The 57,671-nt window shown below is 59.6% G+C and carries 51 protein-coding genes (1 of these 51 cut by a window edge); 16 read left to right on the top strand and 35 right to left on the bottom strand.

Features of this window, described 5'->3' with window-relative positions; all coding sequences use genetic code 11:
• Together ubiD and ACSSNI_RS07095 are read left to right on the top strand one after the other, a co-directional pair.
• Positions 1–1,144, top strand: partial view of a 4-hydroxy-3-polyprenylbenzoate decarboxylase gene (ubiD, locus tag ACSSNI_RS07100; RefSeq protein WP_200636316.1) — the 3' portion only. The gene continues 323 nt to the left of window position 1, outside the view; 1,144 of the gene's 1,467 nt are visible here — the last part of the coding sequence; its start codon lies off the left edge, out of view; the stop codon is at positions 1,142–1,144.
• Between the two features lie 34 nt (positions 1,145–1,178).
• Positions 1,179–2,156 carry a CDP-6-deoxy-delta-3,4-glucoseen reductase gene (locus ACSSNI_RS07095; protein ID WP_200636318.1) on the top strand — a complete coding sequence of 326 codons (978 nt, stop codon included), beginning with the start codon at positions 1,179–1,181 and terminating at the stop codon, positions 2,154–2,156.
• A gap of 70 nt (positions 2,157–2,226) precedes the next feature.
• Here the strand turns inward: ACSSNI_RS07095 and ACSSNI_RS07090 are convergent, their stop codons facing one another.
• From ACSSNI_RS07090 to ACSSNI_RS07080, 3 genes are all read right to left on the bottom strand, one after another.
• On the bottom strand, positions 2,227–2,886 hold the full coding sequence (locus ACSSNI_RS07090) for an SPOR domain-containing protein (RefSeq protein ID WP_200636319.1): 660 nt from the start codon (positions 2,884–2,886) through the stop codon (positions 2,227–2,229).
• Positions 2,887–4,629: an arginine--tRNA ligase gene (argS, locus tag ACSSNI_RS07085; RefSeq protein WP_200636320.1), complete on the bottom strand. Its 1,743-nt coding sequence runs from the start codon at positions 4,627–4,629 to the stop codon at positions 2,887–2,889.
• A gap of 117 nt (positions 4,630–4,746) precedes the next feature.
• Complete coding sequence (locus tag ACSSNI_RS07080; RefSeq protein ID WP_200636321.1) at positions 4,747–6,969, bottom strand: primosomal protein N'; 2,223 nt, start codon at positions 6,967–6,969, stop codon at positions 4,747–4,749.
• A gap of 215 nt (positions 6,970–7,184) precedes the next feature.
• Here ACSSNI_RS07080 and rpmE point away from each other — a divergent pair, with 215 nt between their 5' ends.
• The 3 genes from rpmE to ACSSNI_RS07065 all read left to right on the top strand — a co-directional run bounded on the left by rpmE (position 7,185) and on the right by ACSSNI_RS07065 (position 9,610).
• Positions 7,185–7,397: a 50S ribosomal protein L31 gene (gene rpmE / locus ACSSNI_RS07075; RefSeq protein WP_102837310.1), complete on the top strand. Its 213-nt coding sequence runs from the start codon at positions 7,185–7,187 to the stop codon at positions 7,395–7,397.
• Positions 7,398–7,423: 26 nt separating this feature from the next.
• Complete coding sequence (locus ACSSNI_RS07070; RefSeq protein WP_200636322.1) at positions 7,424–8,215, top strand: thermonuclease family protein; 792 nt, start codon at positions 7,424–7,426, stop codon at positions 8,213–8,215.
• 126 nt (positions 8,216–8,341) lie between these two features.
• The gene (locus tag ACSSNI_RS07065; RefSeq protein WP_148923864.1) at positions 8,342–9,610 is read left to right on the top strand and encodes a malic enzyme-like NAD(P)-binding protein; all 1,269 of its coding nucleotides are present in this window, start codon (positions 8,342–8,344) and stop codon (positions 9,608–9,610) included.
• 124 nt (positions 9,611–9,734) lie between these two features.
• On the opposite strand, the gene ACSSNI_RS07060 is transcribed toward ACSSNI_RS07065, so the two are convergent.
• Complete coding sequence (locus ACSSNI_RS07060; RefSeq protein WP_200636323.1) at positions 9,735–12,188, bottom strand: penicillin-binding protein 1A; 2,454 nt, start codon at positions 12,186–12,188, stop codon at positions 9,735–9,737.
• Positions 12,189–12,372: 184 nt separating this feature from the next.
• Here ACSSNI_RS07060 and ACSSNI_RS07055 point away from each other — a divergent pair, with 184 nt between their 5' ends.
• From ACSSNI_RS07055 to hemE, 11 genes are all read left to right on the top strand, one after another.
• Positions 12,373–13,437 carry a pilus assembly protein PilM gene (locus ACSSNI_RS07055; RefSeq protein WP_200636324.1) on the top strand — a complete coding sequence of 355 codons (1,065 nt, stop codon included), beginning with the start codon at positions 12,373–12,375 and terminating at the stop codon, positions 13,435–13,437.
• A complete protein-coding gene (pilN, locus tag ACSSNI_RS07050) occupies positions 13,437–14,009 on the top strand; it encodes a type 4a pilus biogenesis protein PilN (protein WP_200636326.1) in 573 nt (190 codons plus the stop codon). Before ACSSNI_RS07055 ends, pilN begins: the two co-directional genes overlap by 1 nt.
• A complete protein-coding gene (pilO, locus tag ACSSNI_RS07045) occupies positions 14,006–14,629 on the top strand; it encodes a type 4a pilus biogenesis protein PilO (RefSeq protein WP_102837316.1) in 624 nt (207 codons plus the stop codon). The genes pilN and pilO overlap by 4 nt, the downstream gene beginning before the upstream one ends.
• Entirely contained in the window at positions 14,626–15,153 is a 528-nt protein-coding gene (gene pilP, locus ACSSNI_RS07040) for a type 4a pilus biogenesis lipoprotein PilP (RefSeq protein ID WP_200636328.1), read from the top strand. The genes pilO and pilP overlap by 4 nt, the downstream gene beginning before the upstream one ends.
• A 51-nt stretch (positions 15,154–15,204) precedes the next feature.
• Positions 15,205–17,295, top strand: a complete 2,091-nt coding sequence (pilQ, locus tag ACSSNI_RS07035; protein WP_200636330.1) for a type IV pilus secretin PilQ — start codon at positions 15,205–15,207, stop codon at positions 17,293–17,295.
• Positions 17,296–17,302: 7 nt separating this feature from the next.
• Positions 17,303–17,848: a shikimate kinase AroK gene (gene aroK, locus ACSSNI_RS07030; protein ID WP_200636332.1), complete on the top strand. Its 546-nt coding sequence runs from the start codon at positions 17,303–17,305 to the stop codon at positions 17,846–17,848.
• A 23-nt stretch (positions 17,849–17,871) separates the two neighbouring features.
• Positions 17,872–18,963, top strand: coding sequence for a 3-dehydroquinate synthase (gene aroB / locus ACSSNI_RS07025; protein ID WP_200636334.1), 1,092 nt, complete (start codon positions 17,872–17,874; stop codon positions 18,961–18,963).
• A 20-nt stretch (positions 18,964–18,983) separates the two neighbouring features.
• Positions 18,984–20,465, top strand: coding sequence for an SPOR domain-containing protein (locus tag ACSSNI_RS07020; protein WP_200636336.1), 1,482 nt, complete (start codon positions 18,984–18,986; stop codon positions 20,463–20,465).
• Between the two features lie 171 nt (positions 20,466–20,636).
• Positions 20,637–25,085: a glutamate synthase large subunit gene (gene gltB / locus ACSSNI_RS07015; RefSeq protein WP_200636338.1), complete on the top strand. Its 4,449-nt coding sequence runs from the start codon at positions 20,637–20,639 to the stop codon at positions 25,083–25,085.
• A 111-nt stretch (positions 25,086–25,196) separates the two neighbouring features.
• Positions 25,197–26,615: an FAD-dependent oxidoreductase gene (locus tag ACSSNI_RS07010; protein WP_102837323.1), complete on the top strand. Its 1,419-nt coding sequence runs from the start codon at positions 25,197–25,199 to the stop codon at positions 26,613–26,615.
• A gap of 199 nt (positions 26,616–26,814) precedes the next feature.
• A complete protein-coding gene (hemE, locus tag ACSSNI_RS07005) occupies positions 26,815–27,879 on the top strand; it encodes a uroporphyrinogen decarboxylase (RefSeq protein ID WP_200636340.1) in 1,065 nt (354 codons plus the stop codon).
• 43 nt (positions 27,880–27,922) lie between these two features.
• On the opposite strand, the gene ACSSNI_RS07000 is transcribed toward hemE, so the two are convergent.
• From ACSSNI_RS07000 to ACSSNI_RS06850, 31 genes are all read right to left on the bottom strand, one after another.
• Entirely contained in the window at positions 27,923–28,216 is a 294-nt protein-coding gene (locus tag ACSSNI_RS07000) for a hypothetical protein (RefSeq protein WP_200636342.1), read from the bottom strand.
• Between the two features lie 141 nt (positions 28,217–28,357).
• Positions 28,358–28,798, bottom strand: coding sequence for an excinuclease (locus ACSSNI_RS06995; RefSeq protein WP_200636344.1), 441 nt, complete (start codon positions 28,796–28,798; stop codon positions 28,358–28,360).
• 35 nt (positions 28,799–28,833) lie between these two features.
• Entirely contained in the window at positions 28,834–30,060 is a 1,227-nt protein-coding gene (locus ACSSNI_RS06990; RefSeq protein ID WP_200636346.1) for a beta-ketoacyl-ACP synthase, read from the bottom strand.
• Complete coding sequence (fabG, locus tag ACSSNI_RS06985; protein ID WP_200636348.1) at positions 30,060–30,788, bottom strand: 3-oxoacyl-ACP reductase FabG; 729 nt, start codon at positions 30,786–30,788, stop codon at positions 30,060–30,062. The genes ACSSNI_RS06990 and fabG overlap by 1 nt, the downstream gene beginning before the upstream one ends.
• Positions 30,785–31,237, bottom strand: coding sequence for a hotdog family protein (locus ACSSNI_RS06980; protein WP_200636350.1), 453 nt, complete (start codon positions 31,235–31,237; stop codon positions 30,785–30,787). The genes fabG and ACSSNI_RS06980 overlap by 4 nt, the downstream gene beginning before the upstream one ends.
• Complete coding sequence (locus ACSSNI_RS06975; protein ID WP_200636352.1) at positions 31,234–32,424, bottom strand: beta-ketoacyl-[acyl-carrier-protein] synthase family protein; 1,191 nt, start codon at positions 32,422–32,424, stop codon at positions 31,234–31,236. Before ACSSNI_RS06975 ends, ACSSNI_RS06980 begins: the two co-directional genes overlap by 4 nt.
• Complete coding sequence (locus ACSSNI_RS06970) at positions 32,421–32,948, bottom strand: DUF3261 domain-containing protein (RefSeq protein ID WP_200636354.1); 528 nt, start codon at positions 32,946–32,948, stop codon at positions 32,421–32,423. Before ACSSNI_RS06970 ends, ACSSNI_RS06975 begins: the two co-directional genes overlap by 4 nt.
• A complete protein-coding gene (locus tag ACSSNI_RS06965) occupies positions 32,945–34,198 on the bottom strand; it encodes an NAD(P)/FAD-dependent oxidoreductase (RefSeq protein WP_200636356.1) in 1,254 nt (417 codons plus the stop codon). Before ACSSNI_RS06965 ends, ACSSNI_RS06970 begins: the two co-directional genes overlap by 4 nt.
• Positions 34,199–34,346: 148 nt before the next feature.
• Positions 34,347–36,686, bottom strand: coding sequence for an MMPL family transporter (locus tag ACSSNI_RS06960; protein ID WP_200636358.1), 2,340 nt, complete (start codon positions 36,684–36,686; stop codon positions 34,347–34,349).
• Entirely contained in the window at positions 36,670–37,287 is a 618-nt protein-coding gene (locus ACSSNI_RS06955; RefSeq protein WP_200636360.1) for an outer membrane lipoprotein carrier protein LolA, read from the bottom strand. Before ACSSNI_RS06955 ends, ACSSNI_RS06960 begins: the two co-directional genes overlap by 17 nt.
• A complete protein-coding gene (locus ACSSNI_RS06950) occupies positions 37,287–37,712 on the bottom strand; it encodes an acyl-CoA thioesterase (RefSeq protein ID WP_200636361.1) in 426 nt (141 codons plus the stop codon). The genes ACSSNI_RS06955 and ACSSNI_RS06950 overlap by 1 nt, the downstream gene beginning before the upstream one ends.
• A complete protein-coding gene (locus ACSSNI_RS06945; protein ID WP_200636362.1) occupies positions 37,705–39,243 on the bottom strand; it encodes an HAL/PAL/TAL family ammonia-lyase in 1,539 nt (512 codons plus the stop codon). The genes ACSSNI_RS06950 and ACSSNI_RS06945 overlap by 8 nt, the downstream gene beginning before the upstream one ends.
• Positions 39,230–40,171, bottom strand: coding sequence for an LpxL/LpxP family acyltransferase (locus ACSSNI_RS06940; RefSeq protein ID WP_200636363.1), 942 nt, complete (start codon positions 40,169–40,171; stop codon positions 39,230–39,232). Before ACSSNI_RS06940 ends, ACSSNI_RS06945 begins: the two co-directional genes overlap by 14 nt.
• Positions 40,168–40,989, bottom strand: a complete 822-nt coding sequence (locus tag ACSSNI_RS06935) for a glycosyltransferase family 2 protein (protein WP_418952655.1) — start codon at positions 40,987–40,989, stop codon at positions 40,168–40,170. The genes ACSSNI_RS06940 and ACSSNI_RS06935 overlap by 4 nt, the downstream gene beginning before the upstream one ends.
• Positions 40,986–42,671, bottom strand: a complete 1,686-nt coding sequence (locus tag ACSSNI_RS06930; protein WP_200636364.1) for an acyl-CoA synthetase family protein — start codon at positions 42,669–42,671, stop codon at positions 40,986–40,988. Before ACSSNI_RS06930 ends, ACSSNI_RS06935 begins: the two co-directional genes overlap by 4 nt.
• The gene (locus ACSSNI_RS06925; protein WP_234484318.1) at positions 42,668–43,204 is read right to left on the bottom strand and encodes a COG4648 family protein; all 537 of its coding nucleotides are present in this window, start codon (positions 43,202–43,204) and stop codon (positions 42,668–42,670) included. Before ACSSNI_RS06925 ends, ACSSNI_RS06930 begins: the two co-directional genes overlap by 4 nt.
• A gap of 125 nt (positions 43,205–43,329) precedes the next feature.
• Positions 43,330–43,587 (bottom strand): acyl carrier protein, encoded by a 258-nt coding sequence (locus ACSSNI_RS06920; protein WP_200636366.1) that lies wholly within the window; start codon positions 43,585–43,587, stop codon positions 43,330–43,332.
• A 1-nt stretch (position 43,588) separates the two neighbouring features.
• Positions 43,589–43,861, bottom strand: a complete 273-nt coding sequence (locus ACSSNI_RS06915; RefSeq protein WP_200636368.1) for a phosphopantetheine-binding protein — start codon at positions 43,859–43,861, stop codon at positions 43,589–43,591.
• Positions 43,842–44,651, bottom strand: coding sequence for a lysophospholipid acyltransferase family protein (locus ACSSNI_RS06910; RefSeq protein WP_200636370.1), 810 nt, complete (start codon positions 44,649–44,651; stop codon positions 43,842–43,844). The genes ACSSNI_RS06915 and ACSSNI_RS06910 overlap by 20 nt, the downstream gene beginning before the upstream one ends.
• The gene (locus ACSSNI_RS06905; protein ID WP_200636372.1) at positions 44,627–45,346 is read right to left on the bottom strand and encodes a beta-ketoacyl synthase chain length factor; all 720 of its coding nucleotides are present in this window, start codon (positions 45,344–45,346) and stop codon (positions 44,627–44,629) included. Before ACSSNI_RS06905 ends, ACSSNI_RS06910 begins: the two co-directional genes overlap by 25 nt.
• Before the next feature lie 286 nt (positions 45,347–45,632).
• Positions 45,633–46,070, bottom strand: coding sequence for a thioredoxin TrxC (trxC, locus tag ACSSNI_RS06900; RefSeq protein WP_200636374.1), 438 nt, complete (start codon positions 46,068–46,070; stop codon positions 45,633–45,635).
• An 86-nt stretch (positions 46,071–46,156) separates the two neighbouring features.
• Entirely contained in the window at positions 46,157–47,434 is a 1,278-nt protein-coding gene (locus ACSSNI_RS06895) for a bifunctional O-acetylhomoserine aminocarboxypropyltransferase/cysteine synthase (protein ID WP_200636376.1), read from the bottom strand.
• Between the two features lie 89 nt (positions 47,435–47,523).
• The gene (locus ACSSNI_RS06890) at positions 47,524–49,314 is read right to left on the bottom strand and encodes an SLC13 family permease (protein ID WP_200636377.1); all 1,791 of its coding nucleotides are present in this window, start codon (positions 49,312–49,314) and stop codon (positions 47,524–47,526) included.
• Between the two features lie 579 nt (positions 49,315–49,893).
• On the bottom strand, positions 49,894–52,818 hold the full coding sequence (locus ACSSNI_RS06885; RefSeq protein ID WP_200636378.1) for a P-loop domain-containing protein: 2,925 nt from the start codon (positions 52,816–52,818) through the stop codon (positions 49,894–49,896).
• A gap of 76 nt (positions 52,819–52,894) precedes the next feature.
• Positions 52,895–53,665 (bottom strand): nuclease-related domain-containing protein, encoded by a 771-nt coding sequence (locus tag ACSSNI_RS06880; protein WP_200636379.1) that lies wholly within the window; start codon positions 53,663–53,665, stop codon positions 52,895–52,897.
• Between the two features lie 73 nt (positions 53,666–53,738).
• A complete protein-coding gene (locus ACSSNI_RS06875) occupies positions 53,739–54,122 on the bottom strand; it encodes a DUF7079 family protein (RefSeq protein ID WP_234484320.1) in 384 nt (127 codons plus the stop codon).
• Between the two features lie 31 nt (positions 54,123–54,153).
• A complete protein-coding gene (locus ACSSNI_RS06870; protein ID WP_200636380.1) occupies positions 54,154–54,804 on the bottom strand; it encodes a CHAP domain-containing protein in 651 nt (216 codons plus the stop codon).
• A 42-nt stretch (positions 54,805–54,846) separates the two neighbouring features.
• Positions 54,847–55,353, bottom strand: coding sequence for a hypothetical protein (locus ACSSNI_RS06865; RefSeq protein WP_200636381.1), 507 nt, complete (start codon positions 55,351–55,353; stop codon positions 54,847–54,849).
• 86 nt (positions 55,354–55,439) lie between these two features.
• Entirely contained in the window at positions 55,440–56,369 is a 930-nt protein-coding gene (locus tag ACSSNI_RS06860; RefSeq protein ID WP_200636382.1) for a hypothetical protein, read from the bottom strand.
• 113 nt (positions 56,370–56,482) lie between these two features.
• Entirely contained in the window at positions 56,483–57,010 is a 528-nt protein-coding gene (locus tag ACSSNI_RS06855; RefSeq protein ID WP_234484321.1) for a PAAR domain-containing protein, read from the bottom strand.
• A gap of 317 nt (positions 57,011–57,327) precedes the next feature.
• A complete protein-coding gene (locus ACSSNI_RS06850; RefSeq protein WP_200636386.1) occupies positions 57,328–57,483 on the bottom strand; it encodes a helix-turn-helix domain-containing protein in 156 nt (51 codons plus the stop codon).
• Between the last annotated feature and the right edge of the window lie 188 nt (positions 57,484–57,671).

Here is a 57,671-nt window from a genome sequence, read left to right as displayed (position 1 = left end):
GCCGATCTACAAGAAGGTCATCAGCATGGCGCCCAAGGTCCTCAAGGACGCGCCCTGTCAGGAAGTGATCATCGAAGGTGATGATGTCGATCTGTCCCGGTTGCCGGTGCAGACCTGCTGGCCGGGGGATGCTGGGCCGCTGATCACCTGGGGCCTGACGATTACCAAAGGCCCCAACAAAGAGCGACAGAACCTGGGTATCTATCGCCAACAGGTGATCGGTCGCAATAAGGTCATCATGCGCTGGCTCAGTCATCGAGGCGGCGCGCTGGATTTTCGTGAGTGGTGCGAGAAATATCCCGACCGACCCTATCCGGTGGCGGTGGCGCTCGGCGCCGATCCGGCCACGATTCTCGGCGCCGTCACGCCGGTTCCGGATTCGCTGTCCGAATACGCCTTTGCTGGCCTGCTACGCGGCAGCCGTACCGAGCTGGTCAAATGCCGGGGCAGCGACCTGCAAGTGCCGGCCGGGGCTGAAATCGTTCTGGAAGGGTATATCCAGCCTGGCGAAATGGCGGATGAGGGGCCGTACGGTGATCACACCGGCTACTACAACGAAGTCGACCGCTTCCCGGTGTTCACCGTCGAGCGTATCACCCAGCGCCACGATGCGATCTACCACAGCACCTATACCGGAAGGCCGCCGGACGAGCCGGCAATTCTCGGCGTTGCGCTCAATGAGGTGTTCGTTCCGATCCTGCAGAAGCAGTTCCCGGAAATCACTGATTTCTACCTGCCACCGGAAGGCTGTTCCTACCGCATGGCGGTGGTGACCATGAAAAAGCAGTACCCCGGCCATGCCAAGCGTGTGATGCTGGGCGTGTGGAGCTTCCTGCGGCAGTTCATGTACACCAAGTTCGTTATTGTCACCGACGATGACATCAATGCCCGGGACTGGAATGATGTGATCTGGGCGATCACCACGCGCATGGATCCCAAGCGCGATACGGTGCTGATTGAAAACACACCGATCGATTATCTCGACTTCGCCTCGCCAGTGTCCGGCCTTGGCAGCAAAATGGGCCTTGATGCCACCCACAAGTGGCCCGGCGAGACTACTCGTGAATGGGGACGCGCCATCGTGCAGGATGAGGCGGTGAAGCGTAGGGTCGACGAACTCTGGGCCGACCTGGGCATCGACTGATGACCAGTCGCGCATTTACTCAGGTTTTTTATTGATGAAAGTAACTCTGCAACCCTCCGGAGCAGTGCTGGACGTCGAGCGAGGTGAGTTGATCCTCGACGCTGCGCGGCGGCTGGGCTACGACTGTCCGCAGGCATGTCGTAATGGTAATTGCCTGATCTGCGCTGCCCTGCTGGTAGACGGCCGGGTGCGTCAGCGTGGTGAAAGCCATGATCATGGCGAAGTGTTCGCCTGCCTGGCGGAGCCCGAAGAAGATTGCGTCCTGCTGTGGGATGGCGTGCTCGCACCGGGGGAGCTTCCGGTGCGCACACTCAGTTGCCAGCTCGTCAGCTGCGAAGATGTGGGCGGCGACGTGTTTCGCCTGCTGCTGCGCGCACCGGCTGGAAAATTGCCACGCTATCACGCTGGGCAATACGTACTGCTGGAGCGGGAAGACGGGGAGTACAGCGCCTTTTCGCTAGCGTCCGCACCGGGCCGCGGACGTGAGCTTGAGCTCCATGTGCTGGCGCGCGAATCATCAGCCATCGACCTGCTGGAGCTGATCAGACGCACCGGGACGGCCCGCGTGCAGATGCCGTTTGGTGATACCCACCTCGCCGAATTGCCGGAGGGGCCGCTGGTGTTAATTGCAGCAGGCACAGGAATGGCCCAGATGCACAGTCTGATCGAGCATTGCCGCGCCGAGGGCTTCGCCTATCCGGTACACCTGTACTGGGGCGTGCGGCGTCCGGAAGATTTCTATCAGTTGCCGCATTGGCAGGAATGGAAGCAGATGCCCAATCTGTCACTGCACCAGATCGTCAGCGACCTCGGTGACTGGTCGGGACGGCGCGGCATGCTGCATGAAGCGGTCTGCGAGGACTTCACCGATCTCGAGCCAGTTCACGTTTATGCCAGCGGCTCTCCCGCCATGGTCTATGGCACGCTGGATGCGTTGGTGGAGGCGGGAATGGATGCCAAACAGATGCGTGCAGACGTATTCGCCTATGCGCCTCGGGACCGCAAAAGCTGAGCGCTGGGCGGGTCCCGCAGGTCGATAGAGAAGCAGCGCTGTCTCCAGCGCTGTGCTCGAAGGCCTTGGTTCAGCGCGTCTGACGCTGTTGCAGCAGCAGGTTCTTGTAGCCGCTTGCTGATAGCGTCTTCTGGGCCTGATCGAGTCTTGCCCGGTCGGCAAATGGCCCGACCAGCACGCGATACCAGTCCTCGTCACGCACGGTCACGTTCTCAACCCGCACATCCTGGCCGAGCAGAATGATCTGCGCCCTGACCTTTTCCGCTTCAGGCTTCTTGCGGAACGAACCGGCCTGCAAGAAGAACTGAGTCACCGGTGCCTTGGCCACGGTAGGCGGGGGCGGAGGGACCTGGCCGTTCAGAGCGGCTTCGGCGCGCGCGGCGTCAATCTTGGCCGCTTCCTCTTGTGTGACCGGCTTGGGCAGCTCAGGCTTTGGCGCCTCGGGCGGCAAGATCACTTCCGACTCAGGCAGCAGCGTATAGAAGTCGTACTTCGGTTTCGCAGGCTGGCCTGTGGCGGGAGATGAACGCTTCGGCTGCTCCTTGGATTTGGCTGTGTCCTTGGTGCGCTTGATTTCATCGCCGCCAGGTTCGAGGTTCATCAGGAACACGATGAAGCCGCCGATCACCAGGCCACATACGAGCCAGATCCAGCCGGGTACCGGCTTTTTGGCAGGTGCCTGGTAGCGGCTCGCGCCACGTTTCGGGGCGGGTTTCTTCCTGGCTGCCACTTACATCCGCTCCAGCGTTTCCAGGCCAAGCAGGGCAAGACCCTGTTTCAGCGTTTTGCCGGTCAGGGCGGCCAGGCGCAGGCGACTCTGTTTGACCGTCTCGCTCTCAGCGGTGAGTATCGGGCAATGTTCGTAGAAGCTGGAGAACAGCCCTGCCAGATCGTATAGATAGCTGCACAGCAGGTGGGGAACACCCTTCTCGCCGACACCGTTGAGCACCTCGGCGAACTGAGCCAGCTTTGCGCCTAGCGCTTGCTCTTGTTCGGCTTCCAGGTTGATCTCGCCGCCGACTCCATCCATGCCGGTACCCAGCTTGCGAAACACGCTGGCGACCCGGGTGTAGGCGTATAGCAGGTAGGGGGCAGTGTTGCCTTCGAAGCTGAGCATCTGCTCGAAGTTGAAGCTGTAATCGCTGGTGCGGTGCTTGGACAGGTCCGCATATTTCACTGCCCCGATGCCGACAGCGCGGGCGATCTGCCGCAGCTCCCCTTCGTCAAGATCCGGGTTTTTGCCTTTAACTAGGCTGTAGGCACGCTGCTCGGCTTCATCAAGCAGGTCGACCAGCTTCACGGTGCCGCCATCACGGGTTTTGAAGGGTCGGCCATCTGCACCGTTCATGGTGCCGAAGCCCATATGCTCGAGTTGCATGTCGCTGCGGATGAAGTCAGCGCGTCTGGCCACCTCGAAGGTCATCTGGAAATGCAGCGCCTGGCGCTGATCGACAAAATACAGCGCGCGATCGGCCTTGAGCTGCTGACTGCGGTAGCGCATGGAAGCCAGGTCAGTAGTCGCGTACAGGTAGCCACCACCGGCTTTCTGCACAATCACCGGGAGCGGGTTGCCTTCGGCGTTCTTGAATTCATCGAGAAAAACGCACTGGGCGCCGTTGCTTTCGCTCAACAGACCTTTGGCCTTGAGCGACGAGACTATATCGGCCAGTTCGGCGTTGTAGGCGCTTTCGCCTTTGACGTCTTCCGGGGTGAGGCGGACGTTGAGGCGGTCATAGACTTGTTGCGCATGGCTGAGTGAAAGCTCGTTGAATTGCTTCCACAGTCGCAGGCACTCGGCGTCACCGGCCTGAAGCTCCACGACGAGCTTGCGCGCACGTTCGGCAAACTCGGGCGACTCGTCGAACCGTTGCTTTGCCGCTCGGTAGAAGCCTTCCAGGTCCGCCAGCTCGGGTGAGTCGAAACCCTTGGGCTGCTCCATCACATAAGCCAGCAGCATGCCGAACTGCGTGCCCCAATCGCCTACGTGGTTCTGCCGGATTACTTCATCACCGAGGAATTCAAGTACGCGCGCCACGGCGTCGCCAATGATGGTCGAGCGCAGGTGGCCGACGTGCATTTCCTTCGCCAGGTTCGGTGAGGACAGGTCAACCACTACGCGTTGTCTGGAGCCCGTTTTGCTTACTCCGAGCAGTGGATCGGCAAGGGCGGCATCAAGGCGTTGAGCCAGCGCGGCGCTGTTCTGGAAGAAGTTGAGAAAGCCAGGGCCGGCGATTTCCACTTTGCTGACGCTCGGGTCTGCCGGCAGTGCATCAATCAGCTTCTGGGCCAGGTCGCGGGGCTTCATCCCGGCGGGCTTGGCCAGCATCATCGCGACATTACTGGCGAAGTCCCCGTGGGACTTGTCACGGGTGTTCTCCACCTGGATGGTTGGGTTCGACCCCTCCGGCAGCACGCCTTCAGCGGTGAGACGGGCCAGGGCTTGCTGGATCAGATGGCGGATGCTGTCTTTCATGATGTGCTCGGTCGGCCGTAGGCTTTGGTCGAAAACTGGGCATTATCGGTGCCACGAGGGCGAACCTTCAAGGCTTAAGGCGCTTAGTTGCGCTGGAGCCTCTGTGGCCGGTCTACATCAGAACAGGTCGATCGGGTCGACATCCAGTGACCAGCGAACGCTGCGGCTACCCGGCAACGTTTCCACCTGCGGCAACCAGGCGTTCATGAGGTTATGCAAAGGCCCGCGAGCGTTGGCTTGTAGCAGCAGCTGTGCGCGGAAACGTCCAGCGCGTCGCTCCATCGGAGCGGGTACTGGTCCCAGTAACTCGACACCTGTCAGGTCGATTTGCGCCATCAGCTGTTCGGCCTGGCTGCAGGCCTCGTCGAGGAAGTCTTCGGCCTGGCCGGGTTTCGTCGCCTCGGCGCGCAATAGTGCCAGATGGCTGAAAGGCGGCAAGCCGGCCGCGCGTCGCTCGCTCAACGCCTGCTCAGCAAAGGCGAAATAGCCCTGTTCCGCCAGCTGGACCAGCAACGGGTGATCAGCCAGATGCGTCTGGATGATCACCTTGCCGGGCTCTTCAGCTCGCCCTGCGCGGCCGGCTACCTGGACGATCAATTGCGCCATGCGTTCACTCGCACGGAAGTCTGCCGAGAACAACCCACCATCGGCATCAAGAATGGCGACCAGGGTCACTCGGGGGAAGTGATGACCCTTTGCAAGCATCTGAGTGCCCACCAGCAGGCATGGCTCGCCGCGGTTGATGGTGGTCAGCAAATGCTCCATCGAGCCCTTGCGGGACGTGCTGTCACGATCGATGCGCAGCACCGGGTAGTCAGGAAAGAGCGTTGTGAGCCGCTCTTCCGCGCGTTCGGTGCCCGCGCCTACAGGTCTCAGGTCGAGCTTGGCGCAGTCCGGGCAGCTGTGCGGGGGGCGTTCGGCATGCCCGCAGTGGTGACAGCGCAGTTCATTGTGGCGTTGATGCAGGGTCATTCTGGCGTCACAGCGCGGACACTGGCCGATCCACCCGCAGTCGTGGCACAGCAGGGAGGGGGCGAAGCCGCGCCTGTTGAGGAACACCAATACCTGCTGCCCGGCAGCCAGTGTCTGCGCCATAGCCTGTTGCAGCGGGCCGGAAATGCCGGAATCGAGGGGGCGGCTCTTAATGTCCAGGCGAAGGAAGCGGGGCGGCTGTGCGCCGCCGGCGCGCTCGGTCAGCTTTAACAGTCCGTAGCGTCCGCTGTGGGCGTTGTGCAAGCTTTCCAGCGACGGCGTTGCCGACCCTAGCAGGATCGGAACGTTTTCCTGGCGCGCTCTGACCACGGCCAGGTCACGTGCGTGATAGCGCAGCCCCTCCTGCTGTTTATAGGAAGCATCGTGCTCCTCATCGAGGATGATGAGCCCGGGGTTTTTCATCGGGGTGAACAGGGCCGAGCGGGTGCCTATGATGATGTCTGCCTCGCCGTCCCGCGCCGCGAGCCAGGCATCCAGGCGTTCGCGGTCGTTGACGTTGGAGTGGAGCAAGGCGATGCGGGCATTGAAACGCTGCTCGAAGCGAGCCAGGGTCTGTGGTCCGAGGTTGATTTCCGGGATCAACACCAGCGCCTGCTTGCCCGCCTCCAGCACCTGGTGGATGAGCTGCAGGTAGACCTCGGTCTTGCCACTCCCGGTGACGCCGGCGAGCAGGTACGTCTGAAAGCCATCGAGGCCGGCGCGAATGGCTTCGAAAGCGGCGCGTTGCTGCTGGTTCAGCGGTAGTTCCGGCTGCAGCAGCCAGCTGCCCTGATGTCGCTGGGCCTGGTGACGGCGCCGGGTTTCGACGCGTAGCAGGCCTTTTTGCAGCAACAGGTCAAGGCTGTCCTTGCTCAGCTGAAGCTGAGAAAGCAGGGTGTGTGCAACGCCGTGCGGATGCTGCGCGATGGTCTTGAGTGCGTCACGTTGGCGCGGCGCCCGGCTCAGTCTGGGATCTTCGGGCCGCGCGTCATTGGCCGCATGCCAGAAGCGCTCCTGCCTCGCCTCGGCAGGCTCGCCCTGGCGTAGCAGAACCGGTAGCGCCCAGCTGAAGGTGTCGCCGAGGCTGTGTTGGTAATACTGTGCGGTCCATAGGCACAGCTTGAACAGCGGCGATGGCAGAGGTGATCGCGCATCAAGCAGTTCCAATGCCGGTTTGAGCTTTGCCTCAGGGACTTCGCTGTGGCTGACGACCTCGACGAGTATCCCGATGATTTCGCGTCGCCCAAATGGCACTCGCAAGCGCATCCCAGGCTGCAGCCCAGCGTCGGAAACGCCAGCCGGGGGGAGGTAATCAAAGAGTCTGCGCAATGGCGATGGCAGTGCGAGGCGGAGTATGGGTCGAGGCACGCGATAGTCCTTGGCGGCGAATGCCGATGTTAAACGATCCGGCGGGGTAGCAGGTTTGCCTATGCTTCGGGCTGTTTGGTTGCATGCGAGAGGTTGGAGGTGTCTGTCCGATCGGCTGCCCTTGCATCACTTTGTTGCTCTGTTATTATTCGCGCCCTTCCGTGCGGTACTCGACATAGGGTCGGGTGGCGGCACAAGTCCTAGAGGATTTACCCATGAAAGCCGATATCCATCCTAATTACGTAGAAATCGACGCCACTTGCAGCTGTGGCAACGTCATCAAGACTCGCTCTACGCTGGCCAAAGACCTGAGCATCGACGTTTGCTCCGAGTGCCACCCGTTCTACACTGGCAAGCAGAAAGTGCTGGATACCGGCGGCCGTATCGACCGCTTCAAGCAGCGTTTTGGTGTGTTCGGCGCCAAGTAATAAGCTGTCGTCGCTACGGGAATCCAATGAGATTCTTCGAGCTGAAAAAGGCGCCCCTAGTGGGCGCCTTTTTCGTTTCTGTCTTCTTCAGTTTGCAAGCAGCGGCGCTTTGCTCGGTGAGCGAGCCGCTCTCTCGCATGAAGGTGGCGACGGTCATAGATGGAGATACGCTGCGGCTGGCCGACGGGCGCAGCGTGCGGCTCATTGGGTTGAACGCAACCGAAATGGGCCGCAACGGGCGCCACGCCGAGCCGTTTGCAGAGGCTGCCAGGAGCCGGCTGCAATCGTTGGTGAGCGCCAATGACGGTTACGTGGCTATGCGCCCTGGCCAGCAGTCCAAAGACCATTACGGCCGCGTTCTTGCCCATGTCTTCGACAGGCATGGCGAAAACCTGGAAGCACTAATGCTTGCCGAGGGATTGGGTTTCTTTGTCGCTATCGCACCGAATGTTTCTTTGGCCGAGTGCCATCGAAAGGCAGAACGACAGGCGCGGTCGGCTGGAAAAGGCATCTGGCGGCAGCCTCCGGTGATCGCAGCGGACCGCGTGCGCAGCGGTGGCTTTGCGATTGTCCGGGCCCGTGTTGAACGCATGGAGACCAACCGGGGAGGCGTCTGGTTGGAACTGGGTGGTTCGCTTGTGGTGCAGATCCCTCCTCACGCCGTAGCCGCCTTCGATGATGCGCTCAGCGGCTTGGCTGGGAAGGATGTCGAGGTCAGGGGGTGGGTCATTGATCGAAAACGTCGTGGTGATCGGTCGCGGCGGGCGCGTTGGTTGTTGAAGCTGAGCCACCCGTCGATGCTCGTGCCTTTGTCCTGAAACGGTCGCCAAAAGTCGTATCGCCAGGCCTTGACAGTCAGATTTCCCGTTCCCTTGTGACGGCGCTTGATCTTGGCGTATCCTCGACCACCTGTCTGTCCCAGTAAAAATAAGCGGAAATGCCCCATGACTGACCTGAAAACTGCCGCTCTCGACTACCATTCCCAGCCCCGTCCGGGAAAGTTGAGCGTAGAGCTGACCAAGCCCACGTCCACTGCTCGCGACCTTTCGCTGGCCTACAGTCCAGGCGTGGCAGAGCCGGTTCGGGAGATCGCCCGAGACCCTGAGTTGGCTTATCGTTACACCGGCAAAGGCAATCTGGTCGCAGTGATCTCCGACGGCACCGCCATTCTTGGTCTCGGAAACCTGGGGCCATTGGCGTCCAAACCGGTCATGGAAGGCAAGGGCGTACTGTTCAAGCGATTTGCCGGAGTCGACGTATTCGATATCGAAGTCGATGCGGAAAGTCCACAGGCCTTTATCGATACGGTTAAGCGCATCTCCATTACCTTTGGCGGGATCAATCTGGAAGATATCAAGGCGCCTGAGTGCTTCGAAATCGAGCGGACCTTGATCGAGCAGTGCGACATTCCAGTGTTCCATGATGACCAGCACGGTACGGCTATCGTCACAGCAGCGGGCATGCTCAATGCACTTGAAATTGCCGGCAAGACGTTGGAGCAGGCGAAGATCGTCTGCCTTGGTGCTGGTGCCGCTGCAACTTCCTGCATGAAGTTGCTGGTGAGCATGGGCGCTAAGATCGAGAACATTTTCATGATCGATCGCAAGGGAGTCATCCATGCTGGTCGTGATGATCTCAACCAGTACAAGGCGGTGTTCGCACATGAGACAGACAAGCGCACCCTGGATGATGCTCTAGACGGTGCTGATGTTTTCGTAGGTCTATCGGGTGCCAATCTGCTGAGTGCTGAAGGTCTCAAGCGCATGGCGGCGAACCCGGTGGTATTTGCCTGCTCCAACCCTGATCCGGAGATCAGCCCCGAGCTGGCGCACGCGACCCGCTCCGATGTGATCATGGCGACTGGCCGTTCCGATTACCCGAACCAGGTCAATAATGTACTGGGCTTTCCGTTCATCTTCCGCGGAGCGCTGGACGTCCGGGCCAAGCGTATCAACGAGGAGATGAAGATAGCGGCTGCGCTGGCGTTGCGTGACCTCGCCAAGCTACCGGTGCCAGCTGAAGTGGCGGCTGCCTATGGCGTTGACAGTCTGGAGTTCGGCCGTGAGTACATTATTCCGAAGCCCATGGATCGGCGCCTGATCACACTGGTTTCCGACGCGGTGGCCAAGGCTGCCATCGAAAGCGGTGTGGCGACCCTGCCGTATCCATCGCACTACCCGCTAAAGTCAGTCGACGACGTATTTGGTGGGTGATTAGGTTGCCTGTAGCGCCGCGTTAAGGCGGACAGTAAAAAACCGGCCATTGGCCGGTTTTTTGTTATTGATTACCGTAGAAAAATTTACGGAACTCCGCTGCGCTCTAACGTAGCCGCGGCCTTTAGAAAAGATCCATTGGTGCTGTTTCGCTGGCCGGTAGAGGGCTGCCAGGGATTGTCGCTCCAGGAATCAATTCGTCGTCCATGTTCGGAGGCGAATCTTCACTTCGGAAGATTTCGAAATAGGCATCTTGCGTTCCAGGGGCCGCTGCGCGACCGCTCTCTGGATCAATGCGCAGGGTCAGAATACCTTCGGGTTCGGCGGGGGCGTGCTCTGGCTCGCCCTCCAGTACCGTGCTCATATATTTCATCCAGATGGGCAGTGCCACCGTACCTCCGTACTCGTGGCGGCCTAGGCTCTGTGGCTGATCGAACCCGGTCCAGACGGTGGTGACAATATCGGCGTTATAACCAGAGAACCAGCTGTCTTTCGACTCGTTGGTGGTTCCGGTCTTGCCCGCAATATCGCCACGGCCCATCGCCAGGGCTCGTCTGCCTGTGCCTCGCTTAATGACGTCTTGCAGCATGCTGGTCATGATGTAAGCGGTGCGATCATCGATGATTTGTTCAGCATGCCTAGGCGGTTGGCGAGCTGGCTCAGAACTGTTGTCGTCAATGAACGAGTCTGTCTGCGCGTAGGCGACGGCGGTCTGCTCATTATCGTCTGCCGAAGATTGTTGAGCGATGTCACGCTCAGGCACGCGCACTGGGTCCGCGCTGAATATCACCTTCCCGTCTCGGTCCTCGATTCGCTCAATCAGGTAGGGCTCTATCTTGTAGCCGCCGTTGGCAAATGCCGTCCAGCCGGTAGCGATTTCCATCGGTGTCAAGGTTGCCGTGCCAAGTGCTAGCGACAGGTTCGCTGGAAGGTCTTCGGGCTTAAAGCCAAAGCGTTTGATGTAATCGATGGTTTGCGGAATACCCAGGGTTTGCAACAGGCGAATCGAAACCAGGTTACGTGATTTGTACAGTGCTTCTCGAAGGCGGATCGGGCCGAGGAAAGTGTTGTTGTCATTCTTGGGACGCCAAACGCGATCCAGCCCTTCTTCGACGAATACGATAGGTGCGTCGTTGACAAGCGTCGCGGGGGTAAAACCTGCATCCAGCGCTGCGCTATAGACGAAGGGTTTGAAGCTTGAGCCAGGCTGGCGCTTGGCCTGGATGGCGCGGTTGTAATTGCTTTGACCAAAGGAAAAGCCGCCGGTCAACGCTTCAATGGACCCGTCTAGTGGATCGAGAGATACGAGTGCACCCTGTGCCTGCGGTATCTGACTGAAAAGCGCTTCGCCATCGACAAAGCGAATCCGGATGACATCTCCCGGTTTGACCACCTCCGAAGGTTTCTTTGGTCGGGGGCCAAGGCTGTTGGTATTAATGAACGGTCGAGCCCACTTCATGCTTTCCCAGCTGACGCTGTGCTCGCTGCCGTCCCGAAGGATGGCTTGGACGGAGTCGTTCGACACGCGACTAACGACCGCCGGCTGCAACCCAGACTGGCTGCGATAGTCACCGAGCTGTTTCAGCCAGTCCGCTTGATTCATACCCGTTAGATGAGCTTCCGGGCCACGATAGCCATGGCGCTGGTCATACTCGATCAGCCCCTGAATGAGGGCTTGGTTGGCTGCGATCTGACGCTCGCTGCTTGGGGTGGTATAGACGCGGAACCCATCAGTGTAGGCTGTGCTACCGAAGCGACCGACCATTTCGGCACGGGCCATTTCGGCGATATAAGGTGCGTCAAGCTCGGGCGAGTAGCCGTGATAGGAAGCATCGACGGGCTCTGCCAATGCTTGCTGATAGCGGGCCTCGTCTAGTTTTCCTAGCCGGTACATCCGGCCAAGAATCCAGTCACGTCGTTCCTTGGCCCGCTCCTTGTTCGCAAGCGGATTGAATGCCGAAGGAGCCTTGGGCAGGCCGGCAATCATGGCCAGTTGCCCTAGGCTTAGCTCTCCGATTGACTTGCCATAGTAAACCTGCGCTGCCGCTTCTATTCCGTAGGAGCGATTACCCAGGTAGATCTTGTTGACGTAGAGCTCAAGGATCTCATCCTTGCTGAGCTCTCGCTCGATCTGCAGAGCGAGCAGGATTTCGTTGATCTTGCGTGAAAAGCTGCGCTCGCTGGTAAGGAAGTAATTCTTCGCTACCTGCATGGTGATGGTGCTGCCACCGGTCTGAATGTGCCCGGTTTTCAATAATTGCGTGGCAGCGCGCATCAAGCTGGAAACATCAACGCCATAATGATTCGCGAAATTATCGTCTTCTGCTGAGAGCAGCGCGGCGATGAAATCCTTGGGGATCTGATCGAAGTTGATAGGAGAGCGTCGCATTTCGCCGTATTCGGCGATCAGCTTGTCATCCTGGCTATAGACACGCAGCGGAATCTGGAGCTGTATGCTGCGTAGCGAGTCGACTGACGGCAGATTGGGGCTGAGGTAGAGAAACGCGCCGCTTAGACTAAGCAACAGTCCGCAGAAAATAGCCAAGCACGACCATAGGAAAAACTTCAGAAAACGCATCGGGGTTCATTGAATCCAGGATGGGGAATGAGGTGTATGCCGCAGACGGTGCTGAAAGGAAAAACCGGTCACATTATAAGCGGTTTTTCTGTAGAGGAGCCATTTGCGCTTCTGTCAAGGCTGTTATCTAATGCTGACAAACATAATTAATCCGTAAGTAGCGGATAGAGATAGGAAATCGGCCGTGATAGGGCTCTTCACTAAGAAAGCGAACACGCTGCTTGGAATCGACATCAGTTCGACATCCGTCAAGCTGCTGGAATTAAGCCGCTCAGGTTCCCGGTACCGGGTCGAGTCCTATGCGGTCGAGCCACTTCCGCCTAACGCTGTGGTTGAAAAGAATATTGCTGAACTGGAGGGCGTGGGGCAGGCGCTTTCCCGGCTATTGGTAAAGGCGAAAACCGGGGTCAAGTCTGCTGCGGTGGCGGTCTCCGGTTCAGCAGTCATCACCAAAAGCATCGAGATGGAAGCCGGGCTCAGTGATGACGACCTTGAAAATCAGCTGAAAATCGAAGCAGACCAGTACATTCCCTACCCTTTAGAAGAGGTCGCCATCGACTTCGAAGTGCAGGGCCCTGCATCGCGTTCGCCCGGCCGGGTTGAAGTGCTGCTAGCAGCGTGCCGCAAGGAAAACGTGGAAATACGTGAGGCTGCGCTCGCTTTGGCCGGGCTGACGGCTAAGGTCGTGGACGTAGAAGCGTACGCGTTGGAGCGCTCTTATGGTTTGCTGGCGCCCCAATTAGGCGCCGGACACGATGAGCTGACCGTCGCGCTGGTCGACATCGGTGCGACCATGACTACCCTGAGCGTTCTGCACAATGGCCGGACTATCTATACGCGTGAGCAGCTGTTCGGTGGTCGTCAGCTCACGGAGGAGATTCAACGACGCTACGGCCTGTCAATGGAAGAGGCTGGTCTGGCTAAGAAGCAGGGTGGTCTTCCAGACGACTATGACAGTGAAGTGTTGCAGCCGTTCAAGGAGGCAGTCGTTCAACAGGTTTCGCGTTCTCTTCAATTTTTCTTCGCTGCTGGGCAGTTCCACGATGTTGACTACATTCTGTTGGCTGGTGGTACGGCATCCGTTCCGGGATTGGATCGTCTGATTCAACAGAAAATCGGAACCCAGACTTTAGTTGCCAACCCGTTCGCCGATATGGCCTTGAGCAGCAAGGTCAACGCAGGTGCCCTCGCCAGTGATGCGCCATCCATGATGATCGCCTGTGGATTGGCCTTGAGGAGTTTCGACTGATGGCCCGGATTAACCTTTTACCTTGGCGCGAGCAGCAGCGTGAAGAGCGTAAACAGCGATTCCTGGCGTCGCTGGGCGGGGTGGCTGTAGTTGCAGTGGGGTTATTGTTTCTTGCTGATCAGTACTTCACCCATGCGATCGAGCAACAGAATGCGCGGAATGATTTCGTTCGCAAGGAAATTGCCGTTCTGGATACGCGGATCGCCGAGATCAAGGAATTGAGAGAGCGTCGGCAGCAACTGCTCGAGCGTATGAAGATCATTCAGGATCTTCAGGGTAACCGCCCGATCATCGGCCGAGTATTCGACCAGCTGGTTCGCACGCTTCCCGATGGCGTCTATTTCACCGGGCTGAAGATGACCGGGAAAAACATCGCGATCGTTGGCGCGGCTGAATCAAACAACCGAGTCTCTAATCTGATGCGTAATTTGGATGGCTCCGATTGGCTGGACGCGCCGAACCTGAACGAAGTGAAGGCTGTCACCGCTGGGGCGGTTGATCAGGAAAATGTGTTTCAGCTAACGGTGCAACAGACACAACCGGCCGCTGCTGTTGAAGGAGATAAGCCATGAGTCTGGCTAGCTCGATGGAGAGTCTCCGTAGCGTAGATTTGTCCGATCTGGACATGAACAACCTTGGGTCTTGGCCGGCAGCGGTAAAGGTGATCGCGGCGATATTGCTGATGGCCCTGATGCTCGGGGGTGGTTACTACTTCTACCTCAGCGATTTGCAAGCAAATCTGGATCAGCAAATAGCCGAGGAGGACAGGCTCAAGCAGCAGTTCTCCACTAAGGCATTTCAGGCGGCGAACCTTGAAGCGTACAAGGCGCAAATGGTTGAGATGGAGGCATCCTTCGGTGCATTGCTGCGGCAGTTGCCGAGTGATACCGAGGTGCCGGGTTTGCTTGAGGACATCACCCGCACTGGCTTGGGCAGCGGGCTCGAATTCGAAGAGATCAAGCTGCAGCCGGAAGTTACTCAGCAGTTTTATATTGAGCTGCCGATACAGATCAAGGTAGTAGGCAGTTATCACGATCTTGCGACTTTTGTCAGTGGCGTAGCTAGCTTGCCGCGCATCGTTACCCTGCATGACTTCGAAATTAAGCCGAACAGTAAGGATTCGTCATCCAAGCTGCACATGAGCATCCTGGCCAAGACCTATCGCTATAACGACAAGGGGCTGCAGAAATGAGAGGAGTCCGACTTGTAGCGATAACCCTTGGCACGCTGGTGCTGACCGGGTGCGGTGTGAGCGGAGATTTCGACGATCTGCGCAGTTACATGGATGAAGTGCGAGCCAAACCGAAAGGTTCGATCGAGCCGCTGCCGGCGTTTCTCCCATACGAGGCCTTTACCTACAGTGCAGCGTCGTTGCGTCACCCCTTCCAGCCGCCAATGAAGATTGATCTGACTCAGCGGCAGAAAGGAACAAAAGACATTCGGCCCGACGAAACCCGCGTTAAGCAATTTCTTGAAGAATTCAATATTGAAAACTTCGTCATGGTCGGGACGCTGGCCAAGGGCGAAGGCAACTACGCCTTGATCAAAGGTGGTGATGGGGTTCACCGAGTCAAGGTCGGTGACTATCTGGGGCGCAACCATGGCCGTATCGTTGAGATCAGCGAAGCCGAGGTGGATGTGCTTGAAATCGTTCCGGACGGAGAGGGTGGGTGGCTTGAGCGCCCGCGTAGCCTGACCTTGAAAGAGCGTTCTTGAGTCATGGCAAAAATGGAAAACCTATACCGGTCTGCACAACGGAAGCCTTTTATGAATACCACTCTCACTCGTCTCGGTTTGTCGTTGCTGGCAGCGTTCATTTCACCTGCATTGCTGGCGGCAAATTTGAACTCACTTGACGTCGCATCGTTGCCCGGTGATCGCGTTGAGCTGAAGCTGGCTTTCGACGAGCCGGTTCCAACCCCGCGTGGCTACACCCTTGATCAGCCTGCACGTATTGCTCTTGATCTGCCCGGCGTGTCCAGCAAGCTCGGATCGAAAAACCATGAGCTTGGCGTTGGTAATGCGCGGAGCGTGACGGTGGTCGAGGCCCAGGGGCGCACGCGGCTCATTGTGAACCTCACCTCTCTGGTCCCTTACTCGACCCGCGTCGACGGTAACAATCTGTTCGTGGTGCTAGGCGAGAACGCTGCGCGCTCCGGGGCTGCAACGCCTTCTCCTGTGGTCTCAACGAAGCCGGTAGCGCCGGCCGTCGCCATGGCTGCGGATAAATCGATCAGCAACATCGATTTTCGCCGTGGGGAAGACGGGGCAGGCAACGTAGTGATCACCTTGTCTGACCCTTCGGTCAGTCCAAGTATTGAAGAGCAAGGCGGTAAAATCCGCGTTTCCTTTGCCAAAACGCAGTTGCCTGAATCGCTGCGTGTGCGGCTGGACGTCCAGGATTTTGCCACGCCAGTCAAATTTGTTGATTCCAGCAGCAAGGGTGATGGTGCCAGTATCGCCATCGAGCCGAGCGGCCGATACGACTACTTGGCTTACCAGACTGACGACAAGCTCACCATTAGCGTCAAGCCGCTCAGCGAGGCAGATGCCGAGCAGCGCAAGGCTGAGCATTTCACCTATTCCGGCGAGAAACTGTCGCTGAACTTCCAGGACATTGACGTTCGCTCTGTTCTCCAGTTGATCGCAGATTTCACCGACCTGAACTTGGTGGCCAGTGACACCGTGCAGGGCAACATCACATTGCGTTTGCAGAACGTGCCCTGGGATCAGGCGTTGGATCTAGTGCTGAAAACCAAAGGTCTCGATAAGCGCCAAGTGGGCAATGTTCTGCTGGTGGCTCCGGCAGACGAGATCGCCGCGCGCGAGCGTCAGGAGTTGGAATCTCAGCGCCAGATTGCCGAGCTTGCGCCTCTGCGTCGGGAAGTCGTACAGGTTAACTACGCCAAGGCTGCGGACATTGCACGTTTATTCCAGTCCGTTACCGACAAGGGTGGCGAGAGTGAGGATCGTGGCTCGATTGCTGTTGATGACCGTACTAACAACATCATCGCCTACCAGACTCAGGAGCGTCTTGACGAACTCCGCCGGATTGTCGCTCAGCTTGATATTCCGGTCCGCCAAGTCATGATTGAAGCTCGGATCGTTGAAGCCAATGTGGACTACGATAAGAGCCTGGGGGTTAAATGGGGCGGTAACGTAAACCTCAACGGCAATTGGAACGCTTACGGCCGAGGTGCAGGCTTGACGCTGGAGGAGGGCGGTGACGAGGGGGATACGGTGAAAAGCCCGTTCAATCTTCCGTTTGTAGATCTGGGCGCGACAGGCGCTACATCGGGTATAGGTCTCGGATTCGTAAGTAACAACGCCATCCTCGACCTGCAGCTATCGGCGATGGAAAAGACCGGCAACGGTGAGGTGGTTTCCCAGCCGAAGGTCGTCACCGCGGATAAAGAAACTGCCAAAATTCTAAAAGGTTCTGAGGTTCCGTATCAGGAAGCAAGCTCCAGTGGCGCCACCAGCACCTCGTTCAAAGAGGCAGCGCTGTCCTTGGAGGTCACGCCGCAGATTACTCCTGACAACCGCATAATCATGGAAGTCAAGGTCACCAAGGACGAGCCGGATTTCTCTCAAGCCGCTAGCACCGGCGGTATTCCGTCCATTCGCAAGAATGAGGTCAATGCCAAGGTATTGGTTACTGACGGAGAGACGATCGTCATTGGCGGTGTGTTCTCCAATACTCAGAGTAAGTCGGTTGATAAGGTTCCGTTTCTTGGGGATCTGCCTTTCGTAGGTCGTGTGTTTCGTCGTGACCTCGTACAGGACAGAAAGTCCGAGCTATTGGTATTCATAACTCCGCGGATCATGAATAATCAGGCAATTCAAGCCAGCCGTTAAATACTTGATGCCGAACATCATTCTCGTGGGTCCGATGGGCGCTGGTAAAAGCACCATCGGACGCCTGCTTGCCAAGGAGCTTCGCCTCCCCTTTCGGGATTCCGACAAGGAGATCGAGCAGCGCACCGGTGCCAGCATTCCGCTGATATTCGATGTCGAGGGCGAGCAGGGTTTTCGTGAGCGGGAGCACGCGGCCATCCTGGACCTATGCCAGATGCGTGGCGTCGTGCTTGCGACAGGCGGCGGTGCGGTGCTTAGGGAAGACAATCGCGAGGTTTTGCGGACTGGGGGGCAAGTGATCTATCTATGCACCTCGGTCGATCAGCAGCTTGATCGCACCTCCCGAGATCGCAATCGACCATTGCTGCAAGCGCCGAATCCCCGCGAAGTGCTTACCGGATTGATGGCTGTGCGGGACCCGTTGTATCGCGAAATCGCTGACATCATCATTCAGACGGACGAGCGTCCACCACGCCTCGTCGTACAGGAAATTCTCAGTCAGCTTCAGTCTCCCGGGCCTCGTGAAAGCTTGGGGCGATCTGCGCTATCCTAGCTCCCTTTAATTGTGGGGCCCCTATGCAGACTCTTCAGGTCGATCTCGGCGAGCGTAGCTATCCGATTCTGATTGGCGAGCAGCTCATTGATCGCGGTGAGCTGTTGGCCTGCCATATCCGTGGCAAGCAGGTTGCGATCGTCACCAACGACACCGTTGCACCGCTTTACCTGGAGCGCCTTTCGCGCAGTCTTGCCGGGTTCCACGTGACACCGATCGTGCTTCCTGACGGTGAGGCGCACAAGAACTGGCAGACCTTGCAGTTGATCTTCGATGCGCTGCTGAAGGCGAGGCATGATCGCAATACCACCATCATTGCACTCGGGGGTGGCGTGATAGGTGATATGGCTGGCTTTGCCGCTGCCAGCTATCAGCGAGGCGTCGATTTCATTCAAGTGCCGACAACGCTCTTGTCTCAGGTCGATTCGTCCGTTGGCGGCAAGACGGGCATCAACCATCCGCTCGGCAAGAACATGATCGGTGCGTTCTACCAGCCGCAGGCGGTGTTGATCGACACATCGACTCTCGCGACTCTGCCGTCGCGCGAGTTGTCCGCAGGCCTGGCCGAGGTGATCAAATACGGTTTGATCTGTGACGAGCCGTTCCTAAGCTGGCTCGAGGACAATGTCGACAGACTCCGTTCATTGGATCAGGAGGCGCTTACTGAAGCGATACGGCGCTCCTGTGATGCAAAGGCCAAGGTGGTGGGTGCGGATGAGCGCGAGGCTGGTATTCGCGCCACGCTGAATCTTGGTCATACGTTCGGTCATGCCATCGAGACCCATCAGGGCTATGGCGCGTGGCTGCATGGTGAGGCGGTGTCGGCGGGCACTGTTATGGCTCTTGAGATGTCGAATCGGCTCGGCTGGATAAGCACGGCGGAGCGAGGCAGGGCTGTGCAGTTACTGTCGCGTGCCGGTCTGCCAGTAGTGCCCCCAGCTGACATGAGGGCTGAAGATTTTCTCAAGCACATGGCGGTCGACAAGAAAGTGCTGAATGGCCAGTTGCGATTGGTGCTGCTCAAGCGCCTGGGGGAGGCTGTGGTGACGAGCGACTTCCCCAAGGAAGTGCTTGAGGCCACATTGAGTGTCAACTACGACGCGCTTACGCAATAGTCCGAACTTAAGAGATTTCCATGTCCAGTTTGTCTGCCGACGATTCGTACCTGAACCATTACGGCTTCAGTCATGATCCCTTTGCTGCACGCGTACCCGGCTTCAAGTTCTTCCCTGCTCAGCGCAAGCCGGTGCTTGGGCAGTTGCATCACCTTGCCCGCTACAGCCAGCTGCTGCTGGTGGTGACCGGACCCGAAGGAAGTGGCAAAACGCTGGTGCGTCAGGCTCTCGTAGCCAGCAGCAATAAGCAGGCTGTCCACAGTGTGGTCATCTCGCCACTGGAAACGCTCGATTCGAATGTTCTTTTGCAGCAGATCGCTCAAACGGTCGGCTGTCAGCGCGCCGACTTCGACTCGATCATGGCGCAGATCATTCAATTGGCGTTGACCGGCCAGGAGGTGTATCTGCTGGTTGACGATGCCGAGCGACTAACCGGGGCAGCCGTTGAGACGTTGCTGCGATTGGCTCAAGGCAGTCCGGAAGGGCGGCCGCATGTCTTTCTCTTCGGCGAACATGCACTGGTAGCGCGTCTGGAGGCATTGGTAGACGGCGAAGAGCGCTTCCATGTGATTGCGCTTCAGCCGTACGAGCAAGATGAGACGCGGGAATATCTGGCGCTGCGCCTGGAAGGGGCTGGGTCTGGGCTGGACTGTTTGAGTGAGGAACAGGTTGAGCGAATCCATGTCGATTCCGGTGGTTGGCCTGGTGCCATAAACCAGACAGCCAGAGATGAACTTCTTGAAACGATGCAGCAATCCAAAGGGCGTCGGAAGTCGGCTGGGTGGAACCTGCCGCTACCCATGAAGCATTTGCTGGCTCTGGTTGCGGTTGTTCTCATTGTCTTGGTCACCTTGCTCATGCGTGACGCGGATGAGCCATCAACAGCGCCCGCTACCACCGCTTTACCGCTGGGGACGGCCCCCGTGACCGAGGCGCTTGATGAGGGCGTCGATGCTGTGCCGGAGATCGCGCCGGCTCAGCCGGTTATCCGGGAGCCGCTTGCTGCTGCCGGTAGCGGAGAAGCGGCTGATTCATCTACTCAGGCTATCGAGGAGCCGTTACCTGTTGAGGAGCCCGTTGTCGACGATATTAAGGCTCCTGCAGAGATCGCTGCCCCAGTCGCAGTGCAGCCACCAGCGGCTCAACCCAATCGGGTAACAGAGGTGCCGCGGGAGCCTGTGCGTCAGATTGCCGCGGATGAGCCTGCTGCAGCCGGGAATTGGTACGCCAGCCAGTCGAAAACCAACTATCTAGTCCAGGTACTGGGTACGCGGACCCAGGCGAACGCTGAGGCATTGGTGAAAAGACAGGGCGAGGGCTTCCGTTATTTCGTCAAGCAACATCAGGGTAAGCCTCTGTACGTTGTGACCTACGGGAGTTTCGCCACCCGTAATGCTGCCTTGGAGGCTATCAAAAAGCTGCCCGCCTCGCTGCAGGCAGGCAAGCCTTGGGCGAGGAGCTTTGCTAGCGTGCAGCAGGAGATTTCGCAGTCTCGTCAGTGACCGCCCCAAAACGGTGCGCAATGCCCCATTTTGGGGCTTGAAAAAATAAAATTGTGCCTCTCTACCGGGCTTTGTAAACTGCTCCCCCTTTTGCCCACGTGTATGACGGGGCGATTCTGTGCGCCGTCAATAAGGGGTTGATTTACAACGTATTTAGCTGGTGGAGTGCCTATGAGAGCAGGTCTGTTTCGTCCTGAAGAGTTCAAGGATAACTGCGGCTTCGGTCTGATCGCCCACATGCAGGGCGAGGCAAGCCATCACCTGCTTCAGACCGCAATTCAATCCCTCACCTGCATGACTCACCGAGGCGGCATCAACGCCGACGGTAAAACCGGCGATGGTTGCGGGCTGTTAATGCAGAAGCCTGACGCCTTCCTGCGCGCCATGGCCAAGCAGCATTTCGATGCCGATCTGCCTTCGCTCTACGCTGTCGGTATGATTTTCCTCAGCCAGGACGCGTGCAAGGCTGAGACGGCGCGCGCGAGCCTCAACGAGCAAATTGCAGCCCAGGGACTGACCCTGGTTGGCTGGCGTGAGGTTCCGGTCGATACCACTGTTCTGGGGCGTCTTGCCTTGGAGCGCCTGCCGCGAATCGAGCAGGTGTTCGTTTCGGCGGAAGGCTTGTCCGAACGTGATTTCGGCATCAAGTTGTTCTTCGCTCGCCGCCGGGCCGAAGTGGCGCTGGCAAGCGACAAGGAATTCTATGTCTGCAGCCTCTCCGACAAGGACATCATCTACAAAGGTTTGATGATGCCGGCCGATTTGGCGCAGTTCTATCCCGATCTCGGCGACGAGCGCCTGGCCACCGCCATTTGCGTGTTCCATCAGCGTTTCTCCACCAACACGATGCCGCAATGGCCGCTGGCTCAGCCGTTCCGCTTCCTGGCGCATAACGGCGAGATCAACACTATCACCGGTAACCGCAACTGGGCGCAGGCGCGCCGGTTGAAGTTCGCCAATGAGCTGCTTCCGGACCTGGAAGGCCTCGATCCGCTGGTCAACCGTACGGGCTCCGACTCCTCGAGCATGGACAACATGTTGGAGCTGTTGGTCACCGGCGGTATGGATTTGTTCCGCGGCTTGCGCATGATCATCCCGCCGGCTTGGCAGAACGTCGAGACCATGGATCCCGATCTGCGCGCCTTCTATGAGTTCAACTCCATGCACATGGAGCCTTGGGACGGTCCGGCGGGCGTTGTGCTCACCGACGGCCGCCATGCGATCTGTCTGCTGGACCGCAATGGCCTGCGCCCGGCGCGCTGGGTGACGACGAAAAATGGCTACATCACCCTCGCTTCCGAAGTTGGCGTCTGGGATTACAAGCCGGAAGACGTGATCGCCAAGGGCCGCGTCGGCCCGGGGCAGATCCTGGCTGTGGACACCGAAACCGGACAGGTACTGCATACAGACGACATCGATAGCCGCCTGAAATCTCAGCATCCGTATAAAACCTGGTTACGCCAGAACGCGTTGCGTATCCAGTCGACCCTGGACGATAACGATCATGGCTCGGCGTTTTATGATGCCGACCAGCTCAAGCAGTACATGAAGATGTTCCAGGTCACCTTCGAGGAGCGTGATCAGGTGCTGCGTCCGCTCGCGGAGCAGGGGCAGGAAGCCGTCGGCTCCATGGGTGATGACACCCCCATGGCCGTGCTGTCGCGTCGGGTTCGCTCGCCATTCGACTATTTCCGCCAGCAGTTTGCGCAGGTCACCAACCCGCCGATAGACCCGCTGCGCGAATCTATCGTGATGTCGCTGGAAACCTGCCTCGGCGCAGAGCGTAACGTCTTTGAAGAAACCGCCGATCATGCCAATCGGGCGATTCTCACCACGCCTGTGATCTCTCCGGCGAAGTGGCGGACAATCATGGAACTCGACCGTCCCGGTTTCGAGCGCCATCTGATCGACCTCAACTACGACGAATCCCTCGGTCTGGAAGCAGCGGTGCGCAATATCGCTGACCAAGCCGAAGAAGCTGTGCGCAGCGGCAAGGTCATGCTGATTCTCAGCGACCGCAACATCCAGCCAGGCAAGCTGCCAGTGCATGCATCGCTGGCCGTGGGAGCTGTGCATCACCGCCTGATCGAAACCGGTCTGCGCTGCGACTGCAACATTCTGGTGGAAACCGCGACTGCGCGCGATCCGCATCACTTCGCCGTTCTGATCGGTTTCGGTGCGACCGCCGTCTATCCGTTCCTTGCGTTCGAAGTGCTTGGCGACCTGATCCGTACTGGCGAAGTACTTGGCGACCTCTACGAGGTGTTCAAGCACTACCGCAAGGGGATCTCCAAGGGCCTGCTGAAAATCATCTCGAAGATGGGCATCTCAACCATCACCTCATACCGTGGCGCTCAGCTGTTCGAAGCCGTGGGTCTGGCTGACGAGATTGTCGACGTGAGTTTCCGTGGAGTCGCCAGCCGCATCAAAGGTGCGCGCTTCGTCGATCTGGAAGCTGAACAAAAAGCATTGGCGACCGAGGCCTGGAGTGCACGCAAGCCGATCCAGCAAGGCGGTTTGCTGAAGTTCGTCTACGGCGGCGAATACCACGCCTACAACCCCGACGTCGTCGCGGCGCTGCAAGTTGCCGTGCAGGAAGGCGATTACAGCCGCTTCAAGGAATACACCGCACTGGTTGATCAGCGTCCAGCGGCGATGCTGCGTGACCTGCTCAAGCTCAAAGTGTCGGAGCAGCCGCTTGCGCTTGAAGAAGTCGAGCCGCTGGAGCAGATTCTCAAACGCTTCGATTCGGCCGGCATCTCGCTCGGCGCGCTGTCGCCGGAAGCGCATGAAGCGATCGCTGCGGCCATGAACCGCATAGGCGCACGTTCCAACTCCGGTGAGGGTGGCGAAGATCCATCGCGTTATCGCACCGAGCGCAGCTCGAAGATCAAGCAGGTGGCCACTGGCCGTTTCGGTGTTACCCCTGAGTACCTGGTCAACGCCGAAGTGCTGCAGATCAAGGTCGCCCAAGGTGCCAAGCCTGGTGAGGGTGGTCAGCTGCCGGGCGGCAAGGTCAACGGTCTGATCGCCAAGCTGCGTTACGCCGTGCCGGGCGTCACGCTGATTTCGCCACCGCCGCACCACGACATCTATTCGATCGAAGATCTGGCCCAGCTGATCTTTGACCTCAAGCAGGTCAATCCCAAGGCGCTGGTATCGGTCAAGCTGGTTGCAGAGCCTGGTGTCGGTACCATCGCCGCTGGTGTCGCCAAGGCCTACGCCGACCTGATCACCATCTCCGGCTATGACGGCGGCACTGGCGCCTCGCCGCTGACTTCCATCCGTTACGCCGGATCGCCCTGGGAACTCGGCCTGGCTGAAACCCACCAGACCCTGCGCGGTAATGACCTGCGGGGCAAGGTCCGGGTACAGACGGACGGCGGACTGAAGACCGGTCTCGACGTAGTCAAGGCTGCGATCCTCGGTGCAGAAAGCTTCGGCTTCGGCACGGCGCCAATGATCGCGCTGGGCTGCAAATACCTGCGCATCTGCCACCTCAACAACTGCGCTACCGGCATTGCCACGCAGAATGATCAGCTGCGCAAGGACCACTTCATTGGCACGGTCGACATGGTGGTCAACTTCTTCACCTTCGTTGCCGAGGAAACCCGTGAGTGGCTGGCCCGCCTCGGCGTGCGCAGCCTGCAGGAGCTGATCGGGCGTACCGATCTACTGGAACTGCTACCGGGCGAAACTGCCAAGCAGAACCATCTCGACCTGTCGCCTCTGCTCGGCAGCGACCATATTCCGGCCGACAAGCCGCAATTCTGCGAGGTTGAGAAAAACCCGCCTTTCGATCAGGGGCTACTGGCCGAGGAAATGGTCAAGTTGGCTCGTGCGGCCATCGATGCCAAGAGCGGCGGTGAGTTCGAGCTGGATATCTGCAACTGCGATCGTTCCATTGGTGCACGTGTCTCCGGCGAGATCGCCCAGGTGCATGGCAACCAGGGCATGAAAGATGCGCCAATCACCTTCCGCTTCAAGGGCACCGCGGGGCAGAGCTTCGGCGTCTGGAACGCGGGCGGCCTGCATCTGTATCTGGAAGGCGATGCCAACGACTACGTCGGTAAAGGTATGACCGGCGGCAAACTGGTGGTTACCCAGCCGAAGGCCAGCGGGTACGAGTCCCAGGATTCGGCGATCATCGGCAACACCTGCCTGTATGGCGCTACGGGCGGCAAGCTGTTCGCGGGTGGCACCGCCGGCGAGCGATTTGCAGTGCGTAACTCCGGCGCGCACGCGGTCGTGGAAGGCACGGGCGATCATTGCTGCGAATACATGACGGGCGGCTTTGTCTGCGTCCTTGGCAAGACAGGCTACAACTTCGGCTCCGGCATGACCGGCGGTTTTGCCTACGTCCTCGACATGGACAACAGTTTCGTCGACCGGGTCAACAACGAGCTGGTCAACCTGCAGCGCATCACCGGTGAGGCCATGGAAGCCCACCGTAGCCATCTCCAGAACGTGCTACGCGAATATGTCGCCGAAACCGGCAGCGCATGGGGCGCGAAACTTCTGGAAAACCTCGACGACTACCTGCGTCGCTTCTGGCTGGTCAAGCCAAAGGCGGCCAACCTGGCGTCACTGCTGTCGAGCACTCGGGCCAACCCCCAATAAAAAGCAGGTTCAAGCGGCAAGCCTCGGCCATGTGCCTGGGGCTTGCCCCGCTCCGTGATTGTCACGCAGTCAGCAGCCTTGGGCTTGCGGCTGCCGTTAAGAGGTTTTGAAATGACTGAACGTCTGAATAACGACTTCCAGTTCATCGAAGTCGGGCGCAAGGATCCGAAGAAAAAGCTGCTGCGCCAGCGCAAGAAAGAGTTCGTCGAGATCTATGAACCCTTCAAGCCGCAGCAGGCTTGCGAGCAGGCACACCGCTGTCTTGGTTGCGGCAACCCTTACTGCGAGTGGAAGTGCCCGGTTCACAACTACATTCCCAACTGGCTCAAGCTGGTTTCCGAGGGCAACATCCTCGCTGCGGCCGAACTGGCGCACCAGACCAACACCCTGCCGGAAGTCTGTGGCCGCGTCTGCCCGCAGGATCGCCTGTGCGAGGGCGCTTGTACGCTTAACGACGGCTTCGGCGCAGTCACCATCGGTTCGGTGGAAAAGTACATTGCTGATACCGCCTTCGCCATGGGTTGGCGCCCGGACATGTCCAAGGTCAAGCCGACTGGCAAGAAGGTCGCCATCATCGGCGCGGGACCGGCTGGCCTGGGTTGCGCCGACGTACTGGTGCGCAGCGGCGTTACACCAGTGGTGTTCGACAAGAATCCGGAAATCGGCGGACTGCTAACCTTTGGTATCCCAGAGTTCAAGCTGGAAAAATCCGTTCTCAGCCGACGCCGTGAAATCTTCACCGGAATGGGTATCGAATTCCGCCTGAACACCGAAGTCGGCAAGGACGTGACCATCGACCAGCTGCTCGCCGAGTACGACGCCGTGTTCATGGGCATGGGTACCTACACCTATATGAAGGGTGGCTTCCCTGGCGAAGACCTGCCGGGCGTGCACGATGCGCTGGATTTCCTGATCGCGAACGTTAACCGTAACCTCGGCTTTGAAAAGGCGCCGGAAGACTTCGTCGACATGAAGGGCAAGAAGGTTGTGGTGCTCGGCGGCGGCGACACGGCGATGGACTGCAACCGCACCTCCATCCGCCAGGGCGCCAAGAGCGTGACCTGTGCCTACCGGCGTGACGCAGCGAACATGCCGGGCTCGCGCAAAGAGGTGAAGAACGCCAAGGAAGAGGGCGTCAAGTTCCTCTTCAACCGGCAACCCATCGCCATAGTTGGCGAGGGCAAGGTCGAAGGCGTCAAGGTGGTCGAGACCCGTCTCGGTGCGCCGGACGCGCGCGGACGTCGTAGCCCAGAGCCAATTCCCGGTTCCGAAGAAGTATTGCCGGCAGATGCCGTGGTTATCGCCTTTGGTTTCCGCCCGAGTCCAGCTGACTGGTTTGAAGGCAAAAGCATTCAAACCGACAACCAGGGCCGTGTAGTGGCACCGGAGATGGGCCAGTTCAAGCATCAGACCAGCAACCCGAAGATTTTCGCGGGCGGCGATATGGTGCGTGGTTCCGATCTGGTCGTTACGGCGATCTTCGAAGGCCGTCAGGCTGCTGAAGGCATCCTCGACTACCTGGAAGTCTGATTCACTGGGTGGATAGGCGCTGCCGAAGCACCGAGCTGGTTGGTCGGTGAGCGTGGCATCCACTCTGGGCTTTACTTTGAAGCATGCCTCCAAACGGGCCTGACCTGAATCAAGCCCACGGATAAAAGGCACGGCGCTCGCCGTGCCTTTTGTTTTGCGCTTTGCGACAATGCCGCCACTCTTTTGCTGGAACCCAGACATGACTGCCTTGAAGAACGACCGCTTTCTCCGCGCCTTGCTCAAGCAACCTGTCGACGTCACCCCGGTGTGGATGATGCGTCAGGCCGGCCGCTACCTGCCGGAATACCGGGCCAGCCGCAGCAAGGCGGGCGATTTCATGAGCCTGTGCATGAATCCCGAACTGGCCTGTGAAGTCACCCTTCAGCCGCTTGAACGTTACCCACTGGACGCGGCGATCCTGTTCTCCGACATCCTCACTGTGCCGGACGCCATGGGGCTGGGCTTGTACTTCGAGACCGGTGAAGGCCCACGTTTCAAGAAGGTCGTCAGCAACATGGCCGACATTGAGGCGCTGCCGATTACGGATCCGGAGAAAGATCTGGGTTACGTGATGGACGCGGTGCGCACCATTCGTCGCGAGCTCAACGGCCGCGTTCCGTTGATAGGCTTTTCCGGCAGCCCTTGGACGTTGGCGACCTACATGGTCGAAGGCGGCTCCTCGAAGGACTTCCGCAAATCCAAGGCGATGCTCTACGAAAATCCGCAGGCCATGCATGCGCTGCTGGACAAGCTCGCGCAGTCGGTGACGAGCTACCTAAACGGACAGATCCTCGCGGGCGCCCAGGCGGTGCAGATTTTCGATTCCTGGGGTGGCAGCCTTTCCGCCGCGGCCTATCAGGAATTCTCCCTGGCCTACATGCAGAAGATTGTCGATGGGCTGATTCGCGAACATGACGGTCGCCGTGTACCGGTCATTCTGTTCACCAAGGGCGGTGGGCTGTGGCTGGAGTCCATGGCGGCGACCGGTGCCGAAGCACTGGGGCTGGACTGGACCTGCGACATCGGCGTCGCGCGTGCACGCGTTGGCGACAAGGTCGCGCTACAGGGCAACATGGACCCGAGCGTGCTGTTTGCAAAGCCTGAGGCGATCCGGGCCGAGGTCGGCCGTATTCTAGGCAGCTTCGGGCAAGGCGAAGGTCACGTGTTCAACCTGGGCCACGGCATTACCCCTGAGGTCGATCCGGCCCACGCCGGTGCGTTTATCGAGGCTGTTCACGAACTCTCGGCGCAGTACCACCGCTGATTTATTACGATGAAAAAAAGAGCCGCTGTTAGCGGCTCTTTTTTTAAGGCTGCTGGTAGTGGCCTGGGGTGGTCCCTGGTTCATGCTCGTGAACCAGTTTGGTCACCCGGATATCGGTGATACCGATGACCTCGGCTTGTTCCAGAATCTTGCCCTCGTCAGCCCCCGCCTCTGGCATCACCAAGCTGTTTTCGGCATCGCCGTTGTGCAGTTCGATCAGATGCCGAGCGGCACTGGCTTGCGACATGCGCTCATTTTCCGAATCGACGAGATGGTTACGCGGCTCGTTCTGAAAGAGGTAGTTGAGTTCGAATGTGTGCGTTGGTTTGTCAAACATGGGCAACTCCTTGAGGTAACAGGGTCTGCAAATGTTGACTCTCGGGTCCAGTTATTCGTTCGGCAATGACGACAGCCGGATCGTCATCCTTGGGGTAAATGCACCGCCCGGTACCCCTGGAAGGGCCCGAGCGCTGTAGCGTTACTTGACCTTGGCCAGGCTTCCCTTGATTGCTACCCCCGCCATGATTGCGCCGGCATGGCACTCATATTTCTGGCTGTCTTTGTATTCGACGTGCTTGTAGTTGCTGGCGATGTCCACCACGGCATTGGCACCAGCGGCCTTGGCGGCCTGTTGCATGCTGATCAGCGCCGACTGCAGCGCCCAGCTGCAGGCACCTTCGTCGGTTTTGTTGAAGGCGTTGGTTTTCTTGCTGGTGGTCACGCCACTGCGGATGACCTGCGCGCCCTTCGGCGTCTTGCCCGCCAGGTAGAACTGCACGCTGCCATCGAGTTTGCCGGAGGCGGTTGCCTCGGCCACGACCTGCTCGAATGGCAGGTAGTGCGTAGTGTCTCGGGCCTGGCTGATTCCGGGTAATGCACAGAGCACCAGTGCTGCGCCGATCCATGTGTTTTTCTTCATTGCATTCTCCTTGCGGTGTTTTGGGGATGGAAGGTTCAAGCCCAGCGGCGAAATATCAACGACGTGTTGATGCCGCCGAAGGCGAAATTGTTGTTCATCACATATTCGTGCTGCATGGTGCGCGGTGCACCGATGAGGTAGTCCAGTTCACCGCAGCGCGGATCAATGCTGTCCAGATTCAGGGTGTGAATGTAATGGTCGCGGTTCATCATTTCGATACTGAACCAGGACTCCAGCGCGCCGCAGGCACCTAGCGTATGGCCGAGAAAGCTCTTCTGCGAGCTGATTGGCATGCGGCTGCCGAACAGCGATTGAGTCGCCAGGGTTTCAGCAATGTCGCCCTGTTCGGTGGCGGTGCCGTGGCCATTGACGTAGCCGATGGCGTCGGGCTGCAGGCAGGCGTCTTCGAGGGCCAGCTGCATCGCGCGGCGCATGGTCTGCTGCTCCGGCTTGGTGGCGTGCTGACCGTCGGCGTTGCTGCCAAAGCCGACCAGCTCGGCATGGATGGTGGCGCCGCGGGCCAAGGCATGCTCGAGCTCTTCCAGTACCAGCATGCCGGCGCCTTCGCCGATCACCAGGCCATCGCGGCCGGCGTCGTAGGGACGCGGAGACGTATGCGGCGCGTCGTTCTTCAGGCTGGTGGCATATAGCGCGTCGAAGACCATGGCTTCGGTGGCACAGAGCTCTTCGGCGCCGCCCGCAAGCATCATCGGCAGACGGCCGAACTTGATCGCCTCATAGGCGTAGCCAATGCCTTGGCTGCCGCTGGTGCAGGCACTGGACGTGGGAATGACCCGCCCAGTCAGGCCGAAGAAGATGCTGATATTCGCCGCTGTGGTGTGCGGCATCATGCGGATGTAGGAGTTGGCGTTGAGCCCGTCGGCCACCGAGTTGAGCAGCATGTTGCCGAAGGCCTTGATCTCTTCGGTACTGCCGGTGGATGAACCGCAGGCGACACCCATGCGCCCGTCGCGGATTGACGAGTCATCGAGCAGGCCCGCATCAGCAAGGGCCTGTTCGGCGGCCTTTACCGACAACTTCGACACCCGGCCCATGCTGCGCAGTTGCTTGCGCGTCCAGTGCTTAGGTACGGAGAAGTCATCCACCGGTCCCGCCAATCGGGTATTGAGTTCGGTAAACCGGTCCCACTCCGGCATGTAGCGAATGCCGCTGCGGTTGCTGCTGAAGTGAGCCTCGATGCTGGCCCAGTCGCTGCCCAGTGAAGTGATGCCGGCCATGCCGGTGACGACGACGCGTTTCATCAGCACAATCCGCCATTCACTGCCAGGACCTGCCGGGTGATGTAGCTGGCCTCGTCCGACATCAGGAAGTTGACCGCGCCGGCGACTTCCTCCGGGGTGCCCATGCGCTGTGCAGGGATCATCTTGAGCATTTCCTCGATGGGCAGGTCGTCATCGAGCATGTCCGTATCGATCAACCCTGGCGCAACGCAGTTGACCGTGATGCGGCGCTTGCCGAGTTCGACGGCCAGCGCCTTGGCGGCGCCGATCACGCCCGCTTTGGACGCGCTGTAGTTGACCTGGCCACGGTTGCCGATCAGCCCCGATACGGAGGTGATGCAAACGATGCGGCCTGGCTGGCGACGGCGGATCATCGGCATGGTCAGGGGGTGCAGGACGTTGTAGAAGCCGTCCAGGTTGGTGCGCATGACCAGATCCCAGTCGTCTTTGGTCAAGGCCGGAAAGGCGCCGTCGCGGGTCAGCCCGGCATTGCAGACCACCCCGTAGTAGGCGCCGTGGGTTTCAACATCCGCTTCCAGATGTTCTCTGCATTGCGCGCGATCCGCGATATCGAACTGCAGGATGCGCGCGGTGCGGCCCATGTCCTGAATCTGCGCCTGCACGGTTTCCGCCTCGTCTCGTCGCGTTCGGCAATGGAGGACGAGGTCATGGCCACTTTGCGCCAAGCGCAAGGCAATGGCGCGGCCGATGCCGCGGCTGGAACCGGTGACAAGGATGGTTTTACTCATGGGGAAGGCTCTTGCAGATAGCTCGCCACTTCGGGCGGGCGGAACACGTTGAGACGCGCCTCGGCATGGATACCGGGCCCGTCGAGATGGCATTCGAACACGCCCATTCCGTTGTCATCCTGCAGCGAACGCAGCGCATGGATGCGTAACTGGCTGCCGGCCGGGAAATGCTCGACATTGCACTGGAAACGGCGGGTGCCCAACAAAAAGCCCAGTTCCACTGGCAGCCCGGCCAGGCGCGCCTGGCAGCCGGCAAAGGCGGCGACAGTCTGCGCCATGATTTCGATGCCGGCCCAGGCCGGCAGGCTGCCGTCGGGCAGGTTGAGCAGGCCGGTGCTTTTGACCCGCAGGTGCGTCGTAATGCTATCCGCATCGAACGACTCGACCGCATCAAGCAGAATCATGTCTCCGGCGTGGGGCAGCAGTCCGGCGACTGGCCAATCGATCATGGTGCATCTCCCAGGATCAGGCTGATGTTGTTGCCACCAAAGGCAAAGGAGTTGCTCATCATGCGTCGTGGCCTGGTCGTCGCTGCCGTCACGGTGCCGGCTACGACGAAGTCCAGGCGCGGCAGTTCGGCATCTTGCTCGCCATCCCAGCGATGCGGCGGCAGCCGCTGTGCAGGATTATGGTCGGACAGGGTCAGCCAGCAGAATGCCGCTTCCAGTGCGCCAGCGGCGCCCAGTGTATGACCGGTGAGCGGCTTGGTGGATGAGCAGGGCACACCCTTCGGAAATACCCTGGCCACAGCGTGGCTCTCCATCGCATCGTTATGCCGCGTGGCGGTGCCGTGCAGGTTCAGATAGCTGATCTGTTCGGCGAGGGTGTTGGCGCTGTTCAACGCTTTGTCCATTGACGCTATTGCGCCCTGGCCCTGCGGGTCGGGGGCTGAGATGTGGTGGGCATCGGAACTGGCACCGCCTCCAAGCAGGGCAATCGGCGCGTGCTCCCGGGTCATCAGGAACACCGCAGCTGCTTCGCCAATGTTGATGCCGTCGCGGTTGACCGAAAAGGGATTGCAGACATGTGTGCTGGTCGCTTCCAGCGCGCTGAAGCCGCGCAGGGTCAGATCGCACAGGGTGTCGACGCCGCCACAGATCACCGCATCGCACACGCCTGCGTCGAGCAACCGTTTGGCGCTGAGCAGCGCGCGCGCACTGGACGTACAGGCCGTGGATATCGAGTAGCTCGGGCCGCTAAGCTGCAGCCGCTCGCTGACAAAGCTGGCCGGGGCGCTGAGCTCCTGATGATTGTAGTGATAGCTGGACGGGAGATGCCCGTCGCGTGTCAGGCGGGCTATGCCCTCGATCGCTTCCTGAATACCCGAGGTACTGGTTCCCATGACTACGCCTACGCGGCTTGGGCCGAAGCGGGAAATCGCCTGGTGCACGTCGGCTTCGATTTCGTCCAGCGCGGCCAGCAGCAGCTGGTTGTTGCGGGTGACGTGCCGCAACGGTGCACTGACAAGCGCGGGCAGCTCGCCGGAAACGGCGCCCACCGGCAGGCTGCGCCCGGCAATGGTTCGCGGATGTAGCCGCATACCCGAGTTGTCGCCTTCGAGCAGGCATTTGGCAACGTCTGCCTTGCCCCGTCCCAAGGCGCAAATCAGCCCGAGTGCATTGAGGTAGGCGGTCATCGTTGAGGCGGTCCGGGTGGGGCGATAGGCGCGACACGATAGGTCAGTGTCGGCCCGACGTCGAGTTCGAAACGTCCATTGTCCAAATAGCGAACCTGCCAGGACGCGGTATCTTGCGCCAATGATCGGCTGTGCCGTCGTAACGTCCACGATCTGCCGGCATAGAGCGTGTCCAGTTGCTCGGCGGGGCTTAGTGCGAACAACAAGGCGGCAAACAGCGTGCGGGCTTCAGCATTGGGCGGCAGCAGCCCATCGGCTTGCCAGCGCCCATCCCGCAGCAACTGGCGCGCCAGCGGCACGCCCAGGGGCGTGAGCAGCGACCAACGCAAGGCTGCCTCTTCCTGCTGGATAACCAACAGCCAATCATCCATCTGGCCTTGCTGGTGACGCTGGACATGCAGCTGCATCGGCAACATCAGCCGTGGCGTTTGGCTTGGCAGCGGCGGCTGTTGCGCGCAGGCACCGAGTAACAGCAGCAGCGACAGCCAGGTCAGCGATAAGAGGTCGGTCTTCAACGCAATCATGCGGGCGTCGGCGTGGCGCAGAGTTCGGCCAGTACCCGCAGGCGACGTCGGGGCTCGGCGACATAGGGGTTGCGGTTGTCCCAGGCGTAACCGGCCAGTATCGAGCAGATCATTCGGCGAATCTCCGGCTGGGCACGTTCGTAGTAAATGACATCCTGAAAGCTGCCGTCGTACCAGCCCTCGACATAGGCGCGGAAGGTTTCCACGCCTCGCTTGAGCGGCGTCGCAAATTCGCTGTCCCAGTCCACTGACTCGCCACTCAGCTGTCGGTGCAATACCGCAGCCGCCATGCTCGCCGAGCGCATCGCGATGGTGACGCCGGATGAAAATACCGGGTCGAGAAACTCGGCCGCATTGCCCAGCAGGGCAAAACCGGGTCCGTGCAGCGCTTTGACGTTCGCCGAATAGCCATTGATCAGGCGTGCCGGCGTATCCCACTCAGCATGCTTGAGGATGCGCTGGAGATTGGGCGCCTCCATGACGAATTCCTTGAGACAGGCATCCAGATCCAGCGGACGTCCTTCGTAGCGCTCGGCACTGGCCACCACGCCCAGCGAGCAGCGGCCGTTGCTGAACGGGATGGTCCAGAACCATACATCGCGCCATTCTGGGTGGGTGGTGATGAGGATCTTGTCGCGGTCGAAGTGTGGATCGTTGATGTTGTCGGTGATGTGGGTGAACACCGCACGGCGAAGCGGAAAGCTCGACGGCGCTTCCAGATCGAGCAAGCGCGGCAGCACCCGGCCGTAGCCACTGGCGTCGAGGACAAATTCGGCCTCCAGCGCATAGTCGCTACCGTCGAGGCGGCGCACCTGCAGACTCGGGCGCGGCCCGCCGAAATCCGCGGCGGTAATTTCCTCTTCGTAACGAATCTCGACGCCTTGCAGGGCAGCCTGGTCGGCCAGCAGTTGGTCGAAGTCCGCGCGCTGCACCTGATAGGTACTGCCGTGGCCCTCGGTAAATTTGTCGCGAAAATCGAAATCCGTATAGCGCTCGCCACAACCGAAGGCCGCCCCGTGCTTGGTCTGGAAACCTGCAGCCTGTACCGCCTCGAGCATGCCGGCTTCCTCGATGAAATCCAGGCAATGCGAGAGCAGGCTCTCGCCAATCGAAAAGCGCGGAAAGCGCTGTCGTTCGATGATCAGTACGTCGTGCCCCTGACGCTTGAGCAGCGCAGCGGCAATGGCCCCGGAAGGCCCGGCGCCAATAACGACAACGCGACGGTTTTCTGAATGCGAGGATGCCTTCATGTAATCGACTCGACAAGGGTGACGGACGCCGGTTGCTGCCGGCGGGTTGGGTAAAACGATTCGGTATCCAGGCGAACCTCGTGACTTCGCCGCGCAGGAGTGCTGGCCCAGGCCTGGCGTGGGCATGACGCGGCGCGGTGCTGGACGGTCAAGATGCTGGGTCTCCGACGCGTTCTGCTGCCCACGGTGCGAGCAGAAAGGCAAAGACCAGGCCGATGCCCACCGCCAGGCCAAAGTTGCTGACGGCTGGCGTGCTGGACAAGGCCAGTAGACCGAAAGACAGCCAGGTGGTGGTGGCCGCGAGAAGCGTACCCACCAGGCTTACTGCGGCGCCGCCGATCTGCTCACGCATGAGAATCGCGTAATCGACGCCGATCGCCGTGACCAGCAGCAGACCGAACAGGCCAAACAGCGTCAACGGTTGGCCCAACCAGCCGAGGCAGGCCAGGCTGCCCAGCGCAGCCAGCAACGGAACAGCCAGGCAGCGCAGCGCACCGCGCCAGCCAAATGGCAGGCATAGCAGGGCCAAGATGACCACGGCCGCCAGCACCTTGAGTAGTGCGGCCTGACGCTGGGTTTCAGCGAACAGACGGTTCAGGTCAGCGGGCCGGTCGACAAGTCGGACGCCGTCGATACCGTCGGCCAGGCCGTGCAGCGCCGAGCTGTCACGAAGTCCCTGAAGGCTGATCAGCCCGGCAACCGAGCCGTCGCTTCGGGTGCCCAGCCAGAGCGGGCGCCAAGGCTCGGCAAGCGGCCCCGCCAGCACCTGGTCGAGGCTGGTCACCGGGCGTGTCTCTAGATCGGTAAGTTCCTGTTCGAGTGCCCCGTTTGGCATGCCAAGCGCTCGCAATGGCTGGCTGTTCTCGAGCAAACGTGGCAAGGCGAGATGAAGGCTTTCCTGAGCAACGGTCGAGGCGGCCAGCTGACTCAGGGCCAGGTACCCGTGCAGCGTTTGCTTCGCCACCAGCTCATCAAGGCGAATGCCTAGGGCTTCCTGGCGCTCCAATAATTCGTCGGTGGTTTTCGCGCTAACCAGGAAATACTGGCTGGTCGGCTCGAAGCCGGTGATCTTGCCGATGCGCTCAGCCTGCTGTAGCAGCGCTGGCGCGCGGCTGGTCCACTGGCGCAGGTCATCCTTGAACGACACCTGGCTGATTCCGACCAGACAGAACGCCACGAAGCAGGCCAATAGCCAGCGCGAGGGGACGTGAATGAGCAGGCGGCTGCGCCAGTTCAGCGCGCGTTCAGCCCAGCTCAGCGGGGCGACCCAGGGCTGTAGCGGAACGTTCACCAACGAGGGCAGCAGGCAGGTGGCGCACGCGAAGGCGCCAAGCAGCCCCGCGGCAGAAAACACCGCGACCTGGCTCAGTGCTGGAAATGGCGTGAACGCCATGGCCAGATAGCCGATGACGTTGGTTGCCAGCGCCAGCGCGAGACCGGGCAGTGTCAGGCGCAAGGCCCGAAAGGCCTGCCATGGCTGCAATGTCCAGCTCTTGGACAGATAGTGCAGCGGAAAATCGATGCTCACTCCCACCAGGCTGGCCCCCAGCACCAGGGTCAGCACATGGATCTGACCGAACAGTGCAACGCAGGCCGCGGCACCACTGAGCGCGCCGACCAGCACCGGCAGAGCGACCAGCAGGACGCGCGGCGTACGAAACAGCAGATGCAGCAAGGCGAGCGTGGCGACCAGCGAGACGCTGCCGATCAGGCTCGCTTCCTCTCGCGCCTGACGCTGTCCATAGGCGGCATGGAGCACACCGCCAGCTGCGAGCAGCTCGCCCTGTTGAGCTTCGACCCAGCGGCGCGCGTCACGGACTTGATCGTCGACCAGCAGCGGCAACTTGTCATCAAAGGCGTCGCCGTCGATCTGCGCGTGGATAACGGCCCAACGCTGACCGCCGTGTTCGGCGACGAGCGCGCCATCAAGGCGCGGGTGGATATGGCCCGGTTGCGGCAGCCGCCGCTGCGCCAGGTCGGCCAGGCCGAACCAGTCTTCTTCAACCGGCACCAGGCTTGTGCTTTCAAAGGGGCTGAACAGGCGCTGCAGGCGCTGTTGGATGAACGCTTCGGGTGAGGCAATCAGGGCTTCACGGCTGGCCCTGTCGAGCAATACCAGGCGTTGATCCAGTAATTGCTGGCGCAGCGCGGGCAAATCGGCCTGCACGGAGCGACGAATCTGCGCAAACAGGCCGCTGGCCTTGAGGTTGCCTGCGACGACCTTGGCCAGCGCGACGGCAGTGTCTTCGTCGTCATGCTGAACCAGCAGCATCAGGTCGCGATTCAGCGGTTCCTGCACGCGTTGCTCGGCAAGCTGCTCCAGCTCGCCAGGCGCCCCGCTGGGAAGCAACTGCAGTAGATTAGCGCTGACCGGCGGGCCATCGCGCCATTGCCATGCGGTCAACCCGACCAGTCCGAGCAGGGCTACAAAGAAGAGTGAGGAGAGCCAGGCCGGCAGCCTGAGCGCATGATCAGTCGGCGAGGTCATGGTGCTCGCTGGGGCTCAACTGATGGTTGATCTGTAGGTCGGTCAGCTGCAGCAGGGTGCTGTCGCCTTGGGTTTCACGCAGCTCGATACGCTCGGCGGTGACGCTTCCCTGAATCAGAATGCTGGAGAAAATCTGCGCAAGCAGTGGCGCGCGCGGTGTAAGCGCCAACGTCCAGGCCTCTGCCGTTCCCGTCAGGTGCAACTTGAAATCGCGCTGCAAGGCTTCGGTATCGCCCTGCAGTACGGCCAGGAACAGCTCGTTCTGTCGCGATGCGGGCCCTTGCTGACGGGTCGGCTGCCAGCCGCTGGGCGTGCGTCGGGCGATTCCCGCAGCGCTGATGCGGTAATCCTGTTGCACCGGCGCTTGCAGCAACCAGAGCAGGCCGCTGTCGCGTGCCAGCACGAAGGTACCCACGCTGACCAGCGGCTGGGGCAGGGCGCGCAGGTGTTTTTCCTGCGTAAAGCGGCCGCGAACAATTGAGGGCTCGCGCAGTTGCAAACTGAGTTCGAGCAGGTCGAACGCATGGGCGCGGGTGGTCACGGCCAGCAGCAGGCCCAGGGCAAGCAATGTGCGCCAATACGGGCGGTCGGATCGGCGCATCACAGCAGTGCCCGCTCCACGGCATCGACCAGTACCTTTGGCGAGGCCAGCAGCATTTCGCGGCTGGCGATTTCCACGGCAACCTGAACGGTGCTGCCGCGGGTCATGCGCTCGCCGGTCTCGGCGTCGGTGATCAGGTAATTGATCTTCAGGCGGTTCTCCCACTCGACCAGATCGGCGCGAACAACGATGCGCTGATTGAAACGGGCGCCCCGCATGTAGCGCAGCTGCACGTCGATGATCGGCCAGGCATAACCGGCGTCCTTCATCTGTACATAGTTGTGGCCGATGCGCTCGAGCAAGGCGCAGCGCGCCATCTCGAAATATTTGACGTAATGGCCGTGCCAGACGATGTCCATGGAGTCGACGTCGAAAAAGGGCACCAGCACTTCGATTTCTGCCTGCAGTACGCCGCCCTTACGCATACAACCCCCAGTGCTGCGCGCGAATACGCAGGAGGCACAGGCGCAGCTCCCCTTCCAGCGCACGGTCCTCGATCAGCGGTGGGAAGTCTTCGCCAAGGGCTTCGTGCATCCGTGCGATCGGTGCCGGTAGTGTCCGCGCCGCTGGCTGACGCTGGCGCAGCCAGACGCCTTGGTTCGCAGCGATCAGCGCGGCGGCCGCCACCTGTTCGGTCAGCTCCAAACTACGCAATGCGTCGCGCGCGGCAATGGTGCCCATGCTGACCTTGTCCTGGTTGTGGCACTCGGTCGAGCGCGAAAAGACGCTGGCCGGCATGCTGTTTTTCAGAGCCTCGGCGGTCCAGGCGCTGGCGCCAATCTGCACCGCCTTGAAGCCGTGGTTGATCATCGCCGTGGCAGCCGGCGCGCCAGAAAGGTTGCTTGGCAAGCCGTGGTTGTAGCGAGTGTCGACCAGCAGCGCCAGTTGTCGGTCGAGGAGGTCGGCGACGTTGGCGACGAGGTTCTTCAGACTGTCCATGGCAAAGGCGATGTGCCCGCCGTAGAAGTGCCCGCCGTGCAGCACGCGCTCGTTGTCGGCGTCGATGATCGGATTGTCATTGGCGCTGTTCAATTCGGTTTCGATGAATTGCCGCAGCAGGCCCAGGCTGTCGGCCAGGACGCCGAGCACGTGCGGCGCGCAACGCAGTGAGTACCGGTCCTGCAGGCGATGCAGCGGCGCGGTGGGTGCATCGATGGCAAGGTCCTGACGAATCCAGGCGGCCACCTGGGTTTGCCCCGGGTGCGGCTTGGCCGCGAACAGGCGCTCGTCGAAATGCTCGGGATTGCCTTCCAGTGCGATGACGTTGAGCGCAGTGATCCGGGTGGCCAGCTTCAGCAGGTAATCGGCGCGGGCATAGGCGAGGCAGGCCAGGCCGGTCATTACCGCCGTGCCGTTCATCAACGCCAGGGCTTCCTTGGGGCGCAGGGTCAGCGGCGTCCAGCCAAGCTGGCGGTGTACCTCGGCGGCGCTGCGGTGCTCGCCGCGATACATCACCTCTCGCTCGCCAGCCAGGGTTGCCGCGACATAGGACAGCGGCGTCAGGTCACCGCTGGCACCGACCGAGCCTTCTTCGGGGATCAGCGGCAGCACGTCATGTGCGAGGAACGCCTGCAAACGCTCGAGCAACTCGATGCGCACCCCGGACATGCCGTGGGTCAGCGAGCGCAGGCGCGCAGCCAGGACTGCGCGCGTGGCTTCGGCGTCGAGCAGCTTGCCAAGGCCGCAGCCGTGGAAGGTAAACAGGTGCTGCGGCAGTGCCTCGACCTGGTGCAGCGGCACCGCCACTACGCAGGAATCCCCGTAGCCGGTGGTCACGCCGTAGATCACGCCTTCGCGGTCGAGCAGGGTGTCGAGAAACTGCGCGCCGCGGGCGATCCGCTCGCGGAACGCCGTGTCGGCCTGCAGCTGGGCGGGCGCACGGCCCTGGGCGACGGCCAGCAGGTCTTCGATACGCAGGTGGTGTTCACCAAAGATCACGGGCTCAGGGTTGTTCATGGGTGTTCCAGAAAGGGTAGAAGTTGAACCACTGCAAAGGGGCTTCCAGACAGCGTGCCGCCAGTCGATCCGCGTAGCGCTGCACCCACGCCTGCACCACGGCGTCGCGCTGGCCACGCCGCCATTCGACGCGATCGGCGAAGGGCTCCAGATGGACATGGAATTGCCCTGCATGTTTCAGGCAGAACAACAGATTCGCCGGACACTGCAGCAGGCCGGCCAGTAGCCAGGGCCCCTGTGGAAACGCGGCCGGCTGGCCAAGAAAGTCAGCGGTGGCAATGCGCACGCCCTGCAGCGGCACCCGGTCACCGGCAATGGCCAGCCATTCGCCCTGATCCAGCCGGTGGGACAGCTCCATCATGATCGCCGGGTCCAGCTCGCTGACCTGAATCAGCCGCAAGTTGCTGGCACCGGATTCACCCAGCAAGCGGTTGAACTGCTCGGCGTGACGCGTGTGCACCAGGACATTCATCTTGACCTTGCGGCCCATCTCCGCCAGGGCCCGGCAGATCTCCAGGTTGCCCAGGTGCGAGCCGACCAACAGCTGGCCGCGCGGCGCCTTGAGGTCCGCGTGCAGGTCGGCGCTGTCGTGCAGCACCAGTCGATCCAGTGCCAGGCGGCCGCCCCAGACATCGAGTTTGTCCAGCAAGGCATCGGCGAAGGCCATGAATTGGTGATAGACCGAGCGCCAGCCAGGCGTCAGGTCGGCGCGGCCGCTATAGGTCGCAAGGTTCCGCTGGTACTGCCAGGCGCTCTGCCGCGCGCTGCGGTTGAACAGGTAGAAATACAGCACGATCAGGTACAGCAGCGGCGCCATGGCGCGTCGGCCAAGCAGGCGCACGGCCCAGGCCGTCAGCTTCATCAAGGCATAGCTGCCGCGTTCGCGGTGCGCGGCCCAGTGCGAGCCGGCCGCGGCTTTTTCGCTCATCGACACAGCCGCCGCCAGAGCAATGCGGGCGCTCGCATGAGCATGCCGCCAAACAGTCGCGCGTGCATCGACGAGATCAGCAGGTTGTCGTGCCAGAGGCGAAAATGCGAAATCCCACCGACTGGATAATGTACCCGCGTCGGCAGCCAGACCATCGGTTGCTCACGCCAGTGCAGCCGCACCAGGATTTCCGTGTCGAAGTCCATGCGCTGCCCCAGCCTCGTCGTGTCGAGCAGGGCGAGCGTTGGCTGCAGCGGGTAGATACGGAAGCCGCACATGGAGTCGCGAATCGACAACGACAGGGTGTTGATCCAGACCCAGACATGGGTCAGGTAGCGGGCATAGAGGCGCCCTTTGGGCACGCTCGAATCGTACTGGGGATAGCCACAGATCAGCGCATCCGGCGCCTGGCTGGCGCGGTCGAGAAACAGCGCCACGCCTCCGAGGTCGTGTTGGCCGTCGGCATCGACCTGCAAGGCATGGCTGAAGCCCAGGCGCACTGCTTCGCGCAGGCCGGAGGCCACCGCAGCGCCTTTGCCCTGATTGCGACGGTGGCGAAGCAGGTGCACCAACGGATGCTCAGCCAGCTCATCGATAACCGCTGCTGCGGCCGGGCTGGAGCCGTCATCGACGAGCACGCACGGCAGGTCTTCGGCGAGTAACGCCTGAACGACAGCGGGCAGGCTGGCCTCGTGGTTGTACACCGGCACCACCGCGCAGGGCTTGAACCAGTCGTCAATCGCTAGCGACAACTGTTGAGGGCTTTCTGTAACGGGCACGGTCGCCATCGCAGGCTCAAGCGGGGTTAGCGTGGTCACAGTGGATCTCCCAACAGAATGCGGCCGGACGAGCAGGGCGCATCTCCCTCGCCGTTGCGGTATGCGAAATGCAGCTTGCTGCGCTCGCGGTCGAAGCGAAGCGTCAGGCTCAACCGATCACCCGGACGGGCAAGCTGTTGGAACTTGAGCACTTCCATGCCCTGAAAGCGTGGCGGAAGGTCGGCGATCAGCTCGCGGGCAAGGCCGATGGCCCAGTCGATTTGCACCACGCCGGGCAGAACCGGGGTTTGAGGAAAGTGCCCGGTGAAGTGCGCCAGGTCCGGCGGAATGGCCAGCTGGAGCTGCCATTGATCCCCTTCCTGCAAAACGCTGAGCCGCTCGGGCTGCAGCGGTCTGGGCGCGAGCAACAGCGAGTCGAGCTGCGCCTGGGGGAGCTTGCCCTGGCTGTTGACCGGCAGGCGGGTCACCAGCCGCCAGCGACGCGGCAAGGCCAGCGCTTCGCAGTGCTTCGCCAGGTGCTTGCGCAGCGTTTCGGTCAGTGCGCGCCGACCCCCGTTGCGCAGTGCATGCAGGCCCGCCTCACTGAGCGCAACTAGCGCCGCGAGGTAGGCACGATTTTCAGTGATGACGCCGAGTTTCGTATCGCTGACAAACGGGTGTTCGGCCAGCGCCGCTTCCAGCATCGGTAGGGAGATGCGCTTCTCTTCAAGCTTGACGATGCGGTCCAGTCGACCAAGCAATTCGAAGCGCCCGTCCGCCTCAATGCGCGCGGCATCCGCCGTCTGTTCGATCTGCCCTGGCGGCAGGCAGGGCGAAGCGATGCGCAACGCGCCCTGATCATCCTGGCTCAACTGGACGCCGGTGAAGGGTTGCCAGAGCATTCCGCCCTGGCGCCAGGCGATGCCGCCGGTCTCCGAGCTGCCGTAGATTTCTGTCGGCAGCTGACCCAGGCGTTGCTCCAGTCGCTGCGATGCCTCGGTATCCAGGGCTCCGCCCGAGGAAAAGACCCGGCAAACGCTGCGCAACGCCGGCCAGTCGAGGTTGTCCCCCATCCGTTTGAGCAACGCCGGGCTGGCCACCCAGCAGAAACGCGGATGCTGACGGCTGGCCAGCTGGATATCTTCTGAAAATGGCTGTGCGCGGCGCAGAAAAGGCCGGCCAGCGCACAATGGCCAGAGCACCCGGAACAGCAATCCATAGATGTGCTGCGCGGCGACGCTGGCGATCACGCAGGCGTCGCCGAGGTCGGCTCCCCAGCAGGCTTCGAGCGTTTCCACCTCGTTCGCCAGCTGGCGCAGGCGTTTTTCGATCAGCTTCGGTTCGCCACTGGAGCCAGACGTGCATAGCAGCAGTCGGCACCCGTCCAGATCCAACTTCGCCCCTTCCACCGGCTCGGCGAACAGTTCCGACAGACGCACATCGCCGTCCAGGTCCGTCAGCCACAGGTCAGCCTGATGGGCCAGGCGCGCGCGGCTGGCAGGCTGCAGGTCGGCCGGCAGCAGCACGGTTACCCCAGCTCGCCAGGCGCCGAGCAACGCAACGGCAAGCTCGGCAGCATCCTCCAGATGAACAGCCAGCCGGGCCACCCCACGGTTGCGCAGTCCGGCCGCCAGGCGCAGCGCTTGCTGGCGCAGCTCGGCATGATCAAGGGAGGGGTTGAGGGTAACCGGGCGCGACCTGGGGGTATGGTCGAGCAGGTGTTCGAGGGCAATCCAGTTCATGTAGCGTTCCTGATGCGCTGGCGGACACACCACTCCCCGGCAAACAGCAGCCCCATCAGCAGATAGGCGATCAATCCGGTGTAAAGCGTCCACCAGCTCAGCGGCGCCCAGAGCGCGAGCGCGCTGGCGATGCTGGCGTTGACGACGAAATAGCCCACCCAGACCCAGGTGACCTGGCGCGTATAGCGTATCGCCGCGGGAGGGAGGTCGGGTTCGCTGAGCCGTGCCAGGCGCTCGATGATCGGCATTCCCGTGCAGAGACTGCCGGCAAACAGGCCGAACAGGGCCAGGCTGATCAGCACGGGGTACCAGCGCAACAAGGCGGGCTCGCCCGCCAGTCCGAGCAGCAGGCAGAACAGCAGTGCGCTTGCGGCCATCGTGTAGTTCAGCGGCGTCTGCTTTCCGCTAAGCAGTTTGGCCACCCAGAGCGCGCCAAGCAAAACGGCAAACAGGCGAGGCGACAGGTGCTCCAAACCCAGGTACACGGCGAACGGGTAGGCGAGGCCGGCGAGCAACAGGCCCAGCCCTGTCATTCGGCTCGCGTTCGCCTTAGCTGTTCGTGTGGGAGGTTGCATCATGCCGTCCGTTTTTGCGCATAAAGGCGTGATCCAGGAAGCGCTGGGGCCCCCGGACATGCTTGTTCGGTTGATCGAGAGGCTCAGGCCGGCTGAGGGTTCACCAGTCGATACACGGCCTCGACGACATCGCCCACGGTCCGTACCGACTTGAACTCCTCTGCGGCGATCTTCTTGCCCGTCTGGCGCTTGATGTGATCGATCAGGTCGACGGCGTCGATGCTGTCGATCTCCAGGTCCTGATAAAGGTTGGCGTCCAGGCTGATTCGCTCGGGTTCGAGTTCGAACAGTTCGACCAGTGCGTCGCGCAGGGTCTGGAAGATCTCGTTGCGGCTTTCCATTTCAGGCCTCCTCGGTGACGGCGCGGTTGGCGCTGACGTAGGCGGTCAGGCTGTCGACACTGGCGAAATGCTTGCGGGTGTCTTTGGCGTCAGCGTCGATCTTGATGCCGAAGCGCTTCTGGATCGCCAGACCCAGCTCCAGTGCATCGACCGAATCCAGCCCGAGGCCGTCGCCGAACAAAGGCTGATCGGCGGCTATGTCGTCCGGCCCTAGGTCTTCCAGACCGAGGGCGTCGATGATCAGTTGCTTGATTTCAAGCTGCAGTTGGCTCATCGAGTGCGAGCTCCTTTATGAAGTGTCGGTGCAGATGATCGTTGAGTTGCCGCGAAGCGAGGGGTGCTGCGCCACGCGAAGCGAACACCTGCGGGTCGATATCCTCACCGACGCGCAGATGGAAATGAAAACGTCTCGCCGGAATGCGATACCAGGGCTCGGCCTTGGTGAGGGTGGTGGGCGTCACGCTGATCACAACCGGTGTCACCAGGCGCGCACCGCGCAGGGCGATGGCCGCCGCGCCGCGGTGAAATTGCGGTGCCTGGCCGGGCGTGGTGCGCGTGCCTTCGGGAAAGATGATCAGGGTCTGCCCCTGGCGCAGCGCGTCTGCAGCTTCATCCAGCATCTCGGCGCTGCCGTTGTTGCTGATGTACTGAGCCGCCCGGATCGGTCCACGGGTGAAGGGGTTGTCCCACAGGCTCTGCTTGACCACACAGTTGGCATCGCGAATCAGCGCGATCAGCACCACCACGTCGATCAGCGAAGGATGGTTGGCGATCACCAGCTGCCCTGGGCGGCCGAGGCGTTCGGCGCCCTCGACCTCGTAGGTCAATACGCCGCTGCGATACATGAACTGAACGAACAGCCAGAACAGCCGGCTTACGGTCTGGCGCGCCCGACGGCGGTGTTCGGCTTTATCGCCGGGCAGCAGAGCCAGCAGCGGGAACACGATCAGGCGCAGACAGAGCCCGCCGACGCCGAACAGCATGAATGACAGGCCGGTCGCGACCAGGCGCCATAGCCATGGGGCGCTGTATCGACGGTTCAATGGGGCTGCTGCCAGTTCCATTGGCGGCTCCCCCATTGGTGTTGCAAGGTCGGTTGGTTGTTGAGCAGCGCACGGACCAGGTTGATCGCATGCGGATGAACGGTGCAGGTCGGGGTTGGCTCGGCGGCGCCGAGACTTAACTGCCAGGCCTGGCCCGGCTTGAGCAACAGCGCCACGGCATAGGGAAAGCTGACGTCGTTGATCCAGGGCGCGTACACCGCCGGGGGCTGGTCTTCGGCGATCACCACCAGTACCTCTGGGGCGCCTTCGCTGAGCAACAAGGTGGCTTCGAGCACGGCGTGTTCCAGCCCATCCCCTTCGGCGGCAAGCGCCGTCATTTCGCAGGTGTTCTGCTGATGGATGGACCAGAGTCCAATGATCGCGTTGTGCACTGACAGGCTGAATTGTGTCGGTGAAAGCGGCTCTTCACTGGCCAGGTCGTTGAGGATGGCGAAGGTCCGCGCGGTCTCGCCGTGGCGGGACGCATAGACCAGGGGCATTGGCGGTCGGCCGGTCGCCAGCGGCGTGGCCACGGCGAAGACCATGCGCGCCAGGCGGCTCAGGCGGCGACGTTGCATGGCTGGCAGGAAGCTGACATCCGGCTGTACGTCATCGTTTTCGAGCGCGCGCGGGTCCCGGGCCCATTTGGCCCAGTCGTCAGTGCTCGCCAGGCCTGGAGCCCAAGCCTGCCATTGATCGATTTCGAATTGAATCACGCTGAACTCACCGGCTCATCCTCGAGCCTTGTTATTGGCGTGTCGACGTCCCTGTACAGCGACTATCGGTAAATGTCTGCCGTGAAAACGGCGGCATTATCCAATCGCGGTGGAACCTAGGCAAACGTTGCGTGAAATATCCGGATAAAAGGCAGGCCTAATGCACGGAACTGTGAGTCGAGTCCAGTGGTCTGTTCAAAGTTTTGCTGAGTGAAGTCGGGGCTTCTTTCGGCTGCCGACCCTTTATCCAGGCGCGGCAGCCTAACAGGCCCACGGACGGCATCCGTCATATACCGTGCTGCTGCTGCAGCCAGGCCAGCAACTGCGGCAATGGCATCGCACCGCTTTGGCGTGCGACCTCCTGGCCTTGCTTGAACAGGATCAGACTGGGAATCGAGCGAATGCCGAGCTGGCCAGACAATTGCGGATTGGCCTCGCTGTCCAGTTTGGCCAGTCGGCAGCGGCCTTGCAGTTGAGTGGCCGCCTGGCTGAAGACCGGGGCGAAACTGCGGCACGGGCCGCACCAGCTGGCCCAGACATCCACCAGCAGTGGCAAATCACCCTTGATCTGGTTGGCGAACTGGCTCTGCTGCAACTCGAACGGCCTAGGGGGCAACGCCTCCGACTTGCAACGTCCGCAGCGCGGCGCGTCATGCAGTCGGTCGGCGGGGAGGCGGTTGAGACTGGCGCAGTGTGCGCAGGGGATGATCAGCGAGTCGGTCATGGCGAGGCTCCACAGCGGTCTGTCGCAGTAATGTGGAGCCTCGCTGGCCGATATCAAGCCGTGGCGGCGTCGTGGGGCTGCTGGCCTTAGCCCTTGGCGGCGTTCAGGGCCTGGGTCAGGTCGGCGAGGATGTCGTCGATATGCTCGATGCCGATGGACAGCCGGATCAGGTCTTGAGAGACCCCCGCTCGGGCGAGTTCTTCGGCGTTCAGCTGGCGGTGCGTGGTGCTGGCCGGGTGGCAGGCCAGCGACTTGGCATCGCCGATGTTGACCAGCCGCACGATGAGCTTGAGCGCATCGATGAAGCGCGCCCCGGCTTCCATGCCGCCCTCGATGCCAAAGCAGAGAATCGACGCCGGTGTGCCGTTCATATAACGGCGCGCCAATGCATGCTCCGGATGATCGGCCAGGCCGGCATATTTAACCCACGCCACCTGCGGGTGTGCCTGGAGGAATTCGGCAACCTTCATTGCATTCTCGCAGTGACGCTCCATGCGCAGCGCCAGCGTCTCCAGCCCTTGCAGGATCAGGAAGGAATTGAACGGCGAAATCGCCGCGCCCATGTTGCGCAGCGGTACCACCCGGCAGCGACCGATGAAGGCGGCGGGGCCGAAGGCCTCGGTGTAGGTGACGCCGTGATAGGACACATCGGGCGTGTTGAGCAGCGCGAAGCGCGCCTTGTGCTGCGCCCAGGGGAATTTGCCGGAATCGACGACGATGCCGCCAATGCTGGTGCCGTGGCCGCCCATGTACTTGGTCAGCGAATGCACGACGATATCGGCGCCATGCTCGATGGGCCGGCAGAGCATCGGTGTGGCGACAGTGTTATCGACGATCAGCGGCACGCCGTGGCGATGCGCGGCATCGGCCAGTGCCTGGATATCGATGATGTTGCCCGCCGGGTTGCCGATGGACTCACAGAACACCGCCTTGGTCTTGTCGTCGATCAGCGCCTCGAGCGCGGCGATGTCGTCGTGGGCGGCAAAGCGCACCTCAATGCCCTGGCGCGGCAGCGTGTGAGCGAAGAGGTTGAAGGTGCCGCCGTAGAGCTTCGCCACCGAGACGATGTTGTCGCCCACTTCGGCAATGGTCTGGATGGCATAGGTGATCGCTGCCATTCCCGAGGCTACAGCCAATGCCGCCACACCGCCTTCCAGTGCCGCGACGCGCTGCTCGAGCACATCGGTGGTGGGGTTCATGATGCGCGTATAGATGTTGCCGGGCACCTTCAGGTCGAACAGGTCCGCGCCGTGCTGGGTGTCGTCGAAGGCATAGGAGGTGGTCTGGTAGATCGGCACGGCCACGGCGCGCGTGGTCGGGTCCGGGCTGTAACCGGCATGGACGGCGAGGGTTTCCCGCTTCATGGGGTGCTCCTTGTTGTTATCGATCGGCAAAGGCCCGGAGCATGAAACTGAACGCCGATGCGGTCAATGATCCAGAGCAACGGCCCCCATCAGAGCGGTGTGAGCGGCCAGAACAGCGGAATGACCAGCGTGGCGACGACCCACAACAACAGGTTCAACGGGATACCAACCTTGAGGAAGTCCGCGAAGCGATAGCCGCCGGCGTTATAAACGAAGGTGTTGGTCTGGTAGCCGATCGGCGTGGCGAAGCTGGCGCTGGCCGCGAACATCACCGCGACGACAAAGGCGCGCGGATCGATCCCGAGCTGCTCGGCTAGGCCGATGGCGATTGGGGTGACCAGCACCGCGACGGCGTTGTTGGACAGGATCTCGGTGAGGACCGAAGTGAACAGGTAGATAAAGGAGAGCATGAACAGCGGGCCAGCCCAGGGCGTCAGGTCGACCACGCCCGAGACAATCAGCTCGACCAGCCCGACCTTGTTCATCGCGATGCTGATGGCGAGCATGCCGAAGATCAGGCTGAGGATCTTCCAGTCCACGGCCTTGTAGGCATCTTCGACATCCAGGCAGCGGGTCGCCAGCACCGCGGCGGCGCCAATGATCGCCAGGCCTTCGATCGGCATCACGCCAAACGCCGCCAGCAACATCACCATCAGCGTGGCGCCAATGGCGATGGGCGCCTTGTCCCGGCGGTAGGCGCGTTCCTGTACGGCGTTGAGGCTGATCAGTTCGCCATTGTCGGCGAACCGTTTGATCTGCCCAGGCGTGCCCTCGACCAGCATCACATCGCCGAATTGCAGCTGGAAGTCGTCGAGGTTGCCCTGAATATTTTCGTCCTGCCGGTGCACGGCCAGCACATTGATGCCGTAGCGGGCGCTGAGGTCGAGATCGCGCATCGGCCGGTGGCTGTAACGGGAATTGCGCCCCACGATGGCCTCGGCGAGCACTTCATTTTCACTGCTGAGGGTTTCGAAGGCATCGCTGCGGTTAAAGGTCAGATGGCCGCTGCCGCGCAGCTCAACCACGTCCTTCACCTGGCCATGGATCACCAGCACATCGCCGGCCAGCAAGGTGAAATCCTGCTCCGGTCGGCTGTGCACCTGGGCATCCCGGTCGATCTGCAGCACCTGCAGGCCGCTGCCACCGTTGAGATTGGCCTCGGCAATGCTCTTGCCGATCACCGGCGATCCCTGCGGCACCCGGAGTTCACTCATGAAGGTGCGATCAAGTCTCGGGCCGAGCAATTTCGACAGAGTGTCGCGCTCGGGCAGCAGCCGCTTACCAATGGTCAGCATGTACAGCATCCCGGCCGCAGCCAGCACCAGTGCTGCACCGGTGATCTCGAACATGCCGAACGGGGCGAGCCCGGCCTTGCGCGCGACCCCATCGACAAGAATGTTGGTCGAGGTGCCGATCATCGTCAGCGTGCCGCCCAGGATGGTGGCGTAGGACAGCGGAATCAGCAGCTTCGAAGGCGTGGTGCCCGCCCGCTTAGCCAGCGAAATCGCCACAGGCGTCAGGATCGCCACCACCGGGGTGTTGTTGAGAAACGCCGAAATGACCAGTGCGGTAATCGTCAGCCCGCCAAGCACACGGGTCGGGCTGGTGCCGACCAGGCCGCCCAGCCAGTTGCCCAGCGCATCGATACACCCGGTACGCTCCAGCGCGGCGGAGATCACGAACATGCAGGCAATGGTGACGGGCGCGGAGTTGGACAACACCCCCAGCACCTCCGCGGGCGTCAGCAACTGGCTGGCGATCAACACCGCCACCGCAATCGCCACCACGATATCCGGGCTCCAGGTCTCCCGCACGAAAGACACCAGCACCCAGAGCAACACGGCGCAGACGAACAGCAGCGGCAGCGAATCGAAGAGCATGAACGTCCTTAACGTGGCGAAACGACCGGCCAACACAACGGCCCCGCGCGAACGATAGGAGCGAGCCCTTAGAGAGTCTAGGAACGTTTATTTCGGTTTATATGCGATTTGGCTATTTGCCAGGCTGGTGCAGCCTTCTCCCCAGATGATGTCTGTGCAGCTGATGATGGTGATAAGCCAAACGAAAAAGCCGCGCAGAGCGCGGCTTTGAAGGCGGTGGGCCCACACGAACTCGAACCGTGGAACAAAGGATTATGAGTTGCCTAGAAATGCTGTAAACCCAGTGAAACCGGGCGTAACTTAGCGCAGGTACAACTAGCTGAAAGTAGCGTCGTAGAGAGGGTTAAGTGTAATTGAGCGAAATTTTTAAAAGCTGGGCACTGTACCGCCAGTGTGCTGTTCTTCGTGCCTTTGAAGGTTGGATATCATTAACCGTCGAATGAGCTTTAGAGGTGGCTTGCATTCAGTTATTTTGGTGGGTACAAATTCGCCACGTTGGCATGTAAGCGCTTGGGTGCCTTTTGGCACCCACGGGCTTGGGTATCAGAGTGACTCATAAAATTATGAGGGGTACGAGTCTCAAGAAAGTTCCTCTGCTAAGCGAAAGAGTTCAAGAGATGGGCTCCCTTGCTCAAAGTAATCTATCACGCTCTTATATTCATCGCTAACCTTGAACTGTCGCATAGTAGGCTTTTGGGGGTCTTTGTAGTTCTTTAATACACCTTTCTCTAGTAAGCCAGGTAGAAGGTTTACGGCGGATAGTTTCTTTCTTACTTCCTCTTGCTTTCTCGGATAAAAATTCCCGCGCTGATAAAATAGCCTGAATACTTTTAATAATTCCGCGAGTACTGTTTCTTTGTTTTGTGCTTCCTCTTCTTCTTTTTCAGTCAGTAGATGTTGAATCTGCGTCAGGTCACAGGTGTTCGAGAAGAGGCCACTATGAATTTTTATTGTAACCCCGGTTCTGGGATTGATGTCGTTAAATTGGGAGCTTTCGAATCTGGTGCCCTCATTCATTGGGCACTCCCAGAAATACTCGTAATTATCGAAAGTGCAATCGCGCAGCGTTCGATCTCTAAAATCAAATATTGGTTTTGCAGAAGAGCTTCCGAATATATCCATAAGTGCCATCCCCACTAGCTCGTTGCCCTTCAGGAATAGCTTTTCTATCAGATCTGTCCTGGTTTCAGTGTTGGATTGATTGCTCTCTGAGCTTTGGAGTAGGCAAAGTAAAAGGGAGACGATTGAGGAGATTAAAGTGTTGCTATCCTCATAGTCTGCTGCAGACTCTATTATCTCTATGCAAAATAATAGTAAGTCGTCATGCATTTCTATTCTATCGCATACCGACTCAATGAAGCTGCTGTCATATTTCAAATAACCTGCGATCACTCTAGCTGTTTGTTCATTGAGTGCTGCTATGTCTTTCTGTTTGAAAAAATATACGAGATGTAGCGCGGTAAAGTAGACGTCAAAAACGTCATATCTGAATTGTATTTTATTGTCCGAGCACACTAGCAGCGTGTGGCCTTTGATTTTTTCGATCAATGCGTTGTCGGGCTCTGCGACAATTTTTTGAAGCTCTTGTTTTATGTCATAAAGGTCGATGCCGCTTTCTTTGCTAATGGCAATTCGAATAAATAATTCTATTTGCTGGTCTACGCTTAAACCGCCGAGCTTTATGGTTTCTCGGTCGCATACCTGTGCGATCAGAAAGTCGGTATGATTTTCTGATGACAAGTATCGGCTGGTTATTTGTTTTGTTAACGTGAAATCTTCGCTTTTAGAGTTTATTAAATATCCAATCATATCTAGGAGGAATGGAATGTAAACACGCTCTGCATCACCTTGTTTGGTTTTGGTTTCGATTGCTAGCCTTTCGGCGATGGCCATTGCATTTGCGATGCGCTTCCTGTCACCAGCTAATTTTTGGTTGAAGAACTCATGCGCCAAATTGCTATTAAATGCCTTCAAGATAATTTCGGGAAGAAGGATTTTCTTTCCTACTTCGCTCCAGAAATGATCTCTGCATGTAATTAGAAATTTCGTCTTCCGCAGGTCGGACGAGTACTCGTGAAAAATTGAGGTTATAAATGCTTGTACATCAAATCGATTCCCTAGCTTTGCAATTACCTCATCAATACCGTCTAGAACGACGGTTAGACTTCCGTTGTCTATAGATAGCTTGAGAAGGTCTTTGTTGAATCTAGATGAGTCGTTACCATCTGCGTCCATCTGGGCGCGGTAGAAGTCAAATACGTCACTAATCTTTGGGTTTCTGGAAAGCTCATTAATGATTTCTTTTGAATCGATGAATAAGATTCCCTGGTCACTCTCTTCTGAATATATTTGATCAAGGAATTGCTTGGCGAGCGTGGTTTTCCCTATTCCGCCATGCCCGCTGACAATGAATAGAGGTTCGTTCTCTGTTCGATACCATTCTTTAAGTTTTTCTAGTGCAGGAAGGTCGTGCTCTTCATCTAAATCATAAAGGCCGTTGACATAGATCGGCAGGTTGAATTTTTCATATGGTAGCAAGCAGTCTTTATATAAAAAGCTGCGCCCGAATTCGTCTACGAAATAGACGAATTTCGTGCCAAATAATTTGGATATATTCTCTTTTCTCTTCGCTACATCCTTCAGTGCCGGCTTGTCAATTAGTATGATTGAAGATTCCGGTTTAGAGAGATATCCTTTGCTCTTTATCTCCCCAAAGGTTTTTCCTTGGTTTGAGCTGTCATGTATATAGATAAAATCTTTTCCGCCATCAAAACCATCTGTGAGTTTGTATACTTCGTAAATGATGCTGTCTTTCCAGTTCTTTACTCTTACTGGGTAGTTTTCTGCGAGAGAAAGGCTGGAGTTCTTGTCCATAAATAATTGGACAGTTTTTTCAATACTTCTTTCAGTTTGCTGTACTCCCGGTTCGGGAAGGATGATTTTTGTAAAGAAATCTGAGCGTCTGAGCGCTTCAAATTCTTCTTTAAGATTCTGGTACTCGGTTGGAGTGGCGGTTCTAACTTCATCGGTTTTTTGTCCTTTTCGTATTAATACTCCTCCCTCATCGATGTGTCTTGTTTTTGTTTTTAACCCAGATTTAAGCTCTGTTATGTATCCTCTGATTGGGATCTCAATTACTAGTAGGGAGCATCCTTCGTGGCTTACAATATGAATGTTTATATCGGTTAACGTTGGGGTGGTGTATTTTTCTAGGCGGCGAACTAAGTCTTTTCTGAAGGTATGAATGTTGCTAAGCTGCTTAATTTTTGATAGTTCAATATCAAAAACTTTCTTCTCTACTTCCGAATAGCCGATCACCAAGTAGCGAGCTTTTCCGGTATACCCTAGGTATCCGTTTGATAGCGAGATAATATCTTTTATTAGCTCGCCCCACAGATCTGCCATTTCTGAAGAGGGGGTATCGTTATCCCAATACCACTGCCTTTTAAACTCCAGAATAGGTGATTCATGCTCAGAGATCAGCTCAATAATACTTGCTTTCATTTGCGATATTCCGTGTTTGCTCTAGCTGTAATGAGGCTATAGGTGGCAGACCAAGATTTCTTGCTGATCCCTGCGCTCAAGGGGTTTGTATGGTTCGACATTTGGGAAAATCCGAGCATCCCCAAAACTGCTGCCCCGCTTTTGCGCCTGATTTCACTGTGCGAATCAGTAGTGCACTGCCACATTTCGGGCATTGCCGCTCTGCTGTTGGGTCGCTACGGCGCTTGAGGTTTTGCACATGCTCGCGGTGGGTGGCGAGCGTCGGCGCGCGGCGGCCGGTTTGCAGGGCGTGCTGGAGGGCGTCTACTTCAGCTTCGCTGAATACGAGCTGTTGAAATGACTTGATATAGCGGATAAAACCGATGCCCTGGGTGACATTGGCTGGCACTTCAGTTTTGAAAGTGCTGCCGCCGACAAAGGTGATCACCGAATGCAGGTGCTCGGGGTTAGTGCCAAGGGTGGCTTCCAGGGCCTTGAGGTGCTTGTAGTTCTGCCGTAGCGGATTCTGGAATTTGAACGTGCGCTTGTAAATCTTCTGCGTCCACTGCGGCTGTTTCTCGCTGCCGAAGATCCAGCCGCTCATGTTCTTCGTTTCCAGCACGAAGATGCCGTAGGGCGAGAGGAATACGTGGTCGATCTGCGTGGTGCCGTCTGGCGTGTCCAGCGTGACATTGTGCAGACGGCGGTAGGTCTGTTTGTCCAGCTGCCAATGAGCGAACAGCCGCACCAGGAGTTCGCCAATATGGCCCTTGGCCCAAGGTGACTTGAGCAGGCTGAGCAGCAGGGCTGCCGGGATAAACCAGACCAACATGCCCCAGACCTGCGCGATGACGGGAGTGAAGTCCATTTCTCTGCCTCGATTGATTCAGCCACTGGCCGGAGCTTACCGAAAGCGAGTGTAGTTGGATGAATCTTTGGTTCTATTGATCCAGAGCCATTTCGATGCACTGCCATTCAGGCTTGAGCCGATAGCGAAGATAGGCGATGAAGGCTCTGTCGCGCAGACGCCTGAGGGAAGACGACCCTCGCGCTTCATGGATGCAGTCGATCGTTTCAGCAAGCCAGGCGGAGTCGAACGCTGTCCAGATGGGAGGAATGGGCGCCTGCATGTTCGAGTAGCAAGCGGGGGCGACGTCTACGAAGAACGCCGTCTCGATGGCTGAGCGTTCATAGCCTTTAAGGTTTCTAGCAACGCTGGCGTAGTCGACGGCGTTATCTACGAATACGTCCGAGAGCGCTGCCCAAAGCCTGACTTGGTCCTGCCGTATCGAAAGACCTCCCATTAGAAGACTCGAATTTGTCATTTGTCGCTCCTGCGAACCCTACACACCGTGGCTATTGAATCAACCCGACGCTTTGATCGAGCGTTGGGTTTTGCTCATCTGCAGCAGGCAGCCGGAGCCAACCGCGCACTCGGTCATGCTGGATATACCAGCGGCCTTCACGCTGGGCGAAGGGGATTGATTCCCTGGCGCTGGCGAAGGGGCCTGGGTTTTGTTGGGCTATTTCCAGCGTGTCGCTGCCGACGCTGGCAATGATCGCAACGTGCCCATAGCGGTTGAGCAGCGAGGGGGCGAACACCAGCAGGTCGTCCGCTTGCGGCGGCGCGGTACTGCCGTTGGTGAATTGCAACAGGCCGCGCCGGGCGTTCAGGGCGCCGTCACCGACCTGTGGATCGAAGAAGTCTTTGGCATGCCCGTAGCTGTCCGGCATGCGGTGGCCGTGGCGCTCGAAGTAGTAGCGTTTGACGAACTCGACGCACTGATAGCGAAGGCCCAGGTTGTATCCGTCCTGAGTCAGGTTACGGCCTTGCACCGTATTGACCCCACCGTTGTAGTAAATGGCTACGCCGTTTAGCTCATCGAGCGGCTCGCCCACGGCATGCTGGGGGTTGGGGTCTAGGCGGGTAACGGTGGTAAAAACTGCCAGCGCGGCTAGCGGCAGTAGCACACCGGCCGCGAGCAAGGTGCGTAAACGTTTTCTCATATCAAGACTCGCTGCCGCCAGGTTGGCGCGGCACTGTGGCAGTCAGCGTGCTTTACGCTCGAACGCGTCTATCTCGGCGAAGGCTTTTCGGTGCTCGGCTTGCGAGGCGTACTCACCAACGATTTCCTTGACTGCCTTTCCGGTGAGGTTGTCGCCCGTTTGAGCGTCGCGAGAGAAGGTGACTGCGAAACGCCTACCGGCTAGATCCAGGTAGAGGTAGTAATAGTCTTCCGGCTTGTTCGGCTCGACGAATGCGCTGTAGGCGTAGCGGATGCGGTGGGTGAGGTCTGGTGGGTTGAGCACCAGTGCCTCGGTATCGATCTGTTCGAAGTCGCTGCCATCGAATGCCTCGGCTGCGGCATAGGGGAGTTCGCTCAGCTGCTCGCGGGTAAAGGGCTTGGGCTGGCTACGCAGCATGGTGACATTGCTGGCGCCACCGTCGGCTTCGATGTTGCGCGTGGTGTACATGCCGCGCGTAAACCATTGGCTCGCGTCGAACATTTCTTCGATTTCAAAACCGCCGTAGTACATCATTATTTTCTTAGGCATCTCGCCCTCCTTGGCGTTTAGATTAGGCGCAGCGGCTAGGCTGACGGCGATAGCGGCGTACCCGAGTAGTGTTCTGATAGCGGTTTTCATAGCGGCTTGAATTCCAGCAAGGCTGCCGGCACCCCGGTCGGCGAATCTCCCGCGCGAACCGGACGAACCGCGCCTTCAGCGTCCAATGGGTAACCTATGGATTGCTCATATCCGTCGCGACTGTTGGCGTGGCGTACGAGAGCCTTATCGTGATCGCTGGCCGTTTTGAGGGGTGGCTGTGGTTTGGGCTCGTTAGGGCGTTCGGCGCTGATGTCGTTGCTCGCCTGACGGTGAGCGTCCAGGCGTTTTTGATAGTGACTCAGCTGGCGCCTGTACACCCTCATAGCGTTTGCGTCCGCTTGGACTCTAGAGCGGGCACTTGTCAGTCCGGCTCGGTCTTCGGCGTTTCCATAGGTCTGATCGTAGTTGCTGCGCCGCGCAAACGCCCAGACCGGGGTTTGGGCCGTGTTGGCTATAAGCTGCGCCAGGCTCCTGTCGTAGCGTGGATCTTCACTTTCACTCACGTACAGATCCGCCTCGATGCCGAGACCGGTGCGGCACGCGTAGGAGTGGATCTTGCCCCTCAAGTCGAACGCTTCGGGCTTGAGCATCTGGGCTTGAGCGTCGCGCATACGGTAGCTATCAGCTTTGGCGAGTTCGTAACCAAACTCGATGCTCCCCACCAACCCATGGGCAAACAGGTCGAGCTGCTTTATCTCTCGATTTTTGCTGATGCGTAGGTTGATGAAATCAAGCAGGTGGGCGATCGAATCGAGCTCCCTATACTTGGCGCCATAACGGGTTTCGACCACGTCCTTCACCGCGTCGAGCAGGGGGCGGTCATAGTCTTCGGTGAAAATGAGGAAGATGCGCTGGGTAGCGTCGTCCGCGCTTGCTTCTGGGTAGAGGCGGACCTGGCGGATGCCTTGGTTGATGAAGCGCATCTTGTTGCCTTTTTGGCCCCGCAGCCTCTCCATGATCGTCATATGCGATGCACCGACTACGGTAATGAAATCGCGCTGCAGCGAAACGGGGATCTGCTGAATTGCATGCTCGGCGCTGGTCCTGCCTTGGTGAGGTGCTGTCACTGCATCTGTCCTTAGAAGCGAATGCCCTGTTGCTTGAGGTGCTTGGCCGCATCCCGTCCCCAGCGAACGACCACGGCCTGCGGGTCGTTGGTAAACACGCGCTCGGTATTGCCATAGGCGTTGGTGTACCCGACGAAACGCTGGCCGTCGGCACACTCCACGCAATACAGCGCGTCCTCGACAGGCTGGCCGGTCGTGCTGTCGATCAGCTGATATTGCTCGCTGTGCCGGGGTAAAACCTCAGGTGCGGTGAAGGGTGCACTGCCCGATTGGGTTCCGACCAGGACATCTCCAGAGCCGGTAACGATAACCCCGCCGTGAGCGGTGGCGCTGCCCAGAAAGGCGATGGGCTGGCCGTTGATCAAGATGCTACCGATACCTTCGGCAACCGCATCTCCACAGGCCGTACTGTCCCCGACCCTCAGAGTGGGCAACCCATTGATCAATACGTTAGGAGAGCCGCTGGTGGTGGCGTTAGTGCCGTGCCCGGTTTTTGGACAGGCATTTAGATCGGTAAGTCGAGCGGCGGGTTTGGCCATGGTTGAACGTCCTTGTGCATGGGGTGCGCATTCTGGGCGGTATCGGTGACTCTCGATGTGGTCGAGGTCACTGTTCGAAGTGTTGGTATCCGGCAGGCGTCCCCGCAGCATGCCTAGAGTATTGATCCATACCTTGTCATTCGGAGGTGTTATTCGTGAGCCGATTAGCGAGCCTATTCGGCTCATCGCGTGAGCCGAATAACGGTGGAGATTCAGCTCGCTGCCTAACTCCAGCCGGCTGCTTGTTTCGAGTGAGCTTGATCAGCGCGGCCTTTTTATGGCGTTCAGCGCTCGTCGAGGATGCCTTTAGACGTGCGTTACTGTCCGGCATTAGCCAGCTTGACGACATAGCCTGTCGCTTCCGGCAGCTGAACCCGTACTGAGATGCCTATATCGCCTTTGGCCAGTGTTTCGATGCACGCCACCGTGGAGCGCGAAACGCCTGCGCGGTGGGCCACCGCCGGCTGGCTCATCTTTGCATCAATGCGCGCCCCCGTTTCAGCATTTTCGGAGACGCCAGAGCGATCGATGCTTGACGATGTGGAGCGTGCTCCAAGCGTTACAGGCGAACGGGACTGCACTCGTACCTTGGAGCGTATCGGGCTGGCGATGCGGCTTTTCCATCGCGCATGAAAAAGCCGCGCAATGCGCGGCTTTGGAG

The organism is Stutzerimonas tianxiuensis, assembly GCF_053470365.1.
Note: the sequence above shows the minus strand (reverse complement) of the source record. Positions and strands in the feature narration are given on the sequence as shown.

Coding starts and splice junctions, on each gene's coding strand:
- ACSSNI_RS07095 (WP_200636318.1), top strand. CDS start 1,179: ATGAAAGTAACTCTGCAACCCTCCGGAGCAGTGCTGGACGTCGAGCGA.
- argS (WP_200636320.1), bottom strand. CDS start 4,629: ATGAAAGACAGCATCCGCCATCTGATCCAGCAAGCCCTGGCCCGTCTC.
- rpmE (WP_102837310.1), top strand. CDS start 7,185: ATGAAAGCCGATATCCATCCTAATTACGTAGAAATCGACGCCACTTGC.
- ACSSNI_RS07070 (WP_200636322.1), top strand. CDS start 7,424: ATGAGATTCTTCGAGCTGAAAAAGGCGCCCCTAGTGGGCGCCTTTTTC.
- ACSSNI_RS07065 (WP_148923864.1), top strand. CDS start 8,342: ATGACTGACCTGAAAACTGCCGCTCTCGACTACCATTCCCAGCCCCGT.
- ACSSNI_RS07060 (WP_200636323.1), bottom strand. CDS start 12,188: ATGCGTTTTCTGAAGTTTTTCCTATGGTCGTGCTTGGCTATTTTCTGC.
- pilN (WP_200636326.1), top strand. CDS start 13,437: ATGGCCCGGATTAACCTTTTACCTTGGCGCGAGCAGCAGCGTGAAGAG.
- pilO (WP_102837316.1), top strand. CDS start 14,006: ATGAGTCTGGCTAGCTCGATGGAGAGTCTCCGTAGCGTAGATTTGTCC.
- pilP (WP_200636328.1), top strand. CDS start 14,626: ATGAGAGGAGTCCGACTTGTAGCGATAACCCTTGGCACGCTGGTGCTG.
- pilQ (WP_200636330.1), top strand. CDS start 15,205: ATGAATACCACTCTCACTCGTCTCGGTTTGTCGTTGCTGGCAGCGTTC.
- aroK (WP_200636332.1), top strand. CDS start 17,303: ATGCCGAACATCATTCTCGTGGGTCCGATGGGCGCTGGTAAAAGCACC.
- aroB (WP_200636334.1), top strand. CDS start 17,872: ATGCAGACTCTTCAGGTCGATCTCGGCGAGCGTAGCTATCCGATTCTG.
- ACSSNI_RS07020 (WP_200636336.1), top strand. CDS start 18,984: ATGTCCAGTTTGTCTGCCGACGATTCGTACCTGAACCATTACGGCTTC.
- gltB (WP_200636338.1), top strand. CDS start 20,637: ATGAGAGCAGGTCTGTTTCGTCCTGAAGAGTTCAAGGATAACTGCGGC.
- ACSSNI_RS07010 (WP_102837323.1), top strand. CDS start 25,197: ATGACTGAACGTCTGAATAACGACTTCCAGTTCATCGAAGTCGGGCGC.
- hemE (WP_200636340.1), top strand. CDS start 26,815: ATGACTGCCTTGAAGAACGACCGCTTTCTCCGCGCCTTGCTCAAGCAA.
- ACSSNI_RS07000 (WP_200636342.1), bottom strand. CDS start 28,216: ATGTTTGACAAACCAACGCACACATTCGAACTCAACTACCTCTTTCAG.
- ACSSNI_RS06995 (WP_200636344.1), bottom strand. CDS start 28,798: ATGAAGAAAAACACATGGATCGGCGCAGCACTGGTGCTCTGTGCATTA.
- ACSSNI_RS06990 (WP_200636346.1), bottom strand. CDS start 30,060: ATGAAACGCGTCGTCGTCACCGGCATGGCCGGCATCACTTCACTGGGC.
- fabG (WP_200636348.1), bottom strand. CDS start 30,788: ATGAGTAAAACCATCCTTGTCACCGGTTCCAGCCGCGGCATCGGCCGC.
- ACSSNI_RS06980 (WP_200636350.1), bottom strand. CDS start 31,237: ATGATCGATTGGCCAGTCGCCGGACTGCTGCCCCACGCCGGAGACATG.
- ACSSNI_RS06975 (WP_200636352.1), bottom strand. CDS start 32,424: ATGACCGCCTACCTCAATGCACTCGGGCTGATTTGCGCCTTGGGACGG.
- ACSSNI_RS06970 (WP_200636354.1), bottom strand. CDS start 32,948: ATGATTGCGTTGAAGACCGACCTCTTATCGCTGACCTGGCTGTCGCTG.
- ACSSNI_RS06965 (WP_200636356.1), bottom strand. CDS start 34,198: ATGAAGGCATCCTCGCATTCAGAAAACCGTCGCGTTGTCGTTATTGGC.
- ACSSNI_RS06960 (WP_200636358.1), bottom strand. CDS start 36,686: ATGACCTCGCCGACTGATCATGCGCTCAGGCTGCCGGCCTGGCTCTCC.
- ACSSNI_RS06955 (WP_200636360.1), bottom strand. CDS start 37,287: ATGCGCCGATCCGACCGCCCGTATTGGCGCACATTGCTTGCCCTGGGC.
- ACSSNI_RS06950 (WP_200636361.1), bottom strand. CDS start 37,712: ATGCGTAAGGGCGGCGTACTGCAGGCAGAAATCGAAGTGCTGGTGCCC.
- ACSSNI_RS06945 (WP_200636362.1), bottom strand. CDS start 39,243: ATGAACAACCCTGAGCCCGTGATCTTTGGTGAACACCACCTGCGTATC.
- ACSSNI_RS06940 (WP_200636363.1), bottom strand. CDS start 40,171: ATGAGCGAAAAAGCCGCGGCCGGCTCGCACTGGGCCGCGCACCGCGAA.
- ACSSNI_RS06930 (WP_200636364.1), bottom strand. CDS start 42,671: ATGAACTGGATTGCCCTCGAACACCTGCTCGACCATACCCCCAGGTCG.
- ACSSNI_RS06925 (WP_234484318.1), bottom strand. CDS start 43,204: ATGACAGGGCTGGGCCTGTTGCTCGCCGGCCTCGCCTACCCGTTCGCC.
- ACSSNI_RS06920 (WP_200636366.1), bottom strand. CDS start 43,587: ATGGAAAGCCGCAACGAGATCTTCCAGACCCTGCGCGACGCACTGGTC.
- ACSSNI_RS06915 (WP_200636368.1), bottom strand. CDS start 43,861: ATGAGCCAACTGCAGCTTGAAATCAAGCAACTGATCATCGACGCCCTC.
- ACSSNI_RS06910 (WP_200636370.1), bottom strand. CDS start 44,651: ATGGAACTGGCAGCAGCCCCATTGAACCGTCGATACAGCGCCCCATGG.
- trxC (WP_200636374.1), bottom strand. CDS start 46,070: ATGACCGACTCGCTGATCATCCCCTGCGCACACTGCGCCAGTCTCAAC.
- ACSSNI_RS06895 (WP_200636376.1), bottom strand. CDS start 47,434: ATGAAGCGGGAAACCCTCGCCGTCCATGCCGGTTACAGCCCGGACCCG.
- ACSSNI_RS06890 (WP_200636377.1), bottom strand. CDS start 49,314: ATGCTCTTCGATTCGCTGCCGCTGCTGTTCGTCTGCGCCGTGTTGCTC.
- ACSSNI_RS06885 (WP_200636378.1), bottom strand. CDS start 52,818: ATGAAAGCAAGTATTATTGAGCTGATCTCTGAGCATGAATCACCTATT.
- ACSSNI_RS06880 (WP_200636379.1), bottom strand. CDS start 53,665: ATGGACTTCACTCCCGTCATCGCGCAGGTCTGGGGCATGTTGGTCTGG.
- ACSSNI_RS06875 (WP_234484320.1), bottom strand. CDS start 54,122: ATGACAAATTCGAGTCTTCTAATGGGAGGTCTTTCGATACGGCAGGAC.
- ACSSNI_RS06870 (WP_200636380.1), bottom strand. CDS start 54,804: ATGAGAAAACGTTTACGCACCTTGCTCGCGGCCGGTGTGCTACTGCCG.
- ACSSNI_RS06865 (WP_200636381.1), bottom strand. CDS start 55,353: ATGCCTAAGAAAATAATGATGTACTACGGCGGTTTTGAAATCGAAGAA.
- ACSSNI_RS06860 (WP_200636382.1), bottom strand. CDS start 56,369: ATGACGATCATGGAGAGGCTGCGGGGCCAAAAAGGCAACAAGATGCGC.
- ACSSNI_RS06855 (WP_234484321.1), bottom strand. CDS start 57,010: ATGGCCAAACCCGCCGCTCGACTTACCGATCTAAATGCCTGTCCAAAA.
- ACSSNI_RS06850 (WP_200636386.1), bottom strand. CDS start 57,483: ATGAGCCAGCCGGCGGTGGCCCACCGCGCAGGCGTTTCGCGCTCCACG.